49 protein-coding genes (2 of these 49 only partly in view) are annotated in these 57,671 nt (G+C 59.3%); 23 read left to right on the forward strand and 26 right to left on the reverse strand.

Annotated elements, in window-relative coordinates:
* Positions 1 to 27, forward strand: the 3' portion of a protein-coding gene (locus LOY50_RS16000) for an ATP-binding cassette domain-containing protein (protein WP_258688323.1). The gene continues 1,689 nt to the left of window position 1, outside the view; 27 of the gene's 1,716 nt are visible here — the last part of the coding sequence; the start codon falls outside the window, past its left edge; it ends in the stop codon at positions 25 to 27.
* A gap of 295 nt (positions 28 to 322) precedes the next feature.
* Here LOY50_RS16000 and LOY50_RS16005 read toward each other — a convergent pair whose 3' ends face one another.
* Positions 323 to 682 (reverse strand): DUF6124 family protein, encoded by a 360-nt coding sequence (locus LOY50_RS16005; RefSeq protein WP_258688324.1) that lies wholly within the window; start codon positions 680 to 682, stop codon positions 323 to 325.
* Between the two features lie 584 nt (positions 683 to 1,266).
* On the opposite strand from LOY50_RS16005, the gene LOY50_RS16010 reads away from it, so the two are divergent.
* The 9 genes from LOY50_RS16010 to LOY50_RS16050 all read left to right on the forward strand — a co-directional run bounded on the left by LOY50_RS16010 (position 1,267) and on the right by LOY50_RS16050 (position 13,879).
* The gene (locus LOY50_RS16010) at positions 1,267 to 2,226 is read left to right on the forward strand and encodes a MoxR family ATPase (protein ID WP_003202654.1); all 960 of its coding nucleotides are present in this window, start codon (positions 1,267 to 1,269) and stop codon (positions 2,224 to 2,226) included.
* A 9-nt stretch (positions 2,227 to 2,235) separates the two neighbouring features.
* Entirely contained in the window at positions 2,236 to 3,180 is a 945-nt protein-coding gene (locus LOY50_RS16015; RefSeq protein ID WP_258688325.1) for a DUF58 domain-containing protein, read from the forward strand.
* Positions 3,177 to 3,671, forward strand: coding sequence for a DUF4381 domain-containing protein (locus LOY50_RS16020; protein WP_258688327.1), 495 nt, complete (start codon positions 3,177 to 3,179; stop codon positions 3,669 to 3,671). Before LOY50_RS16015 ends, LOY50_RS16020 begins: the two co-directional genes overlap by 4 nt.
* Positions 3,664 to 4,743 (forward strand): VWA domain-containing protein, encoded by a 1,080-nt coding sequence (locus tag LOY50_RS16025; protein WP_258688328.1) that lies wholly within the window; start codon positions 3,664 to 3,666, stop codon positions 4,741 to 4,743. Before LOY50_RS16020 ends, LOY50_RS16025 begins: the two co-directional genes overlap by 8 nt.
* Positions 4,740 to 6,476: a VWA domain-containing protein gene (locus tag LOY50_RS16030; protein ID WP_253475571.1), complete on the forward strand. Its 1,737-nt coding sequence runs from the start codon at positions 4,740 to 4,742 to the stop codon at positions 6,474 to 6,476. Before LOY50_RS16025 ends, LOY50_RS16030 begins: the two co-directional genes overlap by 4 nt.
* Positions 6,473 to 8,110, forward strand: a complete 1,638-nt coding sequence (locus LOY50_RS16035; RefSeq protein ID WP_258688335.1) for a BatD family protein — start codon at positions 6,473 to 6,475, stop codon at positions 8,108 to 8,110. Before LOY50_RS16030 ends, LOY50_RS16035 begins: the two co-directional genes overlap by 4 nt.
* Positions 8,111 to 8,397: 287 nt before the next feature.
* Positions 8,398 to 9,642: an exonuclease SbcCD subunit D C-terminal domain-containing protein gene (locus LOY50_RS16040; protein ID WP_258688339.1), complete on the forward strand. Its 1,245-nt coding sequence runs from the start codon at positions 8,398 to 8,400 to the stop codon at positions 9,640 to 9,642.
* Positions 9,639 to 13,280 (forward strand): SbcC/MukB-like Walker B domain-containing protein, encoded by a 3,642-nt coding sequence (locus LOY50_RS16045; protein ID WP_258688341.1) that lies wholly within the window; start codon positions 9,639 to 9,641, stop codon positions 13,278 to 13,280. Before LOY50_RS16040 ends, LOY50_RS16045 begins: the two co-directional genes overlap by 4 nt.
* Positions 13,277 to 13,879, forward strand: coding sequence for a glutathione S-transferase (locus tag LOY50_RS16050; protein ID WP_258688343.1), 603 nt, complete (start codon positions 13,277 to 13,279; stop codon positions 13,877 to 13,879). Before LOY50_RS16045 ends, LOY50_RS16050 begins: the two co-directional genes overlap by 4 nt.
* Positions 13,880 to 14,053: 174 nt before the next feature.
* On the opposite strand, the gene LOY50_RS16055 is transcribed toward LOY50_RS16050, so the two are convergent.
* The 7 genes from LOY50_RS16055 to LOY50_RS16085 form a co-directional block, all read right to left on the reverse strand.
* Complete coding sequence (locus tag LOY50_RS16055; protein WP_003180680.1) at positions 14,054 to 14,179, reverse strand: hypothetical protein; 126 nt, start codon at positions 14,177 to 14,179, stop codon at positions 14,054 to 14,056.
* Positions 14,180 to 14,353: 174 nt separating this feature from the next.
* Complete coding sequence (locus tag LOY50_RS16060) at positions 14,354 to 14,533, reverse strand: hypothetical protein (protein WP_018611529.1); 180 nt, start codon at positions 14,531 to 14,533, stop codon at positions 14,354 to 14,356.
* Positions 14,534 to 14,689: 156 nt separating this feature from the next.
* The gene (locus tag LOY50_RS16065; RefSeq protein ID WP_253475584.1) at positions 14,690 to 15,865 is read right to left on the reverse strand and encodes a lactonase family protein; all 1,176 of its coding nucleotides are present in this window, start codon (positions 15,863 to 15,865) and stop codon (positions 14,690 to 14,692) included.
* Positions 15,852 to 16,148 carry a DUF5629 family protein gene (locus LOY50_RS16070; RefSeq protein WP_214512724.1) on the reverse strand — a complete coding sequence of 99 codons (297 nt, stop codon included), beginning with the start codon at positions 16,146 to 16,148 and terminating at the stop codon, positions 15,852 to 15,854. The genes LOY50_RS16065 and LOY50_RS16070 overlap by 14 nt, the downstream gene beginning before the upstream one ends.
* Before the next feature lie 238 nt (positions 16,149 to 16,386).
* Positions 16,387 to 17,967 carry an aldehyde dehydrogenase (NADP(+)) gene (locus tag LOY50_RS16075; protein ID WP_024617655.1) on the reverse strand — a complete coding sequence of 527 codons (1,581 nt, stop codon included), beginning with the start codon at positions 17,965 to 17,967 and terminating at the stop codon, positions 16,387 to 16,389.
* A gap of 12 nt (positions 17,968 to 17,979) precedes the next feature.
* Positions 17,980 to 18,972, reverse strand: coding sequence for an AraD1 family protein (araD1, locus tag LOY50_RS16080; protein WP_258688344.1), 993 nt, complete (start codon positions 18,970 to 18,972; stop codon positions 17,980 to 17,982).
* A 150-nt stretch (positions 18,973 to 19,122) separates the two neighbouring features.
* Positions 19,123 to 20,445, reverse strand: coding sequence for an MFS transporter (locus LOY50_RS16085; RefSeq protein ID WP_258688352.1), 1,323 nt, complete (start codon positions 20,443 to 20,445; stop codon positions 19,123 to 19,125).
* A gap of 193 nt (positions 20,446 to 20,638) precedes the next feature.
* On the opposite strand from LOY50_RS16085, the gene LOY50_RS16090 reads away from it, so the two are divergent.
* From LOY50_RS16090 to LOY50_RS16100, 3 genes are all read left to right on the forward strand, one after another.
* Positions 20,639 to 22,375 (forward strand): IlvD/Edd family dehydratase, encoded by a 1,737-nt coding sequence (locus tag LOY50_RS16090; protein ID WP_024619882.1) that lies wholly within the window; start codon positions 20,639 to 20,641, stop codon positions 22,373 to 22,375.
* Between the two features lie 266 nt (positions 22,376 to 22,641).
* Positions 22,642 to 23,361 carry a FadR/GntR family transcriptional regulator gene (locus LOY50_RS16095; protein ID WP_003202686.1) on the forward strand — a complete coding sequence of 240 codons (720 nt, stop codon included), beginning with the start codon at positions 22,642 to 22,644 and terminating at the stop codon, positions 23,359 to 23,361.
* Positions 23,362 to 23,598: 237 nt separating this feature from the next.
* Entirely contained in the window at positions 23,599 to 28,269 is a 4,671-nt protein-coding gene (locus LOY50_RS16100; RefSeq protein ID WP_258688354.1) for a dermonecrotic toxin domain-containing protein, read from the forward strand.
* 307 nt (positions 28,270 to 28,576) lie between these two features.
* Here LOY50_RS16100 and LOY50_RS16105 read toward each other — a convergent pair whose 3' ends face one another.
* The 8 genes from LOY50_RS16105 to LOY50_RS16140 form a co-directional block, all read right to left on the reverse strand.
* The gene (locus tag LOY50_RS16105) at positions 28,577 to 30,952 is read right to left on the reverse strand and encodes an RND family transporter (RefSeq protein ID WP_214512729.1); all 2,376 of its coding nucleotides are present in this window, start codon (positions 30,950 to 30,952) and stop codon (positions 28,577 to 28,579) included.
* 43 nt (positions 30,953 to 30,995) lie between these two features.
* The gene (locus LOY50_RS16110; RefSeq protein WP_258688357.1) at positions 30,996 to 32,048 is read right to left on the reverse strand and encodes a YCF48-related protein; all 1,053 of its coding nucleotides are present in this window, start codon (positions 32,046 to 32,048) and stop codon (positions 30,996 to 30,998) included.
* Positions 32,049 to 32,493: 445 nt separating this feature from the next.
* Positions 32,494 to 35,151, reverse strand: coding sequence for an aminopeptidase N (gene pepN, locus LOY50_RS16115; protein ID WP_258688362.1), 2,658 nt, complete (start codon positions 35,149 to 35,151; stop codon positions 32,494 to 32,496).
* A 13-nt stretch (positions 35,152 to 35,164) separates the two neighbouring features.
* Positions 35,165 to 35,995 carry a DUF2797 domain-containing protein gene (locus LOY50_RS16120; protein WP_258688364.1) on the reverse strand — a complete coding sequence of 277 codons (831 nt, stop codon included), beginning with the start codon at positions 35,993 to 35,995 and terminating at the stop codon, positions 35,165 to 35,167.
* Complete coding sequence (locus LOY50_RS16125) at positions 35,992 to 36,252, reverse strand: YeaC family protein (protein ID WP_212800142.1); 261 nt, start codon at positions 36,250 to 36,252, stop codon at positions 35,992 to 35,994. The genes LOY50_RS16120 and LOY50_RS16125 overlap by 4 nt, the downstream gene beginning before the upstream one ends.
* 45 nt (positions 36,253 to 36,297) lie before the next feature.
* Positions 36,298 to 37,170 (reverse strand): rhomboid family intramembrane serine protease, encoded by an 873-nt coding sequence (locus tag LOY50_RS16130; RefSeq protein ID WP_253475618.1) that lies wholly within the window; start codon positions 37,168 to 37,170, stop codon positions 36,298 to 36,300.
* Positions 37,167 to 38,141 carry a metallophosphoesterase gene (locus tag LOY50_RS16135; protein WP_172436021.1) on the reverse strand — a complete coding sequence of 325 codons (975 nt, stop codon included), beginning with the start codon at positions 38,139 to 38,141 and terminating at the stop codon, positions 37,167 to 37,169. The genes LOY50_RS16130 and LOY50_RS16135 overlap by 4 nt, the downstream gene beginning before the upstream one ends.
* A complete protein-coding gene (locus tag LOY50_RS16140; RefSeq protein ID WP_003202709.1) occupies positions 38,138 to 39,028 on the reverse strand; it encodes an NAD(+) kinase in 891 nt (296 codons plus the stop codon). The genes LOY50_RS16135 and LOY50_RS16140 overlap by 4 nt, the downstream gene beginning before the upstream one ends.
* Positions 39,029 to 39,133: 105 nt before the next feature.
* Here LOY50_RS16140 and LOY50_RS16145 point away from each other — a divergent pair, with 105 nt between their 5' ends.
* Positions 39,134 to 40,099 carry a DUF1853 family protein gene (locus LOY50_RS16145; protein ID WP_253475621.1) on the forward strand — a complete coding sequence of 322 codons (966 nt, stop codon included), beginning with the start codon at positions 39,134 to 39,136 and terminating at the stop codon, positions 40,097 to 40,099.
* 104 nt (positions 40,100 to 40,203) lie between these two features.
* Here LOY50_RS16145 and LOY50_RS16150 read toward each other — a convergent pair whose 3' ends face one another.
* The 3 genes from LOY50_RS16150 to LOY50_RS16160 all read right to left on the reverse strand — a co-directional run bounded on the left by LOY50_RS16150 (position 40,204) and on the right by LOY50_RS16160 (position 42,653).
* On the reverse strand, positions 40,204 to 41,487 hold the full coding sequence (locus LOY50_RS16150) for an arsenic transporter (RefSeq protein WP_214512735.1): 1,284 nt from the start codon (positions 41,485 to 41,487) through the stop codon (positions 40,204 to 40,206).
* A gap of 37 nt (positions 41,488 to 41,524) precedes the next feature.
* Positions 41,525 to 41,875, reverse strand: coding sequence for a metalloregulator ArsR/SmtB family transcription factor (locus LOY50_RS16155; protein ID WP_214512736.1), 351 nt, complete (start codon positions 41,873 to 41,875; stop codon positions 41,525 to 41,527).
* Positions 41,876 to 42,095: 220 nt separating this feature from the next.
* Positions 42,096 to 42,653, reverse strand: a complete 558-nt coding sequence (locus LOY50_RS16160) for an NADPH-dependent FMN reductase (protein WP_253475627.1) — start codon at positions 42,651 to 42,653, stop codon at positions 42,096 to 42,098.
* A gap of 185 nt (positions 42,654 to 42,838) precedes the next feature.
* Between LOY50_RS16160 and LOY50_RS16165 the strand changes: the two genes are divergently transcribed.
* Together LOY50_RS16165 and LOY50_RS16170 are read left to right on the forward strand one after the other, a co-directional pair.
* On the forward strand, positions 42,839 to 43,102 hold the full coding sequence (locus LOY50_RS16165; protein WP_063320740.1) for a hypothetical protein: 264 nt from the start codon (positions 42,839 to 42,841) through the stop codon (positions 43,100 to 43,102).
* 86 nt (positions 43,103 to 43,188) lie between these two features.
* Positions 43,189 to 44,082 (forward strand): LysR substrate-binding domain-containing protein, encoded by an 894-nt coding sequence (locus tag LOY50_RS16170; protein WP_253475630.1) that lies wholly within the window; start codon positions 43,189 to 43,191, stop codon positions 44,080 to 44,082.
* Here LOY50_RS16170 and LOY50_RS16175 read toward each other — a convergent pair.
* Both LOY50_RS16175 and dnaQ read right to left on the reverse strand, forming a co-directional pair.
* Entirely contained in the window at positions 44,048 to 44,662 is a 615-nt protein-coding gene (locus LOY50_RS16175) for a GNAT family N-acetyltransferase (RefSeq protein ID WP_092145943.1), read from the reverse strand. The genes LOY50_RS16170 and LOY50_RS16175 overlap by 35 nt on opposite strands.
* A gap of 277 nt (positions 44,663 to 44,939) precedes the next feature.
* Positions 44,940 to 45,701 (reverse strand): DNA polymerase III subunit epsilon, encoded by a 762-nt coding sequence (gene dnaQ / locus LOY50_RS16180; protein ID WP_258688365.1) that lies wholly within the window; start codon positions 45,699 to 45,701, stop codon positions 44,940 to 44,942.
* Between the two features lie 128 nt (positions 45,702 to 45,829).
* On the opposite strand from dnaQ, the gene LOY50_RS16185 reads away from it, so the two are divergent.
* A complete protein-coding gene (locus LOY50_RS16185) occupies positions 45,830 to 47,038 on the forward strand; it encodes a site-specific integrase (protein ID WP_258688368.1) in 1,209 nt (402 codons plus the stop codon).
* 55 nt (positions 47,039 to 47,093) lie between these two features.
* Here the strand turns inward: LOY50_RS16185 and LOY50_RS16190 are convergent, their stop codons facing one another.
* A complete protein-coding gene (locus tag LOY50_RS16190) occupies positions 47,094 to 47,510 on the reverse strand; it encodes a hypothetical protein (RefSeq protein WP_258688369.1) in 417 nt (138 codons plus the stop codon).
* Positions 47,503 to 48,240 carry a hypothetical protein gene (locus LOY50_RS16195; protein WP_258688370.1) on the reverse strand — a complete coding sequence of 246 codons (738 nt, stop codon included), beginning with the start codon at positions 48,238 to 48,240 and terminating at the stop codon, positions 47,503 to 47,505. Before LOY50_RS16195 ends, LOY50_RS16190 begins: the two co-directional genes overlap by 8 nt.
* A 295-nt stretch (positions 48,241 to 48,535) precedes the next feature.
* On the opposite strand from LOY50_RS16195, the gene LOY50_RS16200 reads away from it, so the two are divergent.
* Entirely contained in the window at positions 48,536 to 48,781 is a 246-nt protein-coding gene (locus tag LOY50_RS16200; RefSeq protein ID WP_258688371.1) for a hypothetical protein, read from the forward strand.
* A gap of 472 nt (positions 48,782 to 49,253) precedes the next feature.
* Here LOY50_RS16200 and LOY50_RS16205 read toward each other — a convergent pair whose 3' ends face one another.
* Entirely contained in the window at positions 49,254 to 49,784 is a 531-nt protein-coding gene (locus LOY50_RS16205) for a hypothetical protein (RefSeq protein WP_258688372.1), read from the reverse strand.
* 360 nt (positions 49,785 to 50,144) lie between these two features.
* On the opposite strand from LOY50_RS16205, the gene LOY50_RS16210 reads away from it, so the two are divergent.
* From LOY50_RS16210 to LOY50_RS16220, 3 genes are read left to right on the forward strand one after another with little or no spacing between them, the layout of a single operon-like run.
* The gene (locus LOY50_RS16210; RefSeq protein WP_258688374.1) at positions 50,145 to 52,505 is read left to right on the forward strand and encodes a S8 family serine peptidase; all 2,361 of its coding nucleotides are present in this window, start codon (positions 50,145 to 50,147) and stop codon (positions 52,503 to 52,505) included.
* Complete coding sequence (locus tag LOY50_RS16215) at positions 52,506 to 53,600, forward strand: serine protease (RefSeq protein WP_258688375.1); 1,095 nt, start codon at positions 52,506 to 52,508, stop codon at positions 53,598 to 53,600.
* Positions 53,601 to 53,610: 10 nt separating this feature from the next.
* Entirely contained in the window at positions 53,611 to 54,777 is a 1,167-nt protein-coding gene (locus LOY50_RS16220) for a hypothetical protein (RefSeq protein ID WP_258688377.1), read from the forward strand.
* 346 nt (positions 54,778 to 55,123) lie between these two features.
* Here the strand turns inward: LOY50_RS16220 and umuC are convergent, their stop codons facing one another.
* Together umuC and LOY50_RS16230 are read right to left on the reverse strand one after the other, a co-directional pair.
* Positions 55,124 to 56,404 (reverse strand): translesion error-prone DNA polymerase V subunit UmuC, encoded by a 1,281-nt coding sequence (umuC, locus tag LOY50_RS16225; protein ID WP_258688381.1) that lies wholly within the window; start codon positions 56,402 to 56,404, stop codon positions 55,124 to 55,126.
* Positions 56,397 to 56,822, reverse strand: a complete 426-nt coding sequence (locus LOY50_RS16230; protein ID WP_258688383.1) for a LexA family transcriptional regulator — start codon at positions 56,820 to 56,822, stop codon at positions 56,397 to 56,399. Before LOY50_RS16230 ends, umuC begins: the two co-directional genes overlap by 8 nt.
* Before the next feature lie 143 nt (positions 56,823 to 56,965).
* On the opposite strand from LOY50_RS16230, the gene LOY50_RS16235 reads away from it, so the two are divergent.
* Positions 56,966 to 57,172, forward strand: a complete 207-nt coding sequence (locus tag LOY50_RS16235) for a hypothetical protein (RefSeq protein WP_258688385.1) — start codon at positions 56,966 to 56,968, stop codon at positions 57,170 to 57,172.
* Between the two features lie 192 nt (positions 57,173 to 57,364).
* Positions 57,365 to 57,671, forward strand: partial view of a glutathione-dependent disulfide-bond oxidoreductase gene (gene yghU / locus LOY50_RS16240; RefSeq protein ID WP_258688386.1) — the beginning only. 533 nt of this gene lie beyond the right edge of the window; the window shows 307 of its 840 coding nt (coding positions 1-307); it begins with the start codon at positions 57,365 to 57,367; the stop codon falls past the right edge of the window.

Genomic DNA, 57,671 nt, shown 5'->3' on the forward strand with positions numbered 1-57,671 from the left:
GTGGATGAGATTCGGACGCAGAACTAGCGAAATAGGGTGCTGGATCTGCTGCCGTCATCGTCGGATCGCCGCCGGAGCAGGCTCGCTCCCAAGGTTTGCGGTTTGCCCAGAATTTAAGGAATGACACAAGTCCCTTGTGGCGAGGGAGCTTGCTCCCGTTCGACTGTAGGAGCTGTCGAGCGAAGCGAGGCTGCGATCTTTTGATGTTTTGATCTTTCGCTTGAGACTCAAGTGGCTGGGGAAAGATCGCAGCCTCGTTGCACTCGACAGCTCCTACACAGCACCTACAACCCAGCGGGAGCAAGCTCCCTCGCCACGGGGGTTATGTCGGCTGACGGGTTTCGATGTTGTCCAGTGCACGGTTCGCCAGCAGGCTGCCCAGTTCGATCAGTTGCTGAATGCCCAGGAGGAAATGCCGGCGTGAACCGTCCAGGTCGAAAGCCAGGTCATTGGTCATGGCATTGGCCGAAGCCAGGGTTTCGCTGAGGTAGGCAAGCAAGCTTTCGGTGTCGATGTCTTTGTTGACGGTGAAGAGTTGGCCGGGGGCAGGTTCTGCTTCGGGTTTGGGGTTTAGGTAATGGTCGAGGACTCGGTCGGTGACTTCGTCGTGTTTTTGGGACTTGGTTTTTGGGCGCGGTGAGGACGAATCGGTGTTCGGTGGGTTGGGGGTTACTTTGAACATAGATGAAACTCCAGATTAGAAAATTGGAGCCATCTCTCTCGCTACCAAACGAAGGGAGGTGGCCATACGAAGGTTGGTAGACCGGTTACCTGGCAACCCGGCGCGTCCAAGGACGCCCTGCGCATGACCACCATAAAACAGAGGACGAAAAGCCCCCTATATCAGGCTGCACCTGCGCCAGAAAACCGGGCTACCAAACCCGATCGCTGATTCATCAGCGACCCGGAAACGATAGAACCTGCCTCCCAAGCGCACAAGCCGGCGAATTCTGGCGCAGTTGTAGGCAATGGCGCAAGACAACGTAGCCTGTTCCAGAGCACTCCTACGCCCGGATAAACACCCCTTCATTTTGTGAGTGCTTCGCACTCAAGCGGGAGCAAGCTCCCTCGCCACGGGGTAAGTGCGCCTGTCCGGGTGGGATTCATGGCAAGCAAACCCAGCCCACAATGTTTCCAAGCCGATCACAATTCACACGGTCGATCAAAATCCCGTTAGTCGCCACCCCCCGCCATGCATTAAAGTAACGCCCCCAGCCCCGGCGTTATCCGAACGCCTGGGGCCACCCTTTCCAGGAACAGTCACCGATGGAACATCGTGAAGCGCTGCTTGCGCTGCGAACCTTTCTTTCAACGCAGATTCTCGGCCAGGAAAAACTTATCGAGCGCCTGCTCATCGCCCTGCTTGCCGACGGCCACATGCTGGTGGAAGGCGCGCCGGGGCTGGCCAAGACCAAGGCCATCAAGGAACTGGCCGAAGGCGTCGAAGCGCAGTTCCATCGCATTCAGTTCACCCCCGACCTGCTGCCCGCCGACATCACCGGTACGGAAATCTACCGCCCGGAAACCGGCAGTTTCGTATTCCAGCAAGGGCCGATTTTCCATAACCTGGTGCTGGCGGACGAAATCAACCGCGCCCCAGCCAAGGTCCAGTCGGCCTTGCTCGAAGCCATGGCCGAGCGCCAGGTCAGCGTCGGGCGCAGCACCTATGAACTGTCGCCGCTGTTCCTGGTGATGGCCACGCAGAACCCGATCGAGCAGGAAGGCACCTACCCGCTGCCCGAAGCCCAGCTCGACCGGTTCCTGATGCACGTCAAGATCGGCTTTCCCGATGCCGCGGTGGAACGCCGCATCCTCCAGCAGGCCCGGGGGGAAGCGCTGAACGGCGAGACCAAGCCCGAACGCCGCGTGAGCCAGCAGGCGATTTTCTCCGCGCGCAAGGAAATCCTCGGGTTGTACATGGCCGACGCCGTGGAGGAATACTTGGTGCAACTGATCATGGCCACCCGCAACCCGGCCAAGTTCGATCCGGAAATGGCCGAATGGATCGCCTACGGCGCCAGCCCGCGGGGCTCCATCGCCCTGGACCGCTGCGCCCGTGCCCACGCCTGGCTGGCCGGCCGCGACTTTGTCAGCCCGGAAGATATCCAGGCCGTGCTGTTCGACGTGCTGCGCCATCGCATCATCCTGTCGTTCGAAGCCGAGGCCGCTGGCATCGACCAGGACCGGGTCGTGCAGCGGATTCTCGACGTCGTCGCTGTCGCTTGAGCATGAGTCATGAATAACCCACTGGCGCCCGCACCGGGCATCCGCGTCAGCCTTTCGGAGCTGATCGAGATGCGCCATCGTGTGCGCGAGGTGCAGTTGTTCTCGACACCGGGACAGCGCAGTCCGCTGATCGGCCTGCACCACTCCAAGCTGCGCGGACGCGGGGTCGATTTCGACCAGGTGCGGGTCTATCAGGCCGGCGACGATGTGCGCACCATTGACTGGCGCGTCACCGCCCGGACCCAGGAGCCCCACACCAAACTGTTCCACGAAGAACGCGAGCGGCCGATCTTCATCATGATCGAGCAAAGCCACCGGCTGTTCTTCGGTTCGGGGCTGATGTTCAAGTCGGTGCTCGCCGCCCAGGCCGCCAGCCTCATCGGCTGGGCCGCGCTGGGGCACAACGACCGGGTCGGCGGCCTGGTGTTCGGCAATAACACCCATTACGAGGTCAAGCCGCGACGCAGCAAACAGAGCCTGCTGCAATTGCTCAACCGGCTGGTGCGGGTCAACCAGTCGCTGCACACCGAGGCCGAGCCGGACCGCGACTCGTTTGGCATCGCCCTGCGCCGAGCCCGGGAAGTGCTACGACCCGGCAGCCTGGTGATCGTGATTTGCGACGAGCGTGCGTTGTCCGACAGCGCCGAGCAGCAACTGAGCCTGCTGTCGCGCCATTGCGACCTGTTGCTGCTGCCGCTGTCGGACCCGCTGGATCACGCCCTGCCCGCCGCCGGCCTGCTGCGCTTCACCCAGCGCGACTCACAGTTGGAGCTCGACACCTTGAACTTCGAACTGCGCCAGGCCTATCGCGCACAGGCCGAAGCACGCCAGGAGCGCTGGGAAATACTGGCGCAGAAGCTGCGGATCCTGATGATGCCCCTGAGCACCCAGGGCGACATGGTCGAGCAACTGCGCGAATACCTGAACCCCAAGCGGGCCGGGAAAAGTCGATGAGCAACCTGGATCAATTGCAGCCGCTGATAGCGCCGCCCCCTATCGGTTTCTGGCCTCCCGCGCCGGGCTGGTGGTTGCTGCTGGTTTTGATCCCCTTGCTGGGCCTGGGCCTGTGGCAGTTGCGCCGGTTCATTCCCGCCAAGCGCACCGACGCCCGTGTCGAACAACCCCTGGACCCGGTGCGATTGGCCGCGCTGGCCGAACTCGCCCTGCTGCCCAAACCCTACGATGGGGCACCGGCCGGGGCCTGGCTGCAGCAGCTCAACGGGTTGCTCAAGCGCCTGTGTCGCAACCATTACCCCTACAGCCAGAGCCACACCCTCAACGGGCGCAAATGGCTGGCTTTCCTGGACAACCGCTGCCCGGCAGCCGGCCTGACCCGCTGGATGGTGCTGGTGGAAGGCGCCTACAAACCCGAATGCAAGCTCGATGACAAAGCCATCGCCGGCCTGACCCAGGCGGTCGAAATCTGGATTCGCAAACATGTTTGAGTTCGCCTGGCCGTGGGTATTCGCCCTGTTGCCGCTGCCTTGGCTGATGCGCCTGGTGCTGCCTGCGGCCGACAGCGGCGAGCCAGCGCTCAAGGTCAGTTTCCTCGGGGACCTGGAAGGCCTGGTGGGCCGGCGAGCCCGGGCCAATCTGCCAACCTGGCGGCAACAGGCGCCCTTCATCCTGCTCTGGCTGCTGTTGCTGATCGCCGCGGCCCGGCCGCAGTGGTTGGGCGAGCCATTACCCATTGCCGCCAGCGGCCGCGACCTGCTGGTGGCGGTGGATGTCTCGGGTTCCATGGACTTTCCCGACATGCAATGGAAAGACGAAGAGGTCAGTCGCCTTGCGCTGGTCCAGCACATGCTCGGGGACTTTCTCGAAGACCGCGAAGGTGACCGGGTCGGCCTGATCCTGTTCGGCAGCCAGGCCTATCTGCAGGCACCGCTGACCTTCGACCGCCGCACCGTGCGCCATTGGCTCGATGAGGCGCGTATTGGCATCGCCGGCAAGAATACGGCCATCGGCGACGCCATCGGCCTGGCTCTCAAGCGCCTGCGCCAGCGGCCGGCCCACAGCCGCGTGTTGATCCTGGTCACCGACGGCGCCAACAATGGCGGCGAAATCGACCCCCTCACCGCCGCGCGACTGGCCGCCGACGAAGGCGTGAAAATCTACCCGATCGGCATCGGTGCCGACCCGGAACAAAGCGGCACCACGGGTTTGCTCGGCGTCAACCCGAGCCTGGACCTGGACGAACCGACACTCAAGGAAATCGCCCAAGCCACCGGCGGCCAGTATTTTCGTGCCCAGGACGGCGCGCAATTACTGGCGATCAAGACCACCCTCGACCAGCTCGAACCGGTGACCCAGCAACCGACCCAGGCCCGTCCTGCCCTGGCGCTGTATCACTGGCCCCTGGCCGTTGCGCTGCTGTTGAGCATGTTGCTGGTGGCCCGGGCGCGCTGGCCGGACAATCCGTTGCAGCGCCTGTTCAACCAGCCGCTGTTCCAGCCGGCCCAACACACCGAGTGGCGCCAGCGGCTCAAGCGCCTGCGCTTGCGGAGGCGTCGATGATCGCCCTCTGGCCACACTGGCTACGCCCCTGGTTCGTGTTGCTGCTGCCTCTGCTGGGCTGGTTGCTCTGGCAACTGTGGCACCGGCAGAAACGCGTAGGTCGCTGGCAGATGATCCTGCCTCCCGCCTTTCATGCCGTGTTGCTCAGTGGCGGCAGTGGCCGTGAAAGCCGGCTGCCATGGATTGCCCTGGGCCTGGGTTGGCTGTTGATCGTGCTGGCGTTGCTGGGGCCGAGTTGGGCGCGGGTCGAACAGGCCAGCCAGAAACCCGCCGACCCGCTGGTGGTGGTGATGGAACTCACCCCGGAAATGCTCGCCACCGACGTCTCGCCCACGCGCCTGGAACAGTCCCGGCGCAAAGTACTGGACCTGTTGCAGAACCGCAGCGACGCCCAGACCGCGATCATCGTCTATGCCGGCAGCGCCCATACGCTGGTGCCGCTGTCCGACGACCTGTCCACCAGCGCCAACCTGCTCGAAGCCCTTGCGCCATCGATCATGCCGCAGAGCGGCCATCGTGCCGACCTGGCGGTCCGCAAGGCCCTGGCCTTGTTGGACCAGGGCGAACTGGGCCATGGCCGGATCCTGCTGATCGGTTCGACGCTGAACGAGCAGGAACGCCAAGGCATTCGCCAGGCCCTGGACGGTTCCGCCACGCAATGGCTGATGCTCGGCATTGGTACCCGCGAAGGCGCCCCGGTGCCCCAGGAAGATGGCAGTTACCTCAAGGATGCGCAGGGTTCGATCCTGCTGCCACGCCTGGACAGCCCGGGCCTCAAGGCCTTTGCCAACAAGCTGGACGGCCGCTACCGGCCGGCGCGCCTGGACGACAGCGACCTGCGCGGCCTGGGCCTGTTGGACGGCCCTCGCCATCTGCGCAGCGACGGACAAACCTTGCGCCTGGACACCTGGGCCGACCAGGGCTATTGGCTACTCCTGCCCCTGTTGCTGCTGGCCGCCTGCGCCGGGCGGCGAGGCTGGCTGTTTTGCCTGCCGCTGCTGTTCGTGTTGCCGCAAACCGGCCACGCCTTCGAATTCCAGGACCTGTGGTTGCGGGCCGACCAACAGGGCCAGCACTTGCTCAAGCAGAAGCGTCCCGCCGAGGCAGCCACCCATTTTGAGGACAGCCAGTGGCAAGGCGTCGCCCTGTACGAAGCCGGCCAATACAGCGAAGCTGCCCAGCGCTTCGCCGAAGGCAACGACGCCCGCGCGCACTACAATCGTGGCAATGCCCTGGCCAGGAGCGGCGAACTGGAAGCCGCGCTGGATGCCTATGAGCAGGCCCTGGAGTTGCAACCCGACCTGCGCCCCGCCCAGACCAACAAGGCCCTGGTGGAAAGCTTGTTGAAAGAGCCGGCCCCCGTACCGGAAGAACCCAAGCCTGCCGAAAACAAGGAACCGGACCCCGCCGAGCAATCGCCGGATAGCGACTCACCCACCCAGTCTTCCGAACCGGGCCAGCCATCCGCCGAGGCAAGCGCGACAGCGGACGAGTCCCAGCCCCCGCGGACGGCACAACCGCCTACCGCCCAGGATGTACCAGGCAGCGAACTGCCCGATGAGCAGACCACCACCCCGCCGCTGCGTCCTGCCGCAGGTCAGCGCAATGAAGAAGAACAGCGCCAGGCACTGGAACAATGGCTGCGCCAGATCCCGGATAATCCAGGGGAGCTGCTCAGGCGTAAATTCTGGTATGAACAGCAAAGCCATCAGGCCCAGGAAAAAACCCAATGACCCGCTTCACCGCCTACTTCCTCGTGTTGCTGCTCTGGGCCTCTGGATCCCAGGCTGCACAGCTGACTGCCAGTGTGGACCGCAGCCGCCTGAACTCCGGGGAAACGGTGGAACTGACGCTGGAATCCAACGACGCCACCTTGTTCGGCAAACCGGACCTCGGCCCGCTCCAGGCCTTGTTCGATGTGCGCGGTACCCGTCAGGTCAACCAGTTGACGACCCTTGACGGTGAGAACCGCGCCACCACCCGCTGGATCGTGACCCTGTTGCCGCGCCAAAGCGGCACCGTGATCATTCCGCCGTTGCAACTGGGCGAAGTGACCAGCCAGCCGATTACCCTGCAAGTGATCGAAAGCGAGACCCGCAACGCCTCGGAGCCCCTGGCGGCGGTGTTCATCGAGGCCAGCCTCGACCAGACCGAAGTGTATGTTCAGGCCCAGGCGATCTTGACCCTGCGCATCTACCATTCGGTGTCGCTGTACGACGACAGCAGCCTCACGCCGCTGCACATCCCCGATGCCCGCACCGAGCAACTGGGCGAATCGCGCACCTATGAAAAAGTCATCAACGATGTCCGCCATGGCGTGATTGAACTGCGCTACGGCATCTACCCACAGCGCAGCGGCGAACTGACGATTCCGGCCCAGACATTCAGTGCCACCCTGGTCGAGCCGGTGGCCCAGGACGCCGTACCTTCGGGCCCCAAGCCCGGCCAGTTGAAGCGGGTAAGCTCTGCGCAACTGCTGCTAAGCGTCAAACCCAAGCCGGCCAGCTACCCGGCCGACGTACCCTGGCTGCCCGCACGCAGCCTGTCCTTGAGTGAAAGCTGGAGCCCGGAACCGACCCACAGCCAGGTCGGCGATTCCCTGACCCGCAGCCTGACCCTGGAAGCCGAAGGCCTGGCCAGCGCCCAGCTGCCACCGCTGCCGGCCACCGAGATCAATGGCTTGCGGCGTTACCCGGACCAACCGGTACTCAGCAGCCGCAACAGTGAGCGCGGGCTGGTGGGCAGCCGCGAAGACCGCGAGGCCCTGGTGCCCAACCGCAGCGGGACCATCGAGCTGCCACCGGTGGAAGTGGTCTGGTGGAACACCCTGGAAGACCACCTGGACCGCACCAGTCTCCCGGCGCGGACCCTGCAAGTGGCGAACAATCCAAGCCTGATGGTGGACACGCCGGCCGGCACGACGCAGATCGTGACAACGGTCGACAGCGAGACCCTGTGGTACTGGCAACTGAGCACCTTCCTCCTCGCCTGCACCACGCTGCTGGGCTTTGGTTTGTGGTGGCGCGCCCGCTGGCAACCGGCGATCCTGCGCTCGACCCAGACCGGACCGAGCCCACGCACCCTGCTGGATGATCTCAAACGTACCTGCCTGGCCAACGACCCCCACGCCACCCGCCAGGCCCTCGACGCGTGGGCCCGCCAGCAACCGGAAACCCTGGCCGACATGGCGGCGCGTTTCGTGCCGCTGTCCGACGCCCTGGACGGCCTCAACGGCGCGCTCTACAGCGAGACCGGCCAGCATTGGCAGGGTGAAGACCTGTGGCGGGCCATCCGTACCATCCCGCCCACCGAAGCGGGGTTGGGCTCGGCGGGTGATTCGGGGTTGCCGCCGCTTTACCCCAAATAACCCGGAGTTTTTTTGCTGTGTAGCCTTGCCAAACCTGTAGGAGCTGCCGAGTGCAACGAGGCTGCGATCTTTCCAGTGCCAATTGAGCCCGGAGCGAAAGATCAAGAGATCGCAGGCTTCGCCAGCTCCTACAGAACCCAGCAATCCCCTCGCCGCAGTTAAGTATCGACCCGCTCAGTAGATCCCATGAAGTTGAACAAGTCCTCCCCCCGGTTTCCCAGTAAACTCTCCCTCTTTTAGCCGCCCTTCTCTTCACCGCGGCCATCATCTGTTTTCTGGAGTTTGCCTTGCGTCTGTTTCACACCTCCGACTGGCACCTGGGGCAAAACCTGCACGGCCAGGAACGCGATTTCGAACACGCCTGCTTCCTCGACTGGCTGCTGCGTCAACTGACCCACGAAAAGCCCGACGTGCTGCTGATCGCCGGCGACATCTTCGACACCGTCAACCCGCCGGTCAAAGCCCAGGAGCGGCTGTACGATTTCATCGTCAGCGCCCATGAACAAAACGCCAACCTGACCATCGTGATGATCGCCGGCAACCACGACTCCGGCTCGCGTATCGAACTGCCTGCGCCGCTGATGCGACGCTTGCGCACTCACGCCCTGGGTCGGGTGTTGTGGCTGGACGACGGCCAACTGGACGTCGAGCGCCTGTTGTTGCCGTTGCCCGATGCCAAAGGCAAGGTCAAGGCGTGGTGCCTGGCCCTGCCGTTCCTGCGCCCCGCCGAAGTCACCGGCGCGCAACTGGGCGACGACTACCTGCGAGGCATCGGCCAGGTGCATGAGTGGCTGATCGCCGCAGCCAACAGCAAGCGCAAGAAAGGCCAGGCGCTGATCGCCATCAGTCATGCGCACATGGCTGGCGGTTCGGTGTCCGAGGATTCCGAGCGCAGCCTGATCATCGGCAACGCCGAGGCCCTGCCCGCCAGCCTGTTCGGCCCGAGCATCAGCTACGTCGCCCTCGGCCATTTGCACAAGCCGCAGAAGGTCAACGGTGAAGAGCGTATCCGCTACAGCGGTTCGCCGATCCCGCTGTCATTTTCGGAGATCGGCTATCAGCATCAGATCCTCGACATCACCCTGGACGGCGAAACCCTGGTCAAGGTCGAGCCGCGCCTGATCCCACGAGCCGTCAACCTGCAACGCCTGGGCCCCGCGCCGCTGGCCGATCTCCTGGTGCAACTCAAGGAACTGCCCGACATCGACCTGTTGGCCGATGTCCAGCGCCAACCCTGGCTGGAAGTGCGCGTGCGCCTCGACGAACCGCAGCCGGACCTGCGTCACCAGGTGGAAACCGCACTGCAAGGCAAGGCCGTACGCCTGGTGCGGATCGGCGCCGAGTACGCCGGCAACGGCGGCGCCGGCAGTGCCGATGATGGCAACGCACTGGTGGAGCTGGATCAACTCAGCCCGCAGGAGTTGTTCAGCCGCGCCTGGCAGGACACCTACGGCAACGAAGTGGACGAACAGACCCTCAAGGACTTTGCCGTGCTGTTGCAAGACGTGCAGATGGAGAGCGAGCAGCCATGAAGATCCTCGCGATCCGCCTCAAGAACCTGGCGTCCCTGGCCGGGCCGTTTGAAATCGATTTCACCGCCGAACCCTTGGCCAGCGCCGGCCTGTTCGCCATTACCGGCCCCACGGGCGCCGGCAAGAGCACGTTGCTCGACGCCTTGTGCCTGGCGCTGTTCGGCGCCGTGCCGCGCCTCAACAACACCGGCCGCGATGCCAAGGTGCCGGACGTCGATGGCGAGATTGCCACCGGCGATCCGCGCACGCTGTTGCGCCGTGGCACCGGCGATGGCTTTGCCGAAGTGGATTTTCGCGGCATCGACGGGCGCCGCTATCGGGCCCGCTGGGAAGCCAATCGCGCCCGGGAAAAAGCCGGCGGCAAGTTGCAAGCCAGCCGCCAGAGCCTGCGGGACCTGGACAACGATCAACTGCTGGCGAGCCAGAAAGGCGAATACAAGACCCAGCTCGAAGCGGCCCTGGGCCTGAACTTCGAACAGTTCACCCGTGCCGTGCTGCTGGCCCAGAGCGAGTTCAGCGCGTTCCTCAAGGCCGATGACAACGATCGCAGCGAACTGTTGGAAAAACTCACCGACACTGCCCTGTATACCCGCCTCGGCCGCCGCGCCTTCGACAAGGCCAAGCAAGCCAAGGACAGCCACCGGCAGTTGCAGGACCAGGCCACCGGTGTCACGCCGCTGGCCCCCGAGGTCCGGGCCGAGCTGGACCAGCGTTTCAACGACGCCCAGCAATTACTCAAGGCCCAACAGGCGCAACTCAAGCAACTGGAGCAGCAGCACACCTGGCTGCGCGACCTGGGCCTATTGCAGGATGAACACGCCAGCGCCGCCCAACAGCTGCAACAGGCCCAGGCCGATTGGAACGCCCTGGCCGACGAGCGCCTGAAACTGGTCCGCCTGGAACAACTGGCGCCCCAACGCCATCAGTTCATCCGCCAGGCCGAACTGAGCCGACAGCTCGACCCCTTGGCCGCGCAGATCCAGCAGCTTACCCAGCAGCAGCTCAATCTCCATAACCAGCAGGCCGAACTGGAAAAAAGCCTGGGCGCCGCGCAACTGGCGCTGGCTGCGGCCCGGCAACACAGCAGCGACAGCGCGCCGTTGCTGCGCCAGGCCTTTGAAGAGCAAAGCACCCTGGCCCGCCTCGCCAGGGACGCCAGCCAGGGCGCCGAGCGCCAGGAACAGGCGCAACAGGCCTGCACCGAAGGCCAGCGCACCATCGACACCTTGCTCGAACAGCAAAGGCAGGTGGCAGAGCGCTTGCAGCGCATCGCCGGGGAGCTTGAGCAAAGCACGCACCTGGCCCCGCTGAGCGATGCCTGGAACGCCTATCGCGATCGCCTCCAACAACTGATGTTGATCGGCAATCGCCTGAACCAGGGCCAGGCCGAACTCGCCACACTGGAACAAAGCGCCACCCGCGCCGCAGAGGAACTGGCCAGCCGCCGGCAAGACCTCGAAGTGCTGTACAAGGAAGCCGGCGCCGAACCGGAGGCAGTCGCCGAACAGATCCAGTTGCTCGGCACCCTGCTGCAAGACAACCGCAAGCAATTGCGTGCATTCGAAGACCTGACCCGGCTATGGGCCAGTCAGCAAGAGCTGGACAAACGTGGCGCCGAACTTGAACAACGCCAGCAACGAGCGTTGCAGGAACGTGACCGGCTGGTGCGCGAAGGCGGCGAAGCCAAGGCCGAACTGACCATTGCCGAGCAGACGCTGACCGTCACCCGCGAGCTGCTGGAGCGCCAGCGCCTGGCCCGTAGCGAAAGTGTCGAGCAACTGCGCGCACAGTTGCAGGATGAACAGCCCTGCCCCGTGTGTGGCAGTGTCGAGCATCCTTATCATCAGCCCGAAGCCCTGCTGGAAAACCTCGGGCGCTTTGATGAAACCGAAGAGGCCAACGCCCGCCAGGCCGTCGACCTGCTCAATGAAAAAGTCATCGACCTGCGGGCGCAATACAGCGGGGTCATCGCCCAGCTCAAGGAACTCAAACAGCAGCAGGAACAGCTCGCCAGCCAGCAACAGAGCCTGGCGCCCAGCCTTGAAGCCCACCCGTTGTCGGCGCAACTGCTGGCCCAGGATGCGAACAAGCGCGACGCCTGGCTGACCCAGCAGAACAGCCAACTGACCCTGCGCATCAGCCAGGACGAACAGCGGCAAACCGCCCTGCTGACCCTGCAGCAGGACGCCGCGCGCATGGCACAGCGACTGCGTGAAGCCGAGGCAGCCAGCCAACAGGCATCACAGCACCTGAGCAACCAGCAGCAGGAACTGTCCCGCGACCGCCAGCGCCTGGACGAGGAACTGAGCCACTTCAGCACCCTGCTACCCGCTGACACCCTGCAGGCCTTGCGCAGCGAACCCGCCGCAACCTTCTTGCAGCTCGACCAGCAAATCGCCCAGCGCCTGGAGCAATTGGAACAGCAGCGCGACGAGCTGGGCGAACAGCTCCAGCGCCAGCAAACCCTGGAGAAAGAGCAGGACCGCCAGCAGACCCGCCTCCAGCAACTGGAAGCGGCCCGCCTGCAATTCAGCGCCCTGAGCGAGCAACAGCAGGCCTGCCAGGGGAAACTCACGCAACTGCTCGGCGAGCACACCAGCGCCGAACAGTGGCAGCAACAACTCGACCAGCGCCTGGAACAGACGCGGGATGCCGAGGCGACGGCCAATCAGCAGTTGCAGCAATTGCGCAACGACCTGGTGCAACTGGCCGCCGAACTCAAGGCCCGACAGGAACAGGCGCAATCCCTGGACCTCGAACGCCAGGCGCTGGCCGCCGGTATCGCGCAATGGCGCACCACCCATCCGGAACTGGACGATGCCGCCCTCGAGGCCCTGCTCGGCCTGGACGACCACCACGTCAGCCAGTTGCGCCAGCGTTTGCTCAATAGCGAAAAAGCCATCGAACAAGCCCGCGTCCTGCTCACCGAACGCGAACAGCGTCTGCAAAACCATCAGGCCCAACACAACGGCAACCTGGCGCCCGAGCAGCTCGCCCAAGCCCTCACCGAACTGCAAGGCCAATTCGCCGCCAGCGAACAGCACTGTGCCGAACTGCGCGCCGAACAGGCCGAGGACCAGCGCCGGCAGAACGCCAACCAGGCCCTGGCCCAGCAGATCGAACAGGCCTACGCCGAATACCAGCGCTGGGCACGCCTCGATGCCCTGATCGGTTCGGCCACTGGCGACCGCTTCCGCAAGCTGGCCCAGGCCTACAACCTCGACTTGCTGGTGCATCACGCCAATGCCCAACTGCGGCAACTGGTGCGCCGCTATAGGCTCAAGCGTGGCGGCAGCATGCTCGGGCTGCTGGTGATGGACACGGAAATGGGCGATGAACTGCGCTCGGTGCATTCGTTGTCCGGCGGCGAAACCTTCCTGGTCTCCCTCGCATTGGCATTGGGCCTGGCCTCGATGGCGTCCAGCACACTGAAGATTGAATCGCTGTTCATCGACGAAGGCTTCGGCAGCCTCGACCCCGAATCGCTGCAACTGGCGATGGACGCCCTCGACGGCTTGCAGGCCCAGGGCCGCAAGGTCGCGGTGATTTCCCACGTGCAGGAAATGCACGAGCGGATTCCGGTGCAGATCCAGGTGCGTCGCCAAGGCAACGGCTTGAGCACAGTGGAGGTGAAATGAGCCATGCCACGCTCTATTCCTTCCGTCGCTGCCCCTATGCGATGCGGGCGCGCATGGCCTTGCGCTACAGCGCGGTCGAGGTGGCGATTGTCGAAGTCAGCCTGAAGGCCAAGCCAGCCGAGATGCTCGCACTCTCCAGCAAAGGCACGGTGCCGGTGCTGCAGGTCGATGGTCAAGTGATCGATGAAAGCCTGGAGATCATGAACTGGGCCTTGGCCCAGCACGATCCGCAAGACTGGAGGCTACGGGACGACCCCGAAGGCCAGGCGCTGGCGGCGGCGTTGATCGAGGAAAACGACCAGGTGTTCAAGCTGCACTTGAATCGCTACAAATACCCCGAGCGCCATCCTGAGTACCCGAAGGAACATTACCGTAGCGAGGGTGAAAGCTTTCTGCGCAGGCTGGAGGCCTTGCTTGAAACCCGGGCGTTTCTGGCGGCACATCACCCGAGCATGGCTGACGTGGCGGTGATGCCCTTCATACGGCAGTTCGCCCATGTCGACCGCGACTGGTTTGCCCAGGCGCCCTACCCTCGGCTACAGGACTGGTTGCAGAGGTTTCTGGATGGCGAGCTGTTCGTGGCGATCATGGCCAAGTAACCATTTGCCCGGCGAGCGCCCTTTTGTAACCAAAGGCGCTTTTGTGGCGAGGGAGCTTGCTCCCGCTGGGCCGCGCAGCGGCCCCCTTTCTGCGATTGCTGCGCAATCGAGCGGGAGCAAGCTCCCTCGCCACAAAGGCAATCATGCCACCCCACTGTTGAGCGCACGACTCAATCAGTCACTCAACAAACTCAATAATCGCTCACGCGCCACTTCCAACTCGCCGGAATCCGGCTGGGCCGCGGAGACAATCGGGGTGGAATAGAGAAACAGCAGCATCACTGCCAGACGCATCGCCATGGTGTCGATCCTTATCGGCAAAGGAGTCAATTTGTCAGCGTCAAATTTAAACACATGGCTAAGTGATATTACAGCAGGATTTCTCTGGAAACGGCGAAGCCTGCGATCTTTTCTCTTGCACCTGAAGGTCAGTGAAGATGAAAAGATCGCAGGCTTCGGTCGTTGCGCGATATTTCAGTGTTGGGTCTTGTGGTCCAACGCCGCATAGAAGTTGGCGCTTTGTTGCAGGTATTTCTCGGTGTAGCTCTGGGTGCGATTTTTCTTGTCGCTGATCTCAATGCTGGCACTGGCGGGCAGCGCCACGGTGGCAGAGATGGCGGAAGCGGCGATCACGGAGAAGAGATTCAGATTCATGGCGGTAGACCTCGGATTCAGTTGGCTGACTTGCCCGGTTGGGCCGTGAAGCAAACTTACGCGCCGAGGCGTCCTGCGTTGAAATGCTTTGCATCACTTGCGAATATCAGTCTCGTTGATACAACGGCGCAGGCCCCGAAAAACGGGGCCTGCGGTCTATTGACGGACGATGAACTTCAAATCGCTGGGCGCATCCATCGGCATTTTCTGCACGGTTTTACCCAGCAGGCCGGTCTTCGGATCGCGCTCGAGCACCACGATCTGGTTGCTCTTCTGGTTGGCAATCAGCAGGAATTTCCCGCTCGGGTCGAGGCTGAATTCCCGTGGATGATCGCCTTCGACCGAGCGCCGCTGCAGCTCTTTGAGCGTGCCAGCGGCCGGGTCGATGGCGAACACCAGCACTTCGTTGGTGGTGCCACGGTTGCTGACGTAGAGGAACTTGCCATCCCTGGACGCATGCAGCGCGGCCGCCGCCCTGCCCGGTTGTGGCTTGCCGGCGGCCAGGTCGACCAGTTGGCGCTGGGTCAATCGACCGTCCTGATAGTCGAACACCGCCACTTGCGCGCTCATTTCCATGGTCAGCCAGGCGTGCTTGCCGTCAGCGCTGAACAGCAGGTGACGCGGGCCGCTGCCGGGTGGCAACTGCACGAAGGCTGGGTCGGCAGCGGTCAACGGCAGCTCTGGATTGGCCTTGGGGTCATAGCGGTAGATGAACACCTTGTCCGCCCCCAAGTCGTTGGCGAACACGTACTTGCCGTCGGGCGAGGACACTGCGGCGTGCACATGGGCCGACATCTGCCGCTCGGGGTTGACCTTGCTCGGCTGATGACTGCTCAACTGCACCACCGGTGCCAGCTTGCCATCGGCGCCCACCGGCAATACCGCCAGGGTGCCGCCCGGGTCTTCCACCACCGAGTAGTTACTGACCAGCAAATGCCGGCCATCACCGCTGAGGCTGGAATGGGTCGGCTCGTTGCCCAGGGACTGCACCTGATTGATCAGGCTCAGTTCATGGGTCTTCGGGTCAATGGCGTAGCTGCTGACCTTGCCCACCGGGTCTTTCTGGCCCGGCCCGTTTTCGTTGACCACGAACAGCCGGGTCATGTCCTTGGAAAGGGTCAGCCACGACGGGTTGTCTGTCTTGATCACTTGCAACGGGTTGGCATCGAGCTGGCCGGTACGACTGTCGAACTGCAACCGGTAGATGCCCTGGCTCTGCCCGGCGGTGTAGGAACCCACCAGCAGTTGATGGCGTTCATCGGTGCCTGCCTGGACGCCCATGGCGCCCAGGCTGCCAGCCATCAGCAACGGCCAGAGACTACGCATTTTCATCTTCGTCGTCCTCATCGTCGTGGCCGCTGGTAGCCTCCACGCACTCCAAGTGGTGGTCGCCCGAATCGCTGGTGATGATCCAGTGGTTCAGGGTTTTGTCGAATATCGCGGCCTGCATCTGCGCTGGCGTGAAGCGCCAGTGCTCGAGGGTGCGGCCGTTCATGCACTCGACGTGCAACTGGTCCTGCTCGTCGAGAGAAAAATCGAACGCGTGCAGCCCATCGATAATCAGCATGTCGCAGGATTCGAGGGCGTGCAGCAGGGTGTCGGTTACGGCAGTCATGGCGATCAGTCGTTCATTGGGAAAGTCGTCATGATAACCCAATGTGGGCGTGGGCCTTGGGCCATAAGGTTCGAAAGCGGTTTCGATGGGAAGATCGCCATCGCGAGCAAGCTCGCTCCCACAGTTGGATTTCCAGCGAACACAAATTTTGTATTCACCAAAGCCCCCCTGTGGGAGCGAGCTTGCTCGCGATGAGGCCAGCACATTCAACTTGAATATAACGGCCTCACCGCAACCCTCAGAGCGCCTCGCGCCCCGGCACCCCATCCACCAACCGCAGGATCCCCAGCGGGTTGGCATTCTTCAACGGCTCGGGCAACAGGCTGTCCGGGTAGTTCTGGAAGCACACCGGACGCAGGAAACGATCGATCGCCAGGGTGCCCACCGACGTACCACGGGCATCGGACGTCGCCGGGTAAGGCCCGCCGTGCACCATCGAATCACACACCTCCACCCCGGTCGGATAACCGTTGAGCAGGATGCGACCGACCTTCTGCTCCAGCAGCGGCGTCAGTTCGCTGAACCGTTCGAAGTCCGCCGGCTCGCCGATCATCGTTGCCGTCAGTTGACCGTGCAGGCCGTTCAGCGCGGCGGTCAGTTGCGCCTGGTCCGCGACTTCGACAAACACCGTGGTCGGGCCGAACACTTCTTCCTGCAGCGCCTCGTCACCGTTGATCAGCAGGCTGGCGTCAGCCTTGAACAACTGCGGCTGGGCCTGGTTGCCCTGCTGCTCGCGCCCGGCCAAATGCTCGATGCCCGGGTGAGCCAGCAACTTCTGCAGGCCCTTGCCGTAGCTTTGCAGCGTGCCGGCGTTGAGCATGGTCTGGGGCGCCTGGTCGCCGATCAGCGCGGCTACCTGCTGGGTGAAGGCGGTGAATTGCGGCGAACGAATGCCGATCACCAGGCCAGGGTTGGTACAGAACTGACCGCAGCCCTGCACCACCGAGGCGGTCAGGTCGCGCGCGACGCTCTCGGCGCGGGTTTCCAGCGCTTGGGGCAACACGATTACCGGGTTGATGCTCGACATTTCGGCGAACACCGGGATCGGCTGCGGCCGTGCGGCGGCCATGTCGCACAGGGCGCGCCCGCCCTTGAGGGAACCGGTGAAGCCCACAGCCTGGATCGCCGGATGCTTGACCAGCCATTCGCCAACGCCACCACCGTAGATCATGTTGAACACACCCGCCGGCATCGCGGTCTTTTCAGCCGCGCGGATGATCGCATCGGCCACGTGCTCGGCGGTCGCCATGTGGCCACTGTGGGCCTTGAACACCACCGGGCAACCGGCCGCCAGGGCCGACGCCGTGTCGCCCCCGGCGGTGGAAAATGCCAGGGGGAAGTTACTGGCGCCAAACACCGCCACTGGCCCAAGGCCAATGCGGTATTGACGCAGGTCCGGACGGGGCAACGGCGTGCGCTCAGGCAACGCTCGGTCGATGCGTGCGCCGTAGAAATCGCCACGACGCAGGACCTTGGCGAACAGGCGCATCTGGCCGCTGGTGCGACCGCGCTCGCCCTGGATCCGTGCCGCCGGCAACGCGGTTTCACGGCAGACCACGGCCACGAACGCATCGCCCAAGGCGTCCAGCTCATCGGCAATGGCCTCGAGGAACTCGGCCCGGCGCACCGCACTCAGGCTGCGGTAGGCAGGATAAGCCGCCGCGGCAGCCTTGGCGGCGGCGTCGACTTCTTCGGCCGTGGCCTGGACGAAGTCATGGGGCAAGGCTTCGCCGGTGCTGGCGTCGACGCTCTGCAGGCGAGTCTGGCCGGCGGCGCTGCGCGCACCGCCGATGTAGTTGTGGCCAAGGATCTGGTTCATCGCAAGTCTCCTTTAAAGTGTGCCGATAGTACCCGGGTTGAACACCGCGTCCACCGGGGCAATGCCGTTGACCAGCGGCGCGCCGAATTCAGCCTGGCTAATTTCGAACACATCCCCCGGCTGCGTGCGGATGCCATCGGCGAACGACAGGGTCGCGGTGCCGAAGAAGTGAACGTGGACATCCCCTGGGCGCAGGAACTGACTGTACTTGAAGTGGTGGAATTCCAGGTTTTCGAGGCTGTGGCACATGTTCGCCTCGCCGCTGAGGAATTCGTTCTGCCACAGCACTTCGCCGTTGCGCAGGATACGACTGGTCCCGGACAGATGTTGAGGCAGTTCACCCACGCGAAGTTCCGGGCCAAAACTGCAACTGCGCAATTTCGAATGGGCCAGGTACAGGTAATTCTTGCGCTCCATCACGTGGTCGGAAAACTCGTTGCCCACGGCAAAGCCCAGGCGATAAGGCTTGCCGTCGTGACCGATGACGTACAGGCCGCTGATTTCCGGCTCTTCGCCAGCGTCTTCGGCAAAGGGCGGCAGCGGGAACGGATGGCCCGGGCGGACCACAATGCTGCCGTCGCCCTTGTAGAACCATTCCGGTTGCACACCAGCCTGCCCGGCCTGGGGCTTGCCGCCCTCCACGCCCCACTTGAAGATGCGCATGGTGTCGGTCATGGCCGCTTCGTCACCGGCCTGCTGGTGCATCTTGTCCCGGGCCGAGGCGCTGCCCAGGTGGGTCAGGCCGGTGCCGCTGACCAACAGGTGCGCCGGGTCCGGGTGGTCCAGCGGCGGCAGGATGCGCAGGTCACCGAGCAACCGGGCGTAGTCATGGCTCGCCCCCAGGCCCAGGCTATTGACCTGTTGCTCAAGCTTCACGCCCGCTTCGATGGCCGCCAGCGCCAGGTCGCGCACGGTGCGAGCGCCCTGCACTTCGCGCACCTGATCGCCCTCGACTACACCGACGCGGCGTTCGCCGTTTGGCAATTCGAACTGAACTAAACGCATATCTTTCTCCTTGCAAACATAACTTAAATACAACGCCGGTCCCTTGTGGGAGCGAGCTTGCTCGCGATAGCGGCCTTACATTTACCCATGATGTCGACTGTCAGACCGCCATCGCGAGCAAGCTCGCTCCCACAGTTGATTGCAGTGACCTCAGGTACGCGTCGCCCCGCGGGCGCTGGCCGCGAACTGGTCCGCTGGCAGCACATGCTTGCGCTCCAGCAGGCGATAGACCACGCCGGTCAATACCAGGCCGAACACCATCACACACGACAGGAAATACAGCCCCGAGGCCAGGTTGCCGGTGTACTCCTTCAGCGCACCGATCACGAACGGGCCGATGTAGCCGCCCAGGTTGCCCACCGAGTTGATCAACGCAATGCCCGCCGCCGCACTGGCGCCGGCAAAGAAACGCCCCGGCAAGGTCCAGAACACCGCCGTGCAGGAAAACAGCGCGAACGCCACCAGGCACAGCGCCGCCAATTGCAACACCGGCACCGACAACCAGGCGCTGAGGAACAGGCCGATGGCGCCCAGCACGTACAACACGGCCAGATGACCGTAGCGGTCGTTCAAGCGGTCGGAGCTGCGGGGAATGATCAGCAAACCGATGATGCCGAAGATGTACGGCACCGACGACACGAAGCCAGTCACCAGGTCACTGCCGCCGAACTGCTTGATCAGCGTCGGCAACCACAGGCCCAGGCCGTAGATGCTCAAGGTCACCGGCAGGTAGAACAGCGCCAGCAGCAAGACACGCTTATCCTTGAGGGCATGCAGCGGATTGCCGTGGCGGGTCTGGCCGTATTCCTGCAGGTCTTTTTTCAGTTCACTGGTCAGCCAATCCTTCTCGGCCTGGTCCATCCATTTCACTTGTTGCGGGCCGTCCGGCAAGTAACGCAGCACCGGCCAGGTCAACAGCACCGCCGGCAGGCCGATGACGATGAACAGCCACTGCCAGCCGTGCAGGCCAAGGATGCCGTCCATGCCCAGCAAGCCACCGGACACGGGGCCGGTGATCATCATCGCGATGGGCTGGGAAAGAATGAACAGGCCCAGGATCTTGCCGCGATGGCGCACCGGGAACCACTGAGTGATGTAGTACAGCACGCCCGGGAAGAACCCGGCTTCGGCCGCACCGAGCAGAAAGCGCATCACATAGAAGCTATGCGGGCCTTGTACGAACGCCATGCCGATGGTGATGGCGCCCCAGGTGATCATGATCCGGGCGAACCAGCGCCGGGCACCGAAGCGTTCCAGCATCAGGTTGCTGGGGATCTCCAGCAGGAAATAACCGATGAAAAACAGCCCTGCACCCAGGCCGTAGGCGGCGTCGCCGATGCCCAGGTCGGCACCCATGTGCAGCTTGGCAAAGCCCACCGCAGAGCGGTCCACGTAGGCGATCAGGTACAGCAGGATCAGGAAGGGAATCAGTTTCAGCGTGATGCGACGTATAAGCCGCAATTCCTGGCTCATGGGACCGGTCTCCGATTGTTGTTGTTATGGAACCTCGGGGGATTTCTCTCGCGAATGACCGCCAGGACAACCCCTCCATTGAATCGGACTATATAGTAATACTATTTACCCAACAACACTTCCAAACCGCACAAATTGCGCTTATGTTACGCTTCAGCTAGAACAATATAGTCATACAATAAGAGAATCGATCATGTCTGATAAGAAACCCTCCCTGCGCTCGGCCCAATGGTTTGGCACCGCCGACAAGAACGGCTTCATGTACCGCAGCTGGATGAAAAATCAGGGCATCGCCGACCATCAGTTCCATGGCAAGCCGATCATCGGCATCTGCAACACCTGGTCGGAGCTGACGCCGTGCAACGCGCACTTCCGGCAGATCGCCGAACACGTCAAGCGCGGTGTGATCGAGGCCGGGGGCTTCCCGGTGGAATTCCCGGTGTTCTCCAACGGCGAATCGAACCTGCGCCCCACCGCCATGCTGACCCGCAACCTGGCGAGCATGGACGTGGAAGAGGCGATTCGCGGCAACCCGATTGACGGCGTGGTGCTGCTCACCGGTTGCGACAAGACCACCCCAGCCCTGCTGATGGGCGCCGCCAGTTGTGACGTACCGGCCATCGTCGTCACCGGCGGGCCGATGCTCAACGGTAAGCACAAAGGCCAGGACATTGGCTCCGGCACGGTGGTCTGGCAATTGAGCGAACAGGTCAAGGCCGGCACCATCACCATCGACGATTTCCTCGCGGCCGAGGGCGGCATGTCCCGCTCGGCCGGCACCTGCAACACCATGGGCACCGCCTCGACCATGGCCTGCATGGCAGAAGCCCTCGGTACGTCCCTGCCCCACAACGCGGCGATTCCAGCCGTGGACGCACGGCGTTATGTGCTGGCCCATATGTCCGGCATGCGCGCCGTGGAAATGGTCCGTGAAGACCTGAAACTGTCGAAGATCCTGACCAAGGAAGCTTTCGAAAACGCCATCCGCGTCAATGCGGCCATCGGCGGTTCGACCAACGCGGTGATCCACCTCAAGGCCATCGCCGGGCGCATTGGCGTGCAACTGGACCTGGACGACTGGACCCGCATCGGTCGCGGCATGCCGACCATCGTCGACCTGCAGCCATCCGGACGCTTCTTGATGGAAGAGTTCTACTACGCCGGCGGCCTGCCCGCCGTGCTGCGTCGCCTCGGCGAAGCCAACCTGATTCCCCATCCGAACGCCTTGACCGTCAACGGCAAGAGCCTCGGCGAGAACACCAAGGACGCACCGATCTACGGCCAGGACGAAGTCATCCGTACCCTGGACAACCCGATCCGCGCCGACGGCGGTATCTGTGTGCTGCGCGGTAACCTGGCGCCACTGGGCGCGGTACTCAAGCCGTCCGCCGCCACCGCCGAACTGATGCAGCATCGCGGTCGCGCGGTAGTGTTCGAGAACTTCGACGAGTACAAGGCACGGATCAACGACCCGGAACTGGACGTGGACGCCAACTCGATCCTGGTGATGAAAAACTGCGGGCCGAAGGGTTATCCAGGCATGGCCGAAGTCGGCAACATGGGCTTGCCCGCCAAGCTGTTGGCCCAGGGTGTGACGGACATGGTGCGGATTTCCGACGCACGCATGAGCGGCACCGCCTACGGCACGGTGGTGCTGCACGTGGCACCGGAAGCCGCCGCCGGCGGACCTCTGGCAGCGGTGAAGGAAGGCGACTGGATCGAACTCGATTGCGCCAGCGGCCGCCTGCATCTGGACATCCCGGACGCAGAACTCGCCGCGCGCCTGGCCGACCTGCCGCCACCGCAGAACCTGTTGGTGGGCGGTTACCGGCAGTTGTACATCGAGCACGTGCTGCAAGCGGACCAGGGCTGCGACTTCGACTTCCTGGTCGGCTGCCGCGGCGCCGAGGTGCCACGCCACTCCCACTGACCCCAAGTCTCCCCCCTGTAGGAGCGAGCTTGCTCGCGATGGCGGTTGAACATTCAACATCAAAGTTGGCTGTCACACCGCCTGTGGCGAGGGAGCTTGCTCCCGCTCGGTTGCGCAGCGACCGCCTTTGGGCCTGCTTCGCAGTCCAGCGGGAGCAAGCTCCCTCGCCACACGTTCACTCAAGCCCAAGGGTTTGGCCTGATGAATATCCGCCGCGCCTGCTATCATGCGCAGCACTCCCCTCGCACAGGATCGCGCCGCGTCCCATGGATTACCGTAAACCTTCCGACCGCAAAAGCATGCACGCGCGCATCGTCCAGGAACTGGGCATGCAGATCGTTTCCGGGCGCTTCAAGCCGGACGACAAACTGCCCGCTGAAGCCTTGTTGTGCGAAGAGTACGCGGTCAGCCGTCCGGTGCTGCGTGAAGCCACGCGGGTGCTGGTCGCCAAGGGCCTGGTGTATTCGCGACCGCGCGTGGGCACGGTGGTCAAGGCCCGGCGGGAGTGGCACATGCTCGATCCGGATGTGCTGCATTGGCTGATGCAGAGCAGCCCGCAGAATGAGTTCTTCAACCTGCTGACCAGCGTGCGCAGCATCATCGAGCCGGCCGCCGCCGCCCTAGCCGCACAGTTCGCCAACGAGGACGACATCGCGTCCATCCGCGAGGCCTACCAGCGCATGGAAGCGGCACCGACCCCCGAGGCCGTGCTGCAACCGGACCTGGACTTCCACAGCCGCATCGCCGACGCCACCCACAACGACCTGCTCGCCAACCTCTGCAACATGTTGTCGGTGGCCATCGCCGAGGCGCTCAAGCATTCCAACCAGCGGCCCAACCTGCATGAACTGGCGATGCCGCGCCACAAGGCGATCCTCACCGCCATCGAGAACCGCGACGCCCTCGGCGCCCGCCATGCCACGCTGGTGCAACTTGACGATGCCCGCAGCGCGCTGAATGTGGTGCTGGGCAACGATCCCGCCTGACATCCCCTGTAGGAGCTGCCGAGTGCAACGAGGCTGCGATCTTTCCCCAGGCACTTGAGTCCCAAGCGAAAGATCAAGATCAAGATCAAGATCAAAAGATCGCAGCCTTCGGCAGCTCCTACCCACACCCCGCACGCGTACGGGTGGTATCTATATACCGCCCGCAGAGGAAGGAAATCCCGACACTTGACTCTCGCCGTCATCCCGACGGCCATGAGTTCAGGAAAAGGACTTCTTATGACCTCGCCCACACCGGCCGACACCCCCTCTGCGCTTGCACAAAACGTCAGCCAGCAATTCGCCAGCCGCCCGACCTTCGAGCAGATCGCGCAACAAATGCTTGAACAAGCCATCACGGCAAAATACCCCTCGCTGACCATCGACCTCTCCAAGACCCAATTGGCAACGCCGAATGCAGCCGCCCGCGCCTGGAACTTCCAACCCTTCATGCCCCTCGTGCTCGACTACCTGGCCCTCGACACACCCGTGGATTTCAGTTCACGGGGTCATCTTGACTGTTATCTTTCCGACTCGGTCCCACACCGCCTTTGGTCAGGCGATGAAAAGTTGGACATGCAGGTCATCAAAAAGCTGTTGCTTGAACTGCCCTGGACCCTATCGATCGGGCTGGAGGATGCGCTGACTCACTATTGGAACACCGACATCAGCACCCACGCCCAAACCGACACCCATACCAGCCGCTGGCAATGGCTCAGCGACACCCTCAAAAACCTGCTGCATATCCGTGGGCTGCAACAGCCAGGCCTCACGGAACCAGCACGCGAGACCCTGGACCAGATCGTCCGTTGGCCGGACCGTGAGCAACGCTTCAGCCGCAATACCCCCGCCGTCTACGCCTACAGCCTGGAAAGCACCCTCACCCAGGGCACCTCCAGCACCGTACTGCCCAGCAACGAGATCCTCCTGCTTCATTACACACGCTATGGGCTCATCATTCTGCTTTGCAGCCCCGGCAGCGCCGTGCAGTCCTTCGCTTCGATGGACGCCTTCAATCGCGACTGGGGCGAACGGATCGCCAGCCGCTACATTGTCGACACCGTCACCTGCCAACGCTACGAGATCGGCGGCAATGCCTTCGACACCCAGGCCGCCTTGATATTGGAGCAGCAATTGGCCGACCTTAAGGCGGTGCAATTGCCCTCCCGGATTGGCCTGCAAGACCTCAAGACGCTCTACAACGAGCTAAGCGACCCGGCCCGCTATCTGCGCGACGCGCCACGCCTCACGCCTGAAACATCGACACGACTCGAGCCGCTACTGCCCGAATGGTTGAAACAGGCGTCCCTGGCCGATCAAACAAGGTTCCAGCGCTACAGCCTGGCGCTGGCCAGTGTCAAGAAACGCGATCAAGGACGAACCTCTCTCAGTGATCTCAAGACTTTTACGGCTGACGCTTTACTCACGCTGATGAGCAAAACCAATGACAGCAGCCCGGCCAAGGCTCCCCCCAGCCAGTTCCAACCCGACGATGTGACGCTGGTTTTCACCGTCTCCGCGGGGTATCCGGGGACCGTAGGCATCAGTGAGAAAAGAACGATGAGCCTGACTCGACTGGCCATCGACAACCTCGTCGCACGGCCCAGCGGACACCTGAAGCTCAGTCATCGCCTGGGCCTGGCATTGCCCGCATGGCTGACGCCAGACTTTATTAGTCGTAAAGGCGGCTTGATCGAACAGGTAGACATCGGTGCGGCCTACCCTCGCTACCTGCAAGAGGAACTGTTGAGCGACACGCCTCAAGCGCAGGAATATCAGCGGATGTTTGCCGAACAGATCCTGGCGCAGCTACCGCTGGAAGCGCTACAAAACATGCTGAATAACGAAAACGGCATGACCCGCCAAGGGTTGCGCCTGATCGAGGCGGTCCTGCAGCCCGACGCCGATGATCGACAAATCGACGGTCGTGAGGTAGTCATCCGACACCTGGCCTTCCTACGCAAGCCCGAGGCCCGGCCCGACGTCGTCGGCAACATGTTCATTGTCGAAATGCAGGACGTCAAAACCGGCCCGCACCTTTTGTATCGCCCTTTGTATGCGCCCGCGCTGCTGGAGTTTCCGACACGCCAGGCCCTGTTGCAGGCCGTCGTCACTGCCGGGGACCTGCAAAACAGCATCCTGACCTGGATGCCCGATGCCGCGCGCCAGGTGTATGCCAATGGTGGCTTCCTGGAGCCGCACATCGTGCATTTTATCCAGGGCGACGAATTCAGTGCCCCCGAAAAACCCGCTCCGGCCACACTCGCCATCGACGGTGTCAGCGACGAACTGCTGCAATACCTGCACAACGGCGAACTGCTGCAGTACCTCTATGGCTGCAACGCCCGAGCCTTGATCGCCCAGGCCGACCGCAACTCGGTCTCCAACAGCGAAAGCCGCTGGGCGGTATTTCTTGAGGGCGGCAGCCTGTTGTTCAATACGCTGTTGTTTCCCTTGTTGCGTGGCCCGGCCATGGCCAGCGTCTGGCTGTGGAGCCTGATGGCCAGCGCCAGCCAGGATATCCCGGCGCTGATCAGTGAAGATCCGACGACGCGGGAACTGGCCGCCGTCGACTTGCTGGTCAACCTGGCCATGCTGGTGAGCCAGTTTCCCTCCGTCCGTGCGCCTGCTCGCGCCTCCTTGCCGGTAGCAGTCGAGCACCAGGCAATGCGTGCTCCCGCACCGCGCATGGTTGCCCAGCGGTGGCCCGCGCCAGACTTACCGAGCATTCTGGAGGGCTCCGTGGCCTTGCCAGGCGAACAATCCAGCAGCTCGCTGGACTTCAGTTTCAGCAGCCCTCGCCGCCACCTGACGCAGGAACAACGTACCCGCATACGGCGCATGCAGGTGACGCGTCCAACTGCTTTGCCTGAGCCGATTGGAAATGGTCCTTTCAAAGGCCTGTACGTGATTGGCAACAAATGGCACGCGTTGATGCAGGACGGCCTGTATCGAGTCAACCCGGACCCGGACGGCACCACGATTGTCGACCCGCTCGACCCGACACAGACCGGGCCTGCGCTGCAATCTGACCTGGACGGCAACTGGTCCCTGGATCTGCGCTTGCGCCTGCGTGGAGGTGCACCGCCCAAGCGCCTGGCTGACCAGCGTCGCCTCAATGTCCAGAAAGCTGTCGAGCTGACCGCTGAAATAAACGATTACCTCGCCCGGGAAAACGAACAGCAACGATCCCTGGAGATTGCCCAACAAGTGATGACCCGGCTCGAGGAAGGAAGCGCCTTTACCGAGGAGCAGCGCGCACCAAAACGAAAGGTGTTTTATGACCTGCTCAACGAGCAGACCGACATCTATTTGAAACTGCTGGACAGTGCGCCCGAGCGCGCAAGGCTGGGCATTGGCTTGCCTTCTGCAAGCGTCCGCGGGCTGATGGAGAATGTCGTCAACAATGCCCGCAAGGCCTTCCTGATAGTGGAAATGGATCAACGAGCCCTCAATACCGCTCACCCGCAGTTTTTCGGAACGTTTGTGGAAGAAGACGTGGTTCGCGACATGCCGGGCTACGTGGTTTTCCTCGAAGCCATGAACGACATCAATGATCGCGCCATCCATTGGCTGCAACTCAAGGATGAGTACCTGGAGAAGCTATTGAACCTGGATTCGGTGGGGGCCCAAGCGTTCGACCGCCTGACCCGCGGCCGTCCGCAGAATGAAAGGAATGTCATAGGCACCAAGGCCCTGCAGTTGGCCGCCCTGCCGATACTGGCCATCAAAAACCCGGAAACCGACTTGCCCGATAGCCTGTATCGCATCGTCAAGCCATTGGCCGAGCAAGTACGTTCCCACGCTGACCTGCAACTGTACGACCTGAGCGCCTCTGAGCAGCTTGAGGTACTGACCAGCCTGACCGAGCATTATGGCGAAGCCCTCGACGCCTTGCAGGGCATGAAAACCCTTTATGCCGACGATATCAACGACGTCTATTTCGAGAAGCTGACCACGCTGCTTGACAGCCTGTACCAGGATGCGTCCGGCAAACTGGCGGCAGAAGTCAAACCCGAACCGACACCGCGCAAGCGCGCGCCCAAACGTCCCAAAGCACCTTCCGGAAGCCCACAGAAAAAGGTGATCAAGACCCGAAAAAGTGGCGTTCTGATTGGTGACCTGAAACCTGCCGGAACCTCCTTGCCGATTGAAGTCGTCGAGTTGCGCTCCCAAGTCGACGATCAGGTGCTGGCCACCTATTCGCGTCACGACGACGTCTGGGACGTTGTCGACGTACACCGACCGGCTCGAGCCCCCAGGACCCGATCGGTCAACGCGATCAAGGGCGATGCGCGAACACTGCTGGAGGAGCTGGAAAAACGTCTTCGCCGCGCTGAAAGCTATAAAAAGCGTTGCCGTCATCCTCAGGAAATCGAAGAGATCATGAACAATGAGGCCAGTCGCTTCCGCGCGATCTCGGAAGAACTCGACAGGGCCTTCTCAGCTTCACAAACACCACGCACGCCGGCCGATCAAGCGCTGGGCAGGCAGTTGACCGAGGCCATTTCCAGACTGACGTCCAGGGGCAGCGCCCTGCGTGTCGAATTGAGCCTGCACCTGCCGCCCACCGACGGCAACCTCCAGTACCTGTTCGAAAAAAACCTGATACAAGTCGCGCGACTGGGTGAGCGCAAAGCGTTGAAAGGAGCCCGCAAGGACTTCCTCCAGGAATATGCCATCAACAACCGTGACGGCTTCCCCCTCTGGTACGCGCATTTTCACTACGAAAAAATCGATACGCCGAAAGCCGACTACAGCGTCGCCCACCTGAAAACCAAGGCACAACGCCGGGAAGACTATCACTCGCTGCTCGCCAAGGCGGATAGCCCCTACGCGGTGGTGAATGTGCATCGAGGGAACATCGGCAAGCTCATGGCGCAGAGCAAGTTCTTGCCGTTGGCGCCCTGATGACAACGCAAGCGTAAGGGTTGTGATGCCGCTCACCCAAGGCGGGGTCATTCATTGTGGCGAGGGAGCATGCTCCCGCTCGGTTGCGCAGCGACCGCCCAAGGGGCCTGCTTCGCAGTCCAGCGGGAGCAAGCTCCCTCGCCACAGAGGCTGTGTTTGGACTGGAATGATCAGAGTCTGAGCGGCAAAAAAAACCTGTGGGAGCGAGCTTGCTCGCGATCGCGCACTGACATTCAACACCTTCATTGACTGTCACACCGCTATCGCGAGCAAGCTCGCTCCCACATTGGGCAGGTTCTACCGTCGATCAATGAGCAAACAACGAATTGCCCTTCTGCCCCGCCAGTTTCTCAGGCTTGATCAGGAACCGCGCCAGCGCCGGCAGCAGCCACAACGCGCCGAACATGTTCCACAGCAACATGAACGTCAGCATCAACCCCATGTCCGCCTGGAACTTGATGGCCGAGAAGATCCAGGTGCACACACCGATCGCCAGGCACAAACCGGTGAACAGCACCGCCTTGCCGGTGGATTTCAGTGTCTGGTAGTAAGCCTCCTGCAACGGCAACCCGGCCCGCAGGAAACTTTCCAGGCGACTGTAGATGTAGATGCCGTAGTCCACGCCGATGCCCACGCCCAGTGCCACCACCGGCAAGGTCGCGACCTTCACGCCAATGCCCATGAATGCCATCAGGGCGTTGCCCAGCACCGAGGTCAGCACCAGCGGCAGCACGATGCACAACGTCGCCGCCCAGGAACGGAAGGTGATCATGCACATGGTCGCCACGCAGATGTACACCAGGATCAGGATGGTCAGTTCCGACGCCTTGATCACTTCGTTGGTGGCCGCTTCGATGCCCGCGTTACCGGCGGCAAGGATGAACTCCAGGCCGTCGCGGTTGTTTTCCTTGGCGAAGTCCTGCACCGCCTTCACCGCGCGGTCCAACGTCTCGGCCTTGTGGTCGTTGAGGAACACCAGCACCGGCGCCAGGGAGCAACTGTTGTTGTACAGGCCATCGGCCCGGGCAATGGAGTTGTTCAGCACGTCAGGGTTGCGCGACAGGGTCTCCCATTTCAGGTTCCCCTCGTTCATGCCCTTGATCATTTGCTTGGACACGGTCACCAGGGAAATCGCCGACTGCACGCCCTCGGTGTTCTGCATCTTCCACATCAGCTCATCGATCGGGGCCATGGCCTCATAGCGCGAGCAGCCTTCGGCCTTGGTCTTGACCATCACCACCAGTACATCGGAGCTGGTGGAGTAATTGCTGATGATGAAGTTGTTGTCCTGGTTGTAGCGCGAGTCCGGACGCAGTTCCGGCGCCCCCTGGTCCAGGTCGCCGATCTTCAGGTTCTGGCTGTACCAGAGGCCACCGCCAAAAGCGATCACCGCCAGGGCAATGGACACCGGCGCGACCTTGGCGCTGGCGAAGTTCGACAGCATGCGCCAGAACGGATGTTCGCGGGTCGCGTCCTTCTTGCTGCGTTCGACCGCACGCTTGCTGATGCCGGCGTAGGAGATCGCCACCGGCAGCAGGATCAGGTTGGTGAACACGATCACCGCCACGCCGATGGAGGCGCCAATGGCCAGTTCGCGGATCACGCCGATGTCGATGATCAGCAAGGTGATGAAGCCCACGGCGTCCGCCAGGATCGCGATCATCCCCGGCAGGAACAACTGCCGGAAGGTGCGCCGCGCCGCTGTCAGGGCGTTGTCCGCCTCGCTGGACTGCAAGGCGATGCCGTTGATTTTCTGCACCCCATGGGAAATGCCGATGGCGAAGATCAGGAACGGCACCAGCATCGAGTACGGATCCAGGCCGAAACCAGCCGCATGCATCAGTCCCAGTTGCCAGACCACGGCCACCAGGGTGGTGGTCAACACCGCAACGGTGCTGCGCATGCAGTTGGTGAACCAGTACAGCAGGATCAGGGTGATGACGAAGGCCACGCCGAAGAACAGCACCACCATGACCAGGCCGTCGATCAGGTCGCCGACTTTCTTGGCGAAACCGACGATATGGATCTGCACGTTGGGGTTCTGGGCTTCGAATTTGTTGCGAATCTTGTCTTCAAGCTCGTGGGAAAATTTCCGGTAGTCGAGGGCGAGCAATTTGCCCTGGTCCTGCGGGTCGGGATAGGACTCCAGCAGCGGGATGTCGATGATGCTCGATTTGAAATCGTTGGCCACCAGGCGCCCGACCTGGCCGGACTTGAGCACGTTGTTGCGCAGCAGGTCGAGGCTGTCGGCCGAACCGTTATAGCTCTGGGGAATCACCTCACCGCCGGCGAAGCCCTCCTCCGTTACTTCGGTCCAGCGCACGCTTGGGCTCCACAACGACTTGAGCCCGGAACGGTCGACGCCGGAAATGTAGAAGACCTCGTCGTGGATCTGGCGCAGGGTCTCCATGTATTCCTTGGAGAAGATGTCGCCGTTGGTGGCTTCCACGGAAATGCGCACCGTGTTGCCCAGGTTCGCCAGGTCGTTGCGGTGCTCGAGCATCTTCTGGATGAAGGGGTGCTCGAGGGGGATCATTTTTTCGAAACTGGTGGACGGCCGGATCAGCGTGGCCTGCCAGAACAGGAAAATGCTGACCAGCAGGCAAATGATGATCACTGCCGGGCGGTTGTTGAAAATCAGGCGCTCGAGGAACGTCGCCTTGTCTTGGTGATGACTGCTCATGGGGTCCGCCTTCTTGTTTTTGTGCCCGTCTTGCAGGCGTGACTCATTTGCTCAGTTCGGCGCCGGTGGACGTGGTGGCACGAACGCCGCCTTGCCCCGCCAGGATCAGGTTGCCGTTGCCTGCCGCCGTGACGGCTGCCACGGAAATTCGGTCCGGGCGGTTGAACACGCTGAAGGTCTCGCCGTCGTCGGTACTGCGCACGACGCTGCCGCCGTTGCCGACAATCACGATGGAGCCGTCCGCCAGCAGCGTAGCGCCTGACAGGCCGAACTCCAGGGCTCCGCGCGCGGCCTTGAGCTCGACCTGATCCCAAGTGCCGCCGAAGTCAGTGGAACGATAAAGGTTGCCGCGCAAGCCATAGGCCAGCAGCGTCGAAGGCTGGGCGGTGCCGATGACCCCGAACAGCGAGCCTTCATAAGGGCCTTCGACCTTTTCCCAGGTCTGGCCCCAGTCGGCGGAGCGGAACATGCTGCCAGCCTCGCCGACTATGAACAGCCCGGCATCTTTCACGGCGGCTATCGCATTGAGGTGGAACTGGTCTTCGTTTTCGAGGCGGTCGCTGGCGTCTTCCCAGTGCTTGCCGCCGTCGGTGGTTTCCAGCAGTGCGCCGTAGGCGCCCACGGCGAAACCGTTGCTGGCATCCTTGAACCAGACGTCCAGCAAGGGTGCTTCGCGGGTAAGGTCTTCGAATTGCTTGGTCCAGGTGCTGCCACCGTCATTGCTGGCGAGGATCTGCGCGTCGTGCCCCACGGCCCAGCCGTGTTTGTCATCGACGAAAAATACCGCCGTGAGCAGTTGACGAGTCGGCACCTTGGCCTGGGTCCAGGACGAGCCCTGGTCGTCCGAATAGACAATGTGCCCCCGATCACCGACCGCCACCAGGCGCTGGCCGGCGTGGACCACATCGAGCATCAGGGTTTTGCTGGCCTTGGCCGACTCGACGGAATAGATGACATCGGACGTCGACGCCGCAACAGCCATCACCGGTGCCGACAACAGCGCAGAGCCCAGCAGCGAGAGCGCCGAAGCCAGCAACGCAACTCTGCGCAGCATCGGCGGCCGGCTGCGGCCCGCAGCCATGACAGGCTCATTCATAGACCTTTCCCCCATTATTATTGTTATGGCTTGGTACGTTGCCAGTCCTGGAGCATAGCCCTGAAAGCTGCAATCTAGAGCCACTTCGCAAGCTGACCTATCCTATCGGGCTTTCGAAAGGTCTGACAATCGACGCCACGTTATCTTTTGTTAACCAGGGGGTATTGACCGGGGGATGAATCAGAAGACATTCGCGACGATGATAAATGTGGCGAGGGAGCTTGCTCCCGCTGGCCTCTGTAGGAGCTGGCGAAGCCTGCGATCTTTTGATCTTTTGATCTTTTGATCTTTTGATCTTTTGATCTTTTGATCTTTCGCTTGAGACTCAAGTGTCTGGGGAAAGATCGCAGCCTCGTTGCACTCGACAGCTCCTACAGAGCTCCTACAGAGCTCCTACAGCCAGCGGGAGCAAGCTCCCTCGCCACAAAGGTAAGGCAGTGCCTGTTTACGCCAGGCTCTTGCTCACCACCTCGAACACATCGGCGGAAAGCGCGCCGGATGCCAGGATGCGCTCCAGCTCGGCTTTCATCAGCGCCTGGCGGGCGCTGTCGTATTTGCGCCAGCGAGTCAGCGGAGCCAGTTGCCGGGAGGCGATCTGCGGGTTGAAGCCATTGAGCTGGATGACCAGGTCCGCCAGGAAGCGATAACCCGAACCGTCGGCGGCGTGGAAGTTGATCAGGTTCTGCCCGGCAAACGCTCCCACCAGCGCCCGCACCTTGTTCGGGTTCTTGATATTGAACGCCGGGTGCTCCATCAATGCCTTGACCCGCGCCAGGCCACCCGGCAACGGGCTGCCGGCCTGGACGCTGAACCATTGGTCCATGACCAGTGGGTTGCCCTTGAAGTTTTCCGCAAACACTTCCAGAGCCTTGGCCTTCTCGGCTTCGAATGGTGAGTTGACCAGCACCGCCAGCGCGGTCAGGCGCTCGGTCATGTTGTCGGCGGTGTCGAACTGCTCCAGGGTCGCACTCAGCACTTCAGGCTTACCGGTGAGCATCAGGTACGACAACGCGATGTTCTGCAACGCGCGGCGGGCGAAATGCTCGGCCTCGGCCACGTAAGGGGTTTTCTTCGACAGGTCGCGGTTGGCTGCGTAACGCAGCCACAGGGCTTCAAACAGGTTCTCGGCCAACTGCTGACGGGCGAAGTCACGGGCGGCATGGATCGCCTCGACGTCAGCCACTTCGCTGATTTCCGTCAGGTAGGCTTCGCTTGGCAGCGAGAGCATTTCGGCGACCATGGCCTGGTCCAGGGACTCGTCCGACAGCACGCTGCGCAGCGCACTGACCAGGCGCGGATCCAGCGTCAGGCTGGCACCCTGCTGATGCTGGGCAATCAGCTCCTGCAACACCTGCACCGACAACTGCTGGCCGGCATCCCAGCGGTTGAAGCCGTCGCTGTCGTGCTGCATGAGGAACATCAACTGGTCGCGGTTGTACGGGAAGCTCAGCTTCACCGGCGCCGAGAAACCACGCAGCAACGAAGGCAGCGGCTGTTCAGCGACATCGACGAAAGTGAAGGTTTGCTCGGCTTCGGTCACCGAGATCACTCGGGACGTGCCGTCTGCCGCCGCTTCTGCGGCCAGGCGCAGAGGGATTTCAGCACCCTTGCTGTCCAGCAGGCCCAGCTCCACGGGAATCACGAACGGCAGCTTTTCCTGCTTGTCCGGGGTCGGCGGGCAACTCTGGCTGAAGGTCAGGCTGTAGGTCTTGGCGGCGGCGTCGTAAGACTCGCTCACCGCCAGCCGTGGTGTACCGGCCTGGCTGTACCAGCGCTTGAACTGGGCCAGGTCGACGCCGTTGGCATCTTCCATGGCCTTGATGAAGTCGTCGCAGGTCACGGCCTGGCCGTCATGGCGTTCGAAGTACAGGTCACTGCCCTTGCGGAAACCTTCAGGCCCCAGCAGGGTGTGGATCATGCCAACCACTTCCGAGCCCTTTTCGTACACGGTCAGGGTGTAGAAGTTGGAGATCTCGATAAAACTGTCCGGACGCACCGGGTGGGCCATGGGGCCGGCGTCTTCGGCGAACTGGTGGGTGCGCAGGTACGCCACGTCCTGGATGCGCTTGACCGTGGCGGAGTTCATGTCGGCCGAGAACCCGGCGTCGCGGAACACCGTGAAACCTTCCTTGAGCGACAGTTGGAACCAGTCGCGGCAGGTCACGCGGTTGCCCGACCAGTTATGGAAGTATTCGTGGGCCACGATCGCCTCGACCCGCTGGTGCGCGGCATCGGTGGCGGTTTCGGCGCGGGCCAGCACGGCGCTGGAGTTGAAGATATTGAGGCCCTTGTTCTCCATGGCGCCCATGTTGAAATCGTTGACCGCGACAATCATGAAGATGTCCAGGTCGTACTCGCGCCCGTATATCTCTTCGTCCCAGCGCATCGACTTCTTCAGGCTGGTCATGGCGTGCTGGCATTTGTCGATGTTTTCCGGCTCGACATAGATGCGCAGCGCTACGGTGCGCTCGCTCAGGGTGGTGAAGGTGTCTTCGACGCACCACAGGTCACCGGCCACCAGGGCAAACAGGTAGGCCGGCTTCTTGAACGGGTCTTCCCAGGTCGCCCAGTGCCGGCCGTCTTCGCCGGGGCCGCTGGCAATCGGGTTGCCGTTGGACAGCAGCACCGGATAGCTGTGCTGCTCGGCCACCACGGTGGTGGTGAACTTGCTCATCACATCCGGGCGGTCGAGGTAATAGGTGATCTTGCGGAAACCCTCGGCCTCGCACTGGGTGCAGAACATGCTGCCGGACTTGTACAAACCTTCCAGGGCGGTGTTGGTTTCCGGGTGGATCCGGACGGTGGTGTCGACCGTGAAGGCCTGGGCCTTGGGGTGCACGGTCAGGTGGCTGTCGTCCAATTGATAGTCGCCCTGCCCCAGGTCGGCGTCGTCGAGCTTGAGCGAGAGCAGTTCCAGGTGCTGGCCATCGAGCACCAGCGGCGGCAGCCCGGCACCGCGCTCGGGGTTGCGGCGCATCACCAGTTGCGCATGGACCAGGCTGTGGTCCTCGAACAACTCGAAGGTCAGGTGTGTCTCATCGATCAGGTACTCGGGCGCCTGATAGTCCTTCAGGTAAATCATCTTCGGTTGTTCGGTGCGCATGGGTCGAATCCTTCTACTGATGCACGGCGAGCTGGTAGGCCGTGTATTTACGAATATTGATCACGCCGGTGTCAAAAATCAGGTACTGGCCCTTGATTCCCAGCAGCGTGCCTTCGGCAATCGGGTTCTTGTCCAGGTTGAAGCTGACGATCTTGGCCGGGTATTGCTCCACCGGATAACGGATCTCGATGGGGTCGACGTCCGCTATGGTCTGGATCGCTTGCAGGCCGAATCGTTCCTGCAAGCCCTGCAATCCCTGGGCGCAGCTTTCGAACAGCGCGTCACGGATCGACGGCAGGTCCACCGCCACGGCGTCGCCCTTGAGCAAGGCGCGCCAGTTGGTCTTGTCCGCCACCTGGCTGCGGAACAGGTCCTCGACAAACCCCGACTGCTGACGGGTGGCGACCCGCACGATCGGCAGCGCCTGGCTCGCCCCCTGGTCCAGCCAGCGGGTCGGCAATTGCGTGGCGCGGGTGATGCCGACCTTCACGCCCGAGGAATTGGCCAGGTAGACCACATGATCGGTCATGCAGAACTGCTCGCCCCAAGCCGGGTCGCGGCAGGTGCCCGCCTCGTAATGGCAACGCTCGGGGCTCATGATGCACAGGTCGCACTGGGCCAGCTTGGTCATGCACGGGTAGCAATAACCCTGGCTGAAGCTGGTCTTGGTCCGGCGTCCACAGTGGGTGCAGTGGATCGCACCGAGGTACTCCAGGCGCACCGTGCTGCCGATCAACGGGTTGACCGGCACCTCGACTTCGCCCAGGCGAAAGGCGTATTGAACGGTCGGCCCGTCAAGGCGCGCCGACATCTTGCTGATTGCACCGCGGCCAATCTCGATCAATGGATGGCGTCCGACTTGAACAGGATATTCGGCACTTCGGTGGACTTCGAATGGCATTCCTGCGCGCCCATGTAGCCAGTACGCTCGTCTTCGGGCAGGTTCTGGATTTCCCAGGCGATCATCGCCTGCAGCGACAGCTCGCGCTGCTCGGCGGTGAGCTTGTTGCCATCGGCCCATTTACCGATTTCCACCGCCAGTTTCAGGCTCCGGTAGATGTCGGGGGTGATGTTCTGGATCATTTCGTTGAAGGAAGACATGGGTTCTCCGCGCAATTGCGCATTCTCAAAAGGCACAGGTGCCGGTCAAAGGGCCATTTTACGGCGAGCGAACAGCCCACCCAACAACCCCGTGAAGCAGCCGACGAGCAGCCCGCCGACGTGAGCCGCATTGGCGATTTCACCGAAACCGATCAGCGAAACCAGCCCGGACAGGCACAGCAGCAACCACACCAGCATCATCACCAACACCCCACGGGGCAAGTGATAGGCCGGGTTCGGTGCAAGCAGTTGGTAGATCCAGCAATGGCCCAGCAAGCCGTACAACACCCCCGACAAGCCACCGAACAGCGTCGGGCCGCTGAAAAAGTACTGGGCAAAATTGGAGACGAGGCTGAACAGCAGCGTCAGCCCCAACAAGTTGATGCCACCCTGGCGCGCTTCGATCCGCCGTCCCAGTTCCCAGTACCACATGCCATTCATGGCGATGTGCAGGAAGCCAAAGTGAATCAGCATCGGCGTTACCAGGCGCCACCACTGCCCCGCCGCCAGGCTATCGGCCAACGGTGTGAACTGGATGTAGTCGCCAACGACGCGGAACTCGAGGAAGGTCAGCCAGCGCAGGATCTCAAGATTCTCCCCCAGCAGGGTGACCGCGCTGACGATCAGGCTCAGCAACAACACCACGGCCGTCACTGGACTGCGCTTCAGTTGCTGGACGAACCCCGCTCGCCGGGAAGTGCCACCCGTGTCTGGCAGTTCCAACTGCTGATCGGGATCGCCGGCGGGAAAACGTGCGTACAACGAACGCACGTCCTCGCTGATTTCATCCGGCACCCAGAGCACCTGCTCGCCCGCCTCTTCGCTGACACGATGGGGTACCTGCATGCGTTGCAGCAGCTTGACGAAACCGCTCAGGTCCACTGCCAGGGGCAGGCGCAAAACCGCGACGACGCTCATTGCACCACCTCCGGCCGCTCGACATCGACCCAGACAAACTTGTGCGGATCCAGGCGGGTTTCCTGGTCGAGACGATAGGCGACCAGCTTGCCGTAGAGCACCGCACTGTAATCCAGGCAGGCCAGGTTCGGGCGAATGGGCGCGGGCTTGCCGCTGCGCCAATAGTGGCCGACGAACAGCAACGGTTCATGGACGCCATAGCGCAGCAGGTTGTTTTTTTCATCCGGCGACAGCGGTGTGCGGGCCACCGGCTCCGGCAACGCGTCGGGCTGGAACACGATGTCGCCGTAGGTCTGCGGGTTGTCTTCCCAGAACTTGGTGCGGAAAAACGAACGGGTCAGGCCATCTCCACCCGTCAGTGTCAGGCCATGGGGCAAGCGCATGTCGGTGCCACGCAGCAAACGATCGAACACTGTGCAGGCAAAGCTGCCCGGTTGCGCCGAGGCCTGGAGGAAATGCTCATCGACACAACCGTCCGGGAACAGGCCGCGCAGCGGTTCGATCAGGCCCGCATCCCAACAGGCATGCACCACCCGGAACCGGCCGGCGTCGACAAACAGCGGCAGTTCGTAGAACCATTTGAGAAAGTCATGCCAGTCGCCGGGATGCTGCTCGAACTGGGTCAGGGTCTCGTTGAGCAGGCGGGCATGGCGTGGCGTGTGTTCGCGCACGTAGCGCTGGCCGCTGCCCGGCAATGCCGGTGTGCTCCAACCCAGGGCGTTGAACTCGTGGTTGCCCATGATGCACAGCGCCTGGCCGGCCACGACCATGTCATGGACGATGTGCAGCGCCTCGCGAATCCGCGGGCCACGGTCGATGATGTCCCCCAGGAACACAGCCATGCGCGACGGATGCCGCCAGACCCCGCCCTGCTTGTGGTAACCGAGTCGGTCCAGCAGGTGTTCCAGGGTCAGGGCGCATCCGTGCACGTCACCGATCAAATCGTAACTGCGCGCAGGATCGAGCATCAGTCGCCTCCACCCCCCAACCGACTGCCCCAGCCGAGCTTGGTCCGGCAGACTTCGTAGTAATTGTGATCCAGCGGATGGATCAGGCGCAGCTTCTGCGCTTTTTTGCTGACGGTGATGGTGTCACCCGGCGCGCAGGTGAAATGGTTCTGGCCGTCACAGGACACTTGCGGGTAGATCTGCATATCCTTGGACACGACGATTTTCAGCTCACTGTTGCCATCGACCACAATCGGTCGCCCAGACAAGGTATGGGGGTACATGGGCACAATCACAATAGCGTCGAGCTTGGGGTGCATGATCGGTCCGCCAGCCGACAGCGCGTAGGCCGTAGAACCGGTCGGGGTCGCGACGATCAGGCCGTCGGCCTTCTGGCTGCAGACGAACTGGCCGTCGATGTACAGCTCGAATTCGATCATGCGCGTGGATTTGCCGGGGTGCAGCACCACGTCATTGAGGGCATCGCCCTGGCCGATGGCTTCGGCGTGACGACGGACCTCGGCTTGCAGCAGGAAGCGGTTTTCCACCAGGTAGTGGCCGTCCAACACCTCGGCGACCTTGGTTTCCAGCTCGTCAGGGCGGATATCGGTGAGGAACCCCAGGCTGCCCCGGTTGATCCCCAGCACCGGGATGTTGTGCCGCGCCAGGGCCCGGGCGGCCCCCAGCAGGCTGCCGTCGCCGCCGACCACGATGACCATGTCGCAGACCTCGCCCAGCATCTTGCGCGACGACGTCTGCAGGCCATGGCCCGGCAAGACTTCGGCGATGGTATCTTCGAGGATCACATGCAGGTGTCGCTCCAGGAGGAAACGTTTGAGACGGCGAACGGTGTCCAACACCTGCGAACTGCCCAGGCGACCGATGATGCCGATATTGCGAAATTGCTCCATGAGGCTCCTGCGAGGGTCTGCGGCGGGCGAAAACCACGATTATGGGCGAAAGCGCTCCATAGACAAAATCCTTTAAGCCTTCGTCGCAGCAGCTATGCTCGCAAAATGATCCTGTTCCCTGAATTGCTGGACTTGCCCCGCCGCCTTCGCCACCCAGAAGTGCGCGACCTCGCGTGGGCGATCATCGCCCCGCCGATGCTCATCGACACGCCCTGGCCCCAGCGCCACCCCTTGGCCGGCAGTGACTGGGTGCAGGCGCCGGATCAGCTGGAGCACTGGCTGCGACAACTGGACCGTGACAGCTACCCGCTGCTGCACTGCCTGTCCCTGGGACGGACGCGACGCCTGGGGCTGTATTACGAAAGGCTGTGGCAGTTTGCCGTGCAGCACGCTCCAGGCATCGAACTGATTGCCGCAAACCTGCCGATCCGCCACGAAGGCCATACCCTGGGCGAACTGGACCTGCTGCTGCGCGATCGTGACGGCATCCATCATCTGGAGTTGGCGATCAAGTTGTACCTCGGCCCGCAACAAGGCACTGGGCTGGACGCCGCGCAATGGCTGGGCCCGGGTTGCCATGACCGGCTCGACCGCAAGCTGGCCCATCTGCGCGAACACCAATTGCCGATCTCGGCCCGCCCGGAAAGCCGTGAGGCCCTGGCGGCATTGGGCATTGAGCCGACCGGCCTCGAGGTATTCCGCTCCGAGCTCTGGCTCGGCGGGTACCTGCTCTACCCCTGGCCGGGCCACGCCGACCCGCCGACCGGTGCGCACCCGCGGCATTTGCGGGGCAGTTGGCTGCATCAGCGGGATTGGCCTGCATTCAGCGCCCAGCGCCCACCTGGGCGCTGGCAACCCCTGCCCCGCGCCGCCTGGTTGGCCCCGGCCCATTATCCGGCGGAGCAGACCTGGAGCACTGCGCAACTGGACGCCTGGCGACTGGACCTCGACCCGATGGCGCCGGCGCAACTGATGGTGCGCCTGACTGAAAATGCCGAGGGGGAGTGGGAAGAAGCTGAGCGGCTATTCCTGGTGGCCGATCTTTGGCCGGATGTGCCGGGTAATGGCTGAGCCTTGTGCTGCCTGCCGGGCCTCATCGCGAGCAAGCTCGCTCCCACACATTGGAATGCACTCTCCTGTGGGAGCGAGCTTGCTCGCGAAGGGGCCGCTACGGTTTAGAGTGACAACCGCACCGCCAGCGCCGCCAATGTCACCAGCAACACCGGCACCGTCAGCACGATCCCGACCTTGAAGTAGTACCCCCAGCCGATCTGGATGTTCTTGCGCTCCAGCACATGCAACCACAGCAAAGTCGCCAGGCTGCCGATCGGGGTGATTTTCGGGCCCAGGTCGCTGCCGATGACGTTGGCGTAGATCATCGCCTCCTTCACCACCCCGGTGGCCTGACTGGCATCGATGGACAAGGCGCCGACCAGCACCGTCGGCAAATTGTTCATGGCCGACGAGAGCAACGCCGTCAGCACGCCGGTGCCCATGGCCGCACCCCACACGCCATATTCGGCGAAGCCGTCAAGCCAATGGGCCAGGTAGCCGGTCAACCCGGCATTGCGCAGGCCATAGACCACCAGGTACATGCCGAGGGAGAAGATCACAATCTGCCAGGGCGCTTCCTTCATCGCCTTGCGGGTGGAAATCTTGTGGCCGCGGGCCGCGACGGCCAGCAGCAACGCAGCGCAGACCGCCGAGATCGCGCTGATGGGAATCCCCAGCGGCTCCAGCGCAAAGCAGCCCAGCAGCAGGATCACCAACACCACCCAGCCGGCATAAAACGTTGCCTTGTCGTGGATCGCCGTCGCCGGATCGTCCAGTTGATCGGGGTCGTAGTCACCCGGGATGTCGCGACGAAAGAACCACATCAGTATCGCCAGGCTGGCCGCCACGCTGACCAGGTTCACCGGCACCATGACGGCCGCATAGCGGTTGAAGCCAATGCCGAAGAAGTCCGCCGAGACGATGTTCACCAGGTTCGACACCACCAGCGGCAGGCTCGCGCTGTCGGCAATGAAACCGGCGCCCATCACGAATGCCAGGGTCGCCGCCGGGGAAAACCGCAACGCCAGCAGCATCGAAATCACGATGGGCGTCAGGATCAACGCCGCCCCGTCGTTGGCAAACAGGGCCGACACCAGCGCCCCCAGCAGCACCATGAACGCAAACAGCTTGCGCCCGCTGCCCTTTCCCCAACGGGCCACGTGCAAGGCCGCCCAGGCGAAGAAGCCGGCCTCGTCCAGCAGCAGGCTGATGATGATCAGCGCGACAAACGTACCGGTGGCGTTCCAGATAATCTGCCAGACCAGCGCAATGTCGCCGACCTGCACCACCCCGCTCAACAACGCCAGCAGCGCGCCGAGCGTCGCGCTCCAGCCGACGCCAAGCCCCTTGGGCTGCCAGATCACCAACGTAATGGTCAGCAGGAAAATCAATGACGCGATCAGCATGCGCAACAGCCTTGGAAGGAGGATTGAAAAGAGAAAATCAGCAGCAACGCGCCACCGGACGATCAGCCATGGCACCCAAACGCTCGACATCCGCCATCAGCCACGCCGTATTGGCCGCCAACGCCTGCTCCAGCAAAGTGCTGACCCAGGCCGGCAACTGCGGATGCAGACGGTAGTAAACCCATTGCCCCTGGCGCCGGTCGCTGAGCAGGCCGGCGTTACGCAACTGCGCCAGGTGCCGGGAAATCTTCGGCTGACTCAGGCTCAGGGCGGCGGTGAGCTCACAGACACACAACTCACCTTCACGGGCCACCAACAGCGCAATGCGCGTACGAGTGTCATCGGCCAACGCCTTGAAGACATCGACGGGGTTGTGGGAATCAGACATGGCTAAGGACCGCCTGGAAGTGCGAAGGGGCGAATATATGGAAATTCGAATATCCAGTAAAGCGGGGATTGAATTGCCGCTGCGGATGCGGTCTTAGATGCACTTGTGGCGAGGGAGCTTGCTCCCGCTCGGTTGCGCAGCGACCGCCCCGGGGGCCTGCTTCGCAGTCCAGCGGGAGCAAGCTCCCTCGCCACAGGTGTTTACCTGAAATATGGGAGTATCAAACCTTCTTGTGTTGCTCGACCCACTTGCCATAGGCATTGATGAACGTCTGCAGGAACGGCCGTACCGAGTCCGACAGGTTGCCCGCCTCGTCAAACGCCGTCCCGGCACCGCTCAGGTAGGCTTCCGGCTGCTGCATGCAGGGAACGTCAAGGAATACCAGCGACTGGCGCAAATGATGGTTGGCACCAAAACCACCGATGGCGCCCGGCGAAGCACTGATCACCGCGCCCGGCTTGCCACTCAGGCAACTCTGGCCGTAGGGACGCGAGCCGACGTCGATGGCGTTTTTCAGCGGCGCCGGTACCGAGCGATTGTACTCAGGCGTAACGAACAACAAGGCGTCGGCCGCGCCCACCTGCTGGCGGAAAGTGCTGTAGGCTGGCGGAGGGGAAACATCGATGTCTTCGTTGTAGAGCGGCAACTCGCCGATCTCGACGATGTTCAGTTGGAGATTGGCTGGCGCCAGGTCAGCCAGTGCCAGCGCGACCTTGCGGTTGATCGATGCCTTGCGCAGGCTGCCCACCAAAACGGCCACTGTGTAGACATTACTCATGAGAGGCTTCTCGACTGTCGGCTCAAAGGAGCCTGTAGTTATAGATGATCGGACTGACAATTGGACCAGTGGAGCGACGAAAACCTGTCGGCTGGACTATTTTTTTCATGTAGGAAAACTTACCGCGCTTGACCAGGGTCTACAGAACCGCAAATCGAGTGATTTATTTCCAGAGGTTCTAAGCAATGGCAGCAGTACTTGTCGGACAATTTCATGCGCGGGACGCCGAAGGTCGCGTCTATTCAGTGCATGAGTTTCAGGAATCGACCCCGTCGCCCGACGGAAACGGCAAGGAGCCTGTCACCACCTATAAGTTGGCTATCGGTGATCGAGTCAACAAACTCGAAGACGGCAAATTTATTCTGGTGCAATCTCAAATCGAATTGACGCGCGAACCGGAAACGCCACTGCAGGCTCAAACACCCACTGAAACGCAAATAGCTTCATAACCGGCAGTTATGAGCAGAAGTCATGCCCGGACTTGGGTTAGGATTCAGCCACTCAATGGCTCACCCGCCGAACATGGACTTCTTGCATGCGTTTACGCCACATCGAAGTGATCCAGGCGCTGCTGCAGACCGGTCACCTCGGCACGGCGGCCGAATGGCTGCAACTGCCGGTGGTGGAGGTCGAGGCAATCCTGCGCGATGCCGAGGCCCAATTGGGCTTCATGCTCTTTGCCAGCGTGCGTGGGCGCCTGCAGGCCACCCGGGAAACCCTTGAACTGCGCGACGGCATCACGCGGCTGTATGACACCCTCGAACCGGTACAGCGCTTGGCCAGCAGCCTGAAACACTATCAGGCGCCACCCTTGCGCATTATCTGCACCCCGCCGCTGGCCCAGCAGTTGTTGCCCCAGAGCATCGCCGCCTTGCGTCGCCGCCATCCGGATGCGCCCTGCACCCTGCTCAGCCAACCGACCCGCGACATCGTCCACAGCCTGCTGTTGCGTGAAAGCGACCTGGGCCTGAGCTTGCACGACCCCGAACACCCCGACATCCATTGCCAGATGATCGCCCAGGGCAAACTGCAATTGCTGGCACCTCACGGCTGGCTGCAACCACGACAGAAATACATTTCGCTCCAGGACCTGGCAGGCCAGCCGTTGGTAGGCCTGGATGGCCATGACCCGCTGAGCCCGGCGTTCGAGCATAAACTGGCGGCGCTGCGTCCGGCGCCGATGATCCAGATCCGCGTCCAGACCCATCAGATGATGCGCGCGATGGTCGAGGCCGGCGAAGGCCTTGCCATCGTCGACCCGTTCACTGCCTCGGGTGCCAAGGGCAGTGGCCTGGACGTCTGCCCGCTATCACCGGCCATTGCGATTGGTCTCTATGCCCTGAGCCTGAACGGCACGCCGCCCTCGCCCGCCGTCCAATCGCTGCTGGAACGGGTTACGGAACAAGCCGAGGCGTTGCTGAGCCACTGATCGACATGCCCAGCGGATCGTCGAACAGCCGGTACCAGAACAACGCCACTTCGGCGGTATGCCGGTCAATGCCGCGATAGCGCAAGTGATCGATACCGCCGAGCACGTAGCCGCAACGCTCATAGAGCCGACACGCACCCAGATTGTTGTTCTGGGTCTCGAGCATGATGCCCGGCAGTTTTTTCTTGCGGCTCCAGAACTGGGCGACATCGAGCAATGCCTTGGCCACCCCGTGGCGACGGGCCGGGGCATGCACCGCCAACTCGTCGATGTGGGCGTAGCCGTTCCAGTTGGTACTGACCACCAGATGCCCCACGGGCTGGTCGTCGAGATAAGCCATGAAAATCTCGCTGTCCGGGGCATTGCGGAAGCTGCTGAATTCCTCGGGATCGATGCCATAGCACTTGCGATAGGGAACAATGGGCGTCACCGGCCATTGGCTGACGGGCCGACCGATCTGCGCCGTCGCGTAGTCGCTGACTTCGAAGCTGAAGTCACTGCCCCAGATATAAGCGGCAAAGCCGTCATCGACGACGCGCACCGACAACCCGGGGTGTTTGGGATTCATGACCGGTTGCATACTGGGGAAGGTCCTCATTCCTTGAGACAACCAACGGCGTGGTGCCATCCATTGCCCTTGCCTTTCAAATCTTCACACATCAAGCGGGATCCGTAGCCTGCCCGTTACCTCAGGGTAGAAGGTCGTGGCGATTGTGGCGAGAAATGAACGATGGATAACCTTGTGGGAGCGAGCTTGCTCGCGATGACGGCGGCACATTCAGCATTGATGCAGGCTGAACTACCCTCATCGTCGGAACGCCGCCCGGAGCAAGCTGGCTCCCACAGGAAGGGTTTCATCAGTGCGAGGCGGCCTGCGACTCGGCCAACTGCGTCCACAATGCCGGAGCGCCTGCAGACTTGGCGATGGCTTCCAGACGCGCGGCATGTTCGGCCAGGTCGTTTTCGCTGGCGCGGATAATCCGCGAGGGCTGGCGGTCAGCGGGCAAACGCCGGATTTCCGTGGCCTGGTTGCCAGAGCCTTCACCGGTACCGTTGCCGTCCGAGGCGTTACCGGCCAGGGACAGGCTGGTCTGGCCGCCGGTCATGGTCAGGTAGACGTCGGCCAGGATCTCGGAGTCGAGCAAGGCGCCGTGCAGTTCACGACCGGAGTTGTCGACGCCATAGCGCTTGCACAAGGCGTCGAGGCTGTTGCGCTGCCCAGGGTGACGTTCCCGGGCCATCATCAGGGTATCGAGGATGGTGCAATGCTGGGTAATGTCAGCCCGGTCGCGCTGGCCCATCAGGGCGAATTCGTTGTTGATGAACCCGACGTCGAACGCCGCGTTGTGGATGATCAACTGCGCGCCCTGGATGAATTCGAAGAACTCATCGGCCACTTCGGCGAAACGCGGCTTGCCCACCAGGAATTCGTTGGTGATGCCGTGCACGCCGATGGCGCCTTCGTCACTTTCGCGATCCGGTTGAAGGTAAACGTGGAAATGGCGACCGGTCAGGCGCCGGCCGATCAGCTCGACACAACCGATTTCAATAATCCGGTGACCATCGGTCACCGGCATGCCGGTGGTTTCGGTATCCAGTACTACATTCCGCTGAGCCACTATTTGTAAACCCCTTCATCACATTGCCGCGCCATCCCCAATATTACCACAGGCTTTCTGCGCAAAACCTTGCCAGCTGTGGTTTTCGGGTGTAAACCAGAAATACCGCCCACTGGAACTCCGCCAAAATGTCAACGACACTGACAGTCAGGGATTTCATCGCTAAGAACGGAGAGCATTACTCACAGCTTTACGACCTCTCTTGCTACGCATTCCCCTTATTTTATCCTACGGCTTATACGACGATTATGTTGCGGGGCATGAGCCATGCCAGCCAAAAAGAGCATCTGTACGCAATCAAGAAGCTCCACGCCTGGGCCGCATCTGTGGATATCGATATCGAGAAAAGGCTTGCCAGCAAGGATTTTTTTCGCCCTGCGGAAATATCCAATATGGTGACCTATCTCATAGTCAAGCAACGGAGCCGACTCAACGAAACGATATGTAAGTCTAAGAAAACAACCTACATTACTGTCTCAGCCAACTACCTAGGTTGGCTTGCGGAAAGGGTCTTAACCGACTGCAACGCCCCTGCGACACTGAAGAGTATAAAAAGAATGCTCGACGCCATTCTTGCCTATAAGCCCAAAAAAGGAAGTTCCTCACGCGAAGATCAAAGGATTAGGGATTCTGCATTATCAGATGCCGTTCGCTTAACATTGCAGTTCATCTTCGACAACCCGTTTAGGACTGAAGAAATTCCTACAAGGATGGGCATTGAATATCGGAATTCGGTTGCTTTAGAAACGCTATACGAAACGGGCATGCGTATTGGTGAACTGTTAGCATTAACACTGGATGACTTTCAAACCTCCAGTGGCGGATCACCGGCAACACTAAGAATAGTACGCAACCATGATGACCCTTTCGATGACAGGTTATCGCAACCTGTTGCTAAAACATTAGGACGTATAATTGGAATTTCGCCACGACTGGAAGAGCGAATTGCTACGTACCTGAAGGATTGGCGCAGCGAAGTAGGTAGAGTAGGATTTAGGGGCTCTGATTTCTTATTTGTGACACATCTCAACGGTAAACGACAAGGACGGGGGCTCACTGCCAAAGCTTTTTATTCATGCCTAGCGAACATAAAGAAAAGGCACGTAGCATTGGAGGATCTTCACCCCCATCTGTTGCGCCACGACTGGAATTACCGCTTCTCTCTAAAAGCAAAGAAAAGAAAATTAACTGAATTACAAGCACAGCGCGAACGCGAGTATTCGATGGGATGGGTTTATGGATCGTCTTCCGCAGACCTTTATAATGAACGACATATTCAAGAGGAATGTTATAAGACATCTATGATTGATTTAAATCTCACATCGAGAAGGAACTAGCGCAAGGAAGCATTTCGGCAGCCGCTAAGAACTAGCACGCATAGCAACGACTCGTTCACTCTTTCCTGTTTATGGTTGGAAGTGGCGCCATTAACTTTGAAGGACTGAGCCCGTGCATATTAATAGCGTTGTGTATTATCAGATTGGCCATTTCCGCCATCTCGCTCAACTGAGCCTCAAGAAGCTTATTTTCCTCCGTCAGTCTCAATATCTGCTCAATGGCAGCGGGTAAACTTTTCGGCACCGCTATTGTAGCCAAAGAGTTTATATGAGATTGAACTTCATCTTTTTTTGTTTTATAGGCCGAAACTATCATTGGCTTGTTAGCTAATGCTTGTCGCGTAGGTTCATACCCCAATACGAACTGCGACGCGGAACAAATACCCTTCCAGGTTAGGCTTTCTTTTTGTGGCCATTCCCTTATCATTTTTGCGATTTGCTTTTGAATTGTTAATGTAATAACGTCAGGCATCTTTTTCGTCCCGTAAAATATTCAGGCACTCAATCACTGCATCACTGTATGGGGTTATTAACTTGACATCTGAAACAAGGTGAACTTCGGGCTCCTCACGCTGGTGCGAGAGTATTCGTTGAGCATGAGTGTAGTCTTTACCCTTTATCTGTATGACGCTTCCATCCTCTATTTGCGGATCCTGCATGAGCGCTAGCATTTTGTCCAGTCGCGCGAGGGTCACCTTGTGGGCTTCGAACCAACGAGTTGCAACAGATTGACCGGATTGTATCTTCGCTTCGGCTGCATAGAAATTCTCAGCAACGAAATCGCGCTCTTTTTTAATTTCCGCAATTGAACGTTTATGGCCTTTACACATAATTAGGTCACTGCAATTCACGCAATCAGCATGTTTCTGACAAGGTGAAAGTGCCCAGACGTGGTTGCAGACTCCGAATCGCGTTGTGTGGACAGGACCTTTATCCAGAGTTAGATATTGCTCTTCATTAATAGGATTTTGTGGAGTTTCGCTAATTTCAGGAAATTGGCTCAGAGCTATCTCAGCACCTCTTTTATTTGGATCTTCATGAATATATGTGCGAGTTTGAGCGATGGTTGCCCTCGCGGACCATTCGGTAATCATTTCGATATCAACTCCAGCCTCATGAGCTAAAGTGTTCATGAAATGGCGAATTTGATGCGATTTGAGCTTGCTATCAGCTGGACACCCATGCTTGTCAAAAAAACTCATTGAAACAAACGTCCCATCATTCCTTTTCTCATTGCTTGCACAATTTATACGATGCGTATAGTGAGATGAATACGCCAACGCTTCGAAAGCCTGTGCACTCAGATAGAGGCCGGATCATTTGTGTTTCTCTGGAGTATGCAAGCAGTCTTGAAGCATACGTCGATCCTCTGCATTCCATAGCTGTAGCACCTTAGCCTTATCTATTTTTTAGAACCTAGCTTTCGATTTTAGCTTGGTTTCTCCGAACAGAAATCTATGGGAAATTCTTATTCATCGCGGCATACGGTCGCGAATGATGAACGAGTTTTTCTCATGGCTAAAGTTCTCGTTCTCTATTACTCCTCTTACCGAGTTGGCTTTTGGTCAGGTTGACCTTCTTGAAGCCGGGGAAATGGCCGATGCTCAGGCGTTCGGCGAGCAGCTCACTAACCACCAAGTCATCAACCAAGGTCGCACCGTATGGGTAAGAATTGCGCTTGGTATAGCTGCTACTCAGGTAGAGACGCCCAACCCATTGTTCTGCCGCGGGCACACGCTCTAGGTCGTAAATGTAATCAGGCTTTGGGCCATCTCGCACTGCGCAATCGATCATCCGAAATAGGCCGGCAAACAGCCAACGGGTTGTACTGCCGGCTTAGATAAGCGACACCACGAAGGGCAGTTTAAAATTGCGATTGCTTTGCCGACTCTGCCATTTATCAAAGCCCCCCTGAATGAATACGTCGAGTGGATGCTCCTCACCGTTGTGCCTAGCCAGGTGCACCTTGGCGTTTTCCGCTAAACGTCGGGTCCCAAAGCTTCAACAAATCAAACAAGTTCAATGTCGCACGCCCCAAACGAAAAGGATCGCAAGTGTATTCCTATTGGACCAGGAGTACATCGCGGGTCTCTCCGGCTGGCTGGGGAGTCCTGAAAGTGTCAGAGTGGATGATGGTGAGGCGCCAGCCCTGATCCAAGCCAAAGGAATCGTAAATAGACCTCCTCAGTTAATTGCTAGTTTGGAGCATCGCTTATTATTTGAAATCTCGATGGGATTCGTATGCAAATCCTTTTTCTATGAAGTCGAGGGTATACCACGTCGTGATCGAACCATGATTGGTCTTCAGTTCAAACGCATGAGTCAGCCGATTGATCATGCCGGGGAACCTCACCAAGATCACTCGATTTTCTTTAACCATCAGCTCCTGATACCTCTCTGCAAACAAACGAGGCGTATTCTCCTCCTCGTCTCTGGCAGGCCACCATTTTGCGTGTTCCAAACGCTTCTGCCGCAACCAATCGAGTCGACGTGGCAACCACCAGACCGGCTGGGGGATTTCATAGACTGCTAAGCTTTGTATTACTGCTGTCACCGACCCAGGGTTAAAGAAAACCAGCTTAACTAAAACTGAGTCCTCTAATTGCTCAGCGCTAATCACATGAAAATCGTTCGTGCTGCTCCGGTGTGTTGACCGGCTCAACCGATACATCGCTATCTGAGTTCCTCGATTACGTATGCTCAGGTACAACGCCACAAAAGCCATTACAGCATTCACGTAGGTCATGAATCCTACGCTACCCACCATTTCCATCGCGCTGCTCTCCCACCCTAGTTACTGAGCGGCACAGCTTACTAGAGTACGTGTCAGCCGGCTCAAGCCTGCCTCCCGATCTTTGCAAAAAATATCTAACGGTTAGAACCGGAGGGGGCGACTCAAGGGTCGACCAAAAAATCCATTTATTTTCAATCAGATACGCATTAAGTGGAGAAGACAGATGGCACAATGAGATTGTTGTGCTAGCGTTTAAAAATGTTTCCCAAAAGTCAGGTCATTTCGTATGGGCACTGCATGCACTTTATAGATGTGTAGCTGTGGTCAGCGAAATGACTGCATGCATCATGCATGTCGAGTCTGGAGTCTATGATGGATTCTTCTCGTAGGATTTTTAATTTCTTTAAAAAGAACGGCTTTCGCTTAAAGCAGCCGATAGCGTACTTTCTCGCAATTGCTTCGATACTTAATTCCATTAACTCCGTCGCGGCCGAGACACTTTCTGTAGCAGCTGTTATGCGAGGCCCACAGGCACCAGAATTGCTAGCCTCTGCGTTGGTGTCATTAGCTAAAGATCACCCAAAAATCATTTTCGAACCGATCCGAAAAACTTCGGAGATCACTTCAATTGCGAACATTTGCGGCCGCCAACAAGACAATACGGACCTCCGACTTTGTACATTCTGGGACGCCGCAATTCTCTCTAAGATTTGGCCTTCAGATGCCCCTCTCTTAGACAAAGTGATGAAAGTATCAGCGGTGAATGGCGATTATCTTTTACTAAACGTTAAGGTTACCGTCGAAACCTCAGCGATCACTTCAACGATTGCGCTCACGGGATCGGAGCTTAATGAAGACGAACAACGAACCTTGTGCCGACGACAACGTTGGTCAGACAGCGAGGATGATTTGAATTGCGTGATTGAGGTCGTTCCGGCGTTCGGTTTGAAAGCATCTCAAAGCAAAACACGAAGAGTAATCATACGGCAACGGGTCATTCGACTCGTTGTACCAAATATTCCCGATACAGATATCGAGTCCATTCGAGCTACACTTCGAAAGGCATTCGCCACATACAAAACCACTGCCGGTAGCCGTGCCGCTGTTGAAGAAGATATTGAGGCTCGTCCCTTGTCTCAATCTGTTTTGACGTCATCATGTGCCGATAGTCAGCTTCGCCAGGCAGCCATCGCTGCTCGCTCTCTTATCAATTGGCCAAGCGAGGTTTCTCCAAAAAAAGCCAAGAAAGGAACAATTGCAGTTGTCGAGTATGACAGTAAGTTGTTCCCTCCAAGCCGAACATGGATTTTTAGCGGCGACATAAGCCCTCCAAATTGGCCTGACGGTGCAGTATCCGCCGCCAATCACCCAGTATTTAAGACAACTGAGTCCCTCCCGTGGGAGCTTGATTGTGCATCAATATTACAGACCCTACCTGAAGGACAATTGGCTCATACCATGGCCGTTGCAAGCATTCTTTTAGGTAAATCAACAAGACTTAATTTATCCCCCACCAGTTCGATTGAAATATCCCCCTTTTTCGAACCGGGTTTTTTGCAAATCGACAGTCTCAACGCTATATTCCCTGCTGGTAACTTGGCTGCACGCGATGGCCAACAACAAGTTATAGTTGCCGCTCTCCAGACTACTCCTCCTTCACCATCAGAAAAACCCATAAAACCCCGGGCCTATAAGGTCAAAGACTATCAAGCCGCAACTCACTTACTAAATGCAACTGGCAGGATACTCATCGCAGCCGCTCCTATACTAGTGAATGAAGCGCCAATAGACGAAGATCCAGATCCTACAGACAATTTCCCATGTTTGAGTTGGCCCGCATGCCTTGATTCATTAGGTTTAACCTTGACTGTAGCGGCAATAGACAATCAAAACCAGTTGATGCTTAAAGAACCAGGCACTGGACATCCATATGAAATCACCCAACGTACGGTAAGTGTTGCTGCGCCTGGCGAGTTTCTCCCAGTTGCTGTAACAGAGCATACAGGCCCCACTCTTGCACTAGCTAGTGGGACTTCTGTAGCAGCCCCTGTTGTTGCCGCAATTGCACTTCAGATGCGCGACAGCTTCGATCAGCCTAGTGAATCTTACGACATTATTGCCACTATTGATGCTACTGCGGATCTCACTCGTAATTTTGATCAAAAAATACGGTTCGGCGTTGTTAATGCAGCTCGTGCATTCTCTGTTGCTTCACTACCTCCTAGGGCAGCGCTCACCTTCAATAAAACAAACGACGAGCGCGCGGACGCTACCGTAATAACAAATCAAATACAGGAAATCCGAGGAATTTCACCGCCAGCTACTTGCAGGGTTTCCGAAAGCCAAGCAAAACGAGGAGTACTCCTATTCTACAGACAGAGCGATCCACTAATTAGCGTAAGTGGCTACGCCGAACCGCCACAATGCGTTGCGGTAAGCCAGCTTTTACGTATACGCGAAACGGCAAATGATAATGGAAGAAGGCAGTACACAATCGTCTTCAATGACGTAAAAAGCTATACAGATGATCCATTCCCACAAATTGTTAGAAATGTATTTCTAGAGCCACGCTCCGCGACTGCGAGCCTTTGTATGTCAGCGCTTGGCATCCCCGGAGGAGACGGGGTGACACAACCCTGCCTCACTGGCCTTGATGGAAGTGGGCAGCGAGTATCCATCAGTCTTATTAATTCCGACATCGCATTTCAACCTTCAGGCTGGAGGGAAAATTAAATGAAACGACTCTTCGTTTCCATCTCACTCATTACGGCGTTGTCGTTAATGAATCCAGCAATTGCTCAGGTAATACCAAAATTTTTTGAATTATTGACAAGTCAGTCAAGTTCAAATGATTTCACAGTAAGTGATCGAGGCTTTGTACGACTACAACTAAAAATACCTTCTGACCCATGGTCACTTCTACTTATCGATCCAACAGGAGTGCGTACAGTAATATCTGGAAATACAGTTGAGCGCTATCAGATATATCCCAACACTATTGAGTTACCCATAGGGTCCGCTGGAACTGTACACATTGAGTCAAGTGGAGCATTGAAAGAAATAATGTGGGAGTCGTTTATTCCCGATATATCGGGAACCCCACTTTTCAGGCAGGGTGGCCCCCTAGAACGCATTGATACAAAATTTCGTGCAAACCCAGAAAACAAGAAGATAGTGGACTTATCAGCCGCAATCGTGCGCGTCCGTTGGGCTGCGCCATATCTGCCCACGAGGTGGTGTACAGGTGTTCAAATAGAACCTGGGACAATCCTGACAAACAGACATTGCCTTCCGCCGGAGTTTAACGTTGCAGCTCCCAAAGGGGAGGTAGTCGTTCAATTCGGCGAGTTCAATAATAGCCTAGATGATGTTGCCGAAACTATTCCAGCAATTGTGCTTAGCGCCATAAAAACAAACAACTCATCCAACATATATGAAATGGATATGGCTGTCTTAAAGCTAAAAAACTTGCCTAAATCCGATCACTATAGAAAGGCTATTGTTTCAATGGCTTCCACCAGCACGTCGGGTAAACCATCACTTCTTTTGTCTATTTGGTCTTACGATTCGCCGACGGGAAAAGCTGTATCACGAGGTCCACTTTGCAAAGCAGACCTTGATCAAGAAGCAGCGTGGAATTGCTCAAAACCGATTGGACTCTATCATCAATGCGAGACCGAAGAGGGTTCAAGCGGGTCACCAATCATAGATAAAATTACCGGAGAAATGATAGGACTCCACTATTTAGGAGTCGCCCCGAATGGGGGTAATTGTGCGCTCAGAATCGAGCAAATCAGGGCGGAGTTAAAATCCACACCACAACAGTAGAGACATAACAATGAAAAGCCTAACTATCATAAGCACCAGCCTTTCCTTAATTATGATTACTGCGTGCGCACCTCGAATAAGTTATGTTGAACCTGTAGGAGCTTTTTCAACGCAAGCGGAAAAGCTTGGAAAAGCTGTTACAACCGAATTAGCAAATTTCAACACTACTCGACGAATTGATTATCTTCGCCAAGACACATTCCAGAAGGTTCGAAGCCAAATATCTGGAAAACCGCAGAACGGTTCTGGCCTGCGAGAATTAGACCACTACTTGTGTCGCCCCACCGAGCTTTCGGTAGAGTATTCCAATGGATCAAATTATTTAAATTCCATTGCGGCTGGTTTGAAAGATGTATCTGGCGAGCCGGATAAGAAAACCGAAGACCTACTTAAAGCCCTGGTACATTCCTACGGAATAGAGATACCCGCAACACCCAATAGAGAAATAAACTCCCAATGCCATAACGATTTAATTGATTACTACACCACAGCATATCCTACCAGTCAACGAGAGTTCGCAGCTCCTGCGGCCATAGAAGGTGCTCAGGCACTATGGAAAATATTCGACACTTTGGCTAATGCCGTACTCCAACAAGTTGATGAGGCTCGAAGAGCAGAAGCTTTGCGCGAGTTCTTTGCAGACTCCAAAAACGTAGAATCTCTCAAAATGACAATTAATAATAATGCGAAATTTCTTTCGGAGTCGGCCAGTGCAAGACGCCATCTTGATGTACGTAACGTAAATCGTGCCTATGCAAATATTCAGGAAAAATACTCTAAACTTAACATCAAAAATATACCTGGGTGCAAACCACTTTTAATGTCGCCACCTCAAGCCGCTCTAGAGAAAGACAAAGGATTTCAAAATTGCTTCGACGACGTCTGGGACAGCAATCAGAAAGAAATTACTCAATTTCTTGAAGCTTCAGCAGCCTATGATAAAGATGCTGCAATTGCCCCAGACACTTCAGCAAATGAGCTAAACAAAGCTATTGATGCACTTGCAGACATAGCTACCAATAAAAACATTGACACTAAGAGGTTCGGCCAAATGGTAGAAGCGCTAATGAATGCCGCCTCCGCGATTTCAACTCTTAATGACAAACTTACAGAGGAAGATACTCAAAAATCGATAAAAGAAGCCCTTGCAAAATTCACCACTCCTCCTGCCAAATAACGCATCGGGGCGCTTTTTCCTCTTTGCGACGCAATCGCCCGATCTTTTCGAAAAGGTCGGGCTTTTCCAATGCCAAATAGTACGAATCTAAGATTTTAATTATTACTTTATAAATACTTTCAAATTTGAATTTAATGTAAAAATTTTCGATGGTAGCATTTTCTTCCATGAACACTTAACCAGTTTAGGAGATATGACACTTTTTTAAAGCAATCAGGGATAAGGTCAAGCGATCATAATAGGACTGACACAACCAGTTGGCCTAAAAGCAAACGCTGAAATGGTGCCAGGTACTATGAACACCGCATGCTGGCGGTGATGATATCGACCAAAATTGGCTTTCAATTCATTTACACTGCACCGTCCAAAGCTGATCAAGCCTTGTCGTAAAACTCTGACTCATCATCTCCCTACGCATTCCCCAATCCGGGTTGCTCGGCACACTGGCTGCACGCAGCGTACCCCTTCCCCACCGCCCATTAATCTTGTCCAGCACGGCCATGACCCGGGTCGCATCGGCAGGTTGGGAAACCGCGAACAGGTCATCCGTGTATTCCCCCTGCTGACAAAGACTCAACAGCAACACTTCGGCTTTGCTGTACTTGAATCCAGGACGGTACACCTGCTCAAGGGCGTCCACCGCCACCTTGGTCAACAGCCTCACGTCGTCAGTAGGATAAGGCAGGTCTACCACCACACCATTGGCGAATTTAGGCTCCTGCGGATTGAACATGCCCGTACGGATGCTCACCCGGATTTTCCTGCACAGCGATCCTTGGGCACGCAGCTTCTCCGAGGCACGCATCATGTAGGTCGCCACAGCTTCCTTGATTGGCGGCAATTCGGTGAGGCGCCTGCCGAACATGCGGCTGCAACAGATCTCTTGTTTCGGTGGATCAGGCTCATCCAGTTCAAGACAAGGAGTGCCGGACAATTCCCTGGCGGTCTTCTCGATCACCACACTGAATTTCTTGCGCAGCGTCCACGGATCAGCCTTGGCAAGGTCCATCGCCGTCTTGATGCCCAACACATCCAAATGCAGCTTCATGCGTCTACCAACACCCCATACCTCGGCCACATCGGTATTGCGCAACACCCAGTCCCGCTTGAAGGAATCGCAAATATCGACGACGCCGCCCGTTTGCGCTTGCAGGCGTTTTGCAGTGTGGTTGGCTAGTTTGGCGAGTGTCTTGGTGCGAGCGATCCCAACACCTACCGTTATACCGGTACAACGCAGCACCTCAATGCGAATCCGGCGCCCAAGGGCTTCCAGCTCCGCTATGCCCGTCAGATCGGCAAAGGCCTCGTCGATGCTATAGATCTCCACTGCCGGCATCATAGACTCGATTAGGGACATTACCCGTTCGCTCATGTCGCCATACAGCGCGTAGTTCGATGAGAACGGGACAATGCCGTGCTGCTTGAGCTTGTGTTTGATCTGGAAGTACGGCTCACCCATCTTCACGAACGGCTTGGCGTCATAGCTGCGTGCAATCACACAACCATCGTTATTGCTCAGCACAACAATGGGGACACGTGCGAGGTCTGGTCGGAACACCCGTTCGCAGCTGGCGTAAAAACTGTTGCAATCAATCAACGCAAACACCGGCGCCGGCTTTTCAGACATGACTGCGCACGGTGTTGGTGATCACACCCCAAATGGTCAACTCATCGCCCTCAAGCACATATCGCGGCGGATACTTCGGGTTCTCCGAGAGCAGGATCATCTGACTGCCGCGCTTGCTCAGGCGCTTGCAGACGGGTTCGTTATTCAGCAATGCGACCACGACATCGTTGTGATCAGCCTCCAGCGCGCGATCAACAATTGCCAGGTCTCCGTCGAAGATACCGGCGCCCTGCATGCTGTCTCCGGCTATCGACACCAGGTACACGTTTGGCGCCCGAATATTGAGGATCTCGTCCAGGGAAATGTGCTGCTCGATATGGTCTGCCGCCGGCGAAGGAAAGCCCGCTGGTACACGAAAGGAACAATGAGGGAGCTTGATGCCCCCACCTTCAAGAGGCCCTAGGATGGTAACGCTCATGGAGACGCCTTCTACAAATACTGTATTTATGTACAGTTAACGTCGAAGTCGCTTTGCGGTCAATTTTTGCTGTAGGCATTTCGACAAGCGGAGACAGCCATCACCTAGTGCTAAGCTTTCCTGCTCGAAGAAGGAGCAAGCTCATGCCAAATAATGATTTGATTTCTTCACTGCTTTTTCGGTTCAACGAGAATCAAATTGCGATTGCAGCGGCGGTCGAAGAGCTTGCCTCATGCGTAGACAAACTCGGCCATGAAGGTGTAGCCGACAACGTACGCAATACTCTGACGACCCTGGATTTAAATCTTGAGCACATCACGCGTGGAATCGCGGATTTGATGAATGACTGAGTGCTTCGGCACCAAGCTAACTTCGCATACTCCTCCGCTAGCCTCACGCAAATCCAGCCATTCAAGACTGAGTTGCGCTTGCCACTCTCGGATTGACAGATGGGGTCGGATGCTTGGCGAATTGATCATGGCATCGAATCCTGCCCATCGCGGTCTACCTGAGCACAGCATTCAAACGTTGAGGTCTGTCCCATGAGCAAAGCGTTATATGTCCCTCCAAAGGTCTGGAAAAATATCGCCCCATCTGGCGGCCAGTTCGCCAGCATCAATCGGCCAACGGCCGGATCGACCCATGAAATAACGTTGCCGGTAGGCGAGCATCCATTACAGCTTTATTCGCTGGCCACGCCCAATGGGGTGAAGGCGACGATCCTGCTGGAGGAGTTGTTGGCGCTTGGGCATACCGGGGCCGAGTACGACGCTTGGCTGATCCGTATCAACGAGGGTGATCAGTTTTCCAGCGGCTTTGTTGAGATCAACCCGAACTCGAAGATCCCGG

Source organism: Pseudomonas sp. B21-010 (assembly GCF_024749325.1).
In the GTDB taxonomy this organism is placed as follows: domain Bacteria; phylum Pseudomonadota; class Gammaproteobacteria; order Pseudomonadales; family Pseudomonadaceae; genus Aquipseudomonas; species Aquipseudomonas kilonensis.

Coding starts and splice junctions, on each gene's coding strand:
- LOY50_RS16005 (WP_258688324.1), bottom strand. CDS start 682: ATGTTCAAAGTAACCCCCAACCCACCGAACACCGATTCGTCCTCACCG.
- LOY50_RS16010 (WP_003202654.1), top strand. CDS start 1,267: ATGGAACATCGTGAAGCGCTGCTTGCGCTGCGAACCTTTCTTTCAACG.
- LOY50_RS16015 (WP_258688325.1), top strand. CDS start 2,236: ATGAATAACCCACTGGCGCCCGCACCGGGCATCCGCGTCAGCCTTTCG.
- LOY50_RS16020 (WP_258688327.1), top strand. CDS start 3,177: ATGAGCAACCTGGATCAATTGCAGCCGCTGATAGCGCCGCCCCCTATC.
- LOY50_RS16025 (WP_258688328.1), top strand. CDS start 3,664: ATGTTTGAGTTCGCCTGGCCGTGGGTATTCGCCCTGTTGCCGCTGCCT.
- LOY50_RS16030 (WP_253475571.1), top strand. CDS start 4,740: ATGATCGCCCTCTGGCCACACTGGCTACGCCCCTGGTTCGTGTTGCTG.
- LOY50_RS16035 (WP_258688335.1), top strand. CDS start 6,473: ATGACCCGCTTCACCGCCTACTTCCTCGTGTTGCTGCTCTGGGCCTCT.
- LOY50_RS16045 (WP_258688341.1), top strand. CDS start 9,639: ATGAAGATCCTCGCGATCCGCCTCAAGAACCTGGCGTCCCTGGCCGGG.
- LOY50_RS16050 (WP_258688343.1), top strand. CDS start 13,277: ATGAGCCATGCCACGCTCTATTCCTTCCGTCGCTGCCCCTATGCGATG.
- LOY50_RS16055 (WP_003180680.1), bottom strand. CDS start 14,179: ATGGCGATGCGTCTGGCAGTGATGCTGCTGTTTCTCTATTCCACCCCG.
- LOY50_RS16060 (WP_018611529.1), bottom strand. CDS start 14,533: ATGAATCTGAATCTCTTCTCCGTGATCGCCGCTTCCGCCATCTCTGCC.
- LOY50_RS16065 (WP_253475584.1), bottom strand. CDS start 15,865: ATGAAAATGCGTAGTCTCTGGCCGTTGCTGATGGCTGGCAGCCTGGGC.
- LOY50_RS16070 (WP_214512724.1), bottom strand. CDS start 16,148: ATGACTGCCGTAACCGACACCCTGCTGCACGCCCTCGAATCCTGCGAC.
- LOY50_RS16075 (WP_024617655.1), bottom strand. CDS start 17,967: ATGAACCAGATCCTTGGCCACAACTACATCGGCGGTGCGCGCAGCGCC.
- araD1 (WP_258688344.1), bottom strand. CDS start 18,972: ATGCGTTTAGTTCAGTTCGAATTGCCAAACGGCGAACGCCGCGTCGGT.
- LOY50_RS16085 (WP_258688352.1), bottom strand. CDS start 20,445: ATGAGCCAGGAATTGCGGCTTATACGTCGCATCACGCTGAAACTGATT.
- LOY50_RS16090 (WP_024619882.1), top strand. CDS start 20,639: ATGTCTGATAAGAAACCCTCCCTGCGCTCGGCCCAATGGTTTGGCACC.
- LOY50_RS16095 (WP_003202686.1), top strand. CDS start 22,642: ATGGATTACCGTAAACCTTCCGACCGCAAAAGCATGCACGCGCGCATC.
- LOY50_RS16100 (WP_258688354.1), top strand. CDS start 23,599: ATGACCTCGCCCACACCGGCCGACACCCCCTCTGCGCTTGCACAAAAC.
- LOY50_RS16105 (WP_214512729.1), bottom strand. CDS start 30,952: ATGAGCAGTCATCACCAAGACAAGGCGACGTTCCTCGAGCGCCTGATT.
- LOY50_RS16110 (WP_258688357.1), bottom strand. CDS start 32,048: ATGAATGAGCCTGTCATGGCTGCGGGCCGCAGCCGGCCGCCGATGCTG.
- pepN (WP_258688362.1), bottom strand. CDS start 35,151: ATGCGCACCGAACAACCGAAGATGATTTACCTGAAGGACTATCAGGCG.
- LOY50_RS16125 (WP_212800142.1), bottom strand. CDS start 36,252: ATGTCTTCCTTCAACGAAATGATCCAGAACATCACCCCCGACATCTAC.
- LOY50_RS16130 (WP_253475618.1), bottom strand. CDS start 37,170: ATGAGCGTCGTCGCGGTTTTGCGCCTGCCCCTGGCAGTGGACCTGAGC.
- LOY50_RS16140 (WP_003202709.1), bottom strand. CDS start 39,028: ATGGAGCAATTTCGCAATATCGGCATCATCGGTCGCCTGGGCAGTTCG.
- LOY50_RS16145 (WP_253475621.1), top strand. CDS start 39,134: ATGATCCTGTTCCCTGAATTGCTGGACTTGCCCCGCCGCCTTCGCCAC.
- LOY50_RS16150 (WP_214512735.1), bottom strand. CDS start 41,487: ATGCTGATCGCGTCATTGATTTTCCTGCTGACCATTACGTTGGTGATC.
- LOY50_RS16155 (WP_214512736.1), bottom strand. CDS start 41,875: ATGTCTGATTCCCACAACCCCGTCGATGTCTTCAAGGCGTTGGCCGAT.
- LOY50_RS16160 (WP_253475627.1), bottom strand. CDS start 42,653: ATGAGTAATGTCTACACAGTGGCCGTTTTGGTGGGCAGCCTGCGCAAG.
- LOY50_RS16165 (WP_063320740.1), top strand. CDS start 42,839: ATGGCAGCAGTACTTGTCGGACAATTTCATGCGCGGGACGCCGAAGGT.
- LOY50_RS16170 (WP_253475630.1), top strand. CDS start 43,189: ATGCGTTTACGCCACATCGAAGTGATCCAGGCGCTGCTGCAGACCGGT.
- LOY50_RS16175 (WP_092145943.1), bottom strand. CDS start 44,662: ATGCAACCGGTCATGAATCCCAAACACCCCGGGTTGTCGGTGCGCGTC.
- LOY50_RS16185 (WP_258688368.1), top strand. CDS start 45,830: ATGTCAACGACACTGACAGTCAGGGATTTCATCGCTAAGAACGGAGAG.
- LOY50_RS16190 (WP_258688369.1), bottom strand. CDS start 47,510: ATGCCTGACGTTATTACATTAACAATTCAAAAGCAAATCGCAAAAATG.
- LOY50_RS16195 (WP_258688370.1), bottom strand. CDS start 48,240: ATGAGTTTTTTTGACAAGCATGGGTGTCCAGCTGATAGCAAGCTCAAA.
- LOY50_RS16200 (WP_258688371.1), top strand. CDS start 48,536: ATGAACGAGTTTTTCTCATGGCTAAAGTTCTCGTTCTCTATTACTCCT.
- LOY50_RS16205 (WP_258688372.1), bottom strand. CDS start 49,784: ATGACCTACGTGAATGCTGTAATGGCTTTTGTGGCGTTGTACCTGAGC.
- LOY50_RS16210 (WP_258688374.1), top strand. CDS start 50,145: ATGGATTCTTCTCGTAGGATTTTTAATTTCTTTAAAAAGAACGGCTTT.
- LOY50_RS16215 (WP_258688375.1), top strand. CDS start 52,506: ATGAAACGACTCTTCGTTTCCATCTCACTCATTACGGCGTTGTCGTTA.
- LOY50_RS16220 (WP_258688377.1), top strand. CDS start 53,611: ATGAAAAGCCTAACTATCATAAGCACCAGCCTTTCCTTAATTATGATT.
- umuC (WP_258688381.1), bottom strand. CDS start 56,404: ATGTCTGAAAAGCCGGCGCCGGTGTTTGCGTTGATTGATTGCAACAGT.
- LOY50_RS16230 (WP_258688383.1), bottom strand. CDS start 56,822: ATGAGCGTTACCATCCTAGGGCCTCTTGAAGGTGGGGGCATCAAGCTC.
- LOY50_RS16235 (WP_258688385.1), top strand. CDS start 56,966: ATGCCAAATAATGATTTGATTTCTTCACTGCTTTTTCGGTTCAACGAG.